Consider the following 57671-nt stretch of genomic DNA (forward strand, 5'->3'; position numbering starts at 1 on the left):
TGGTAATATTCTGGGTTATAAATAACGTAGTATAGTACCCCCAACTTTTCATAAATCGCCATTTTGGACTCATACTCATTTCCCGGAGTCCAGGAAACCACCTCTAACACCAACTGAGGAACCATTCCCCCTTCTTCCCAGACCACATAACTTTTCCGAGATTTATTACCTGGTCGGCGGCGGTTCACTCCCACCGTCAGAAAACCATCAGGAATTACTGGGACTCTGGGGTTATCCCCGCTGGTGTGATAAATTCCCATATCTACACCGAAATACCAATCATTGCGGTCTTTCCAGATAATTGCTAGAAGAAATAATAGGTAATTGGGGAGAAAGTTTTGGTCTTCGTTATCCACAGGAGTATCATCAGAGTCGGGAAGTTCATCACTGGTGGGTAGATTTTTATAAAGGTCAATAGAAACCATAGGTCTAAACCAGTAGAAGACAGTTTTAAAAATTCGATATTTAAATTATAGCATATCTGCGATCGCGGGTTATTTATTAATGTTTAATCAAGTTTTTTTAAGAAAAAATAAGGGTGGGTTTATCATTCTTTTACTTTGTAGTAGCAAGCTGATATGATGAACCCAACCCTAGGTTATTTTCGGGGGAAGTGTTATTTTAATATGTTTGACACTTCAGCATGAATGAGGGCAATATTTGGGTCACGCTGAATGGCTTGATAATAACGCTTTTCTCGTTCGGTTCCCTGTTCATCTACTCGCAGTAGAAATTTAGCTTCTTCTAGTAGTTCGTTAACTTGGTCTAAGGTGACGGGTTCTTTTTCCTCTAGGGTTTCGTCAATTTTGACAATAAATTGGGAAAATGGTCGCAGCCAGCTAAACCAATCATCTCCAATTACTAGCCGGAAAAATTCTCCTTTAGAGGGGATACGTCCGTAACACTTCTCATAAGTAATGCGTTCGGACTCTAGGAGATTTTTATGTAAGTTAAGTAAGCCTGTCCGCAACTGACGCAGACGCTTAAATGGAAGATTGAGAGGAGATTGAGTTGAGGACATGAATACAAATACGATCGCTATTTTCTGAGTTATCTTATTATCCCATAGAATGGGTAATTTAATGATAACTTATTCCCAATCTTGGCTGGTGTCACAAATAAAATTATCGGTGATAATATCATCAAATTGGTAAGGACAAATATCGGGAAAAGTTCGCAAAGGCAGACCTGTCTCTCGGAGAGCCAAATCAACCCCAGCCTCGAAGCTGTCCTCCAAGGCTTGGGCGATTCGGGACTTTAAACTAGGATTTCGAGATAAATGTCGCCGGGTGGCGCGGCGCTGTTCTCGAATGGTCAAGAACCAACTCCTTGAGCGTTTATGGGGTTGATATTCCCACTTGAGTAAATGCCCTAACAAGACTGTTAGATGACTGACTAATTCTCGATATTCTTGTCTTCCTAAACTGTCAATTTCAGCTTGTAAATTTTGCCAATCTAGGTTATTAATATCCTGTTGGGCTAAGGCTTGTAACTGCCACTGAGTCCAACCGTAAAAGTCCTGTTGATATAAGGAAAGTTTCTGACTATCCATAATCAGGATGCCTATATGTTATAATGGTGCATGATATTTGAATTAATGATTATGGCATCTATTTCTAGGTCGGAAGTAAAACAACTGTTAGAACGTTTGATTTTTGTGGACGATCGCCCTCAAGATTGGGTAGAGGATGTGTGGGGCATGAGTCCGACTTTAGGGGAAACTGCCGCCCGCTTGGTTGATGCTTTTGAGGCTGTAATTGAATGTTGTTCGGAGGAAAAGTTAGAGAATCTGTTACAGTCTCTCTATAGCGATCGCCTCGATGAAGATATCTGATATCATAGCATTTGCGTAGCTCCTAAATACTTGGTAAGATAGGGGGAAAACACCTCATAAATCAAGGTTAAGGGCTTCCCGTGATGCCAGAAAAGATAATAACGACCCCAAAAAGGCCCCGGCTGTCCAAAGGCTAATTCTAAGGCTTTAGAATCGCCATAGTCAATACCTTGCACATCTCGATATAATTCAGTTCTCAGCCTGGCTAAACTTGCCCAAATTGGCAGAGATCTATTTTGTAAATACTCGTCAACGTGGCTATTTTCCCACCAGGAAGTAGCATAGGCTAAACGTTGTCCTGATGCAGTCCGTAACCAGACTTGACGGCGCAACCGAGGGCCGGGGACTGCCTGAATCAATGGCGGCGCACCATCTGGACTCATACCAATGGCAGACATATCAATCACATCGACCTCTGTAGGTTCCCCGGTGAGTAGTTGCAGGTGGCGGGTTGGCGATCCGTCTCCCAATAGCATAATTTGCCAGGCTGGGGATAATTTGCTGTGGGGGAGTCCTTGGCGGACTGTTTCCTGGTTTCCCTGCCAACGACACCGGAGGCGATGCCAGCCAGCAGGCTGTTGAATGGGGTTAGGGGAGTGAATGTGGGCAGTCAATGTTTTTTACAATTCTTAACGTTGGTTGTAATCATAGCGCATCTTTGTGATCATAAGTTTTAGTCCCCTAGGGGGGAATTTCCTGCCCGCCATAGAGTTTCTGAAGTTTCCCAGAAACCGCTATCAGGATTATGATTAACAGAATCAGTGAAAGTATCAAGTATTATGTCAGATCTTATGTCGGCCCCTAATGATATCACCTTAACGGTCACAGTTTCCCAGGAGTTAATGCAGGAAATTGAGCAAAAATCTCAAGCATCTGGACACAGCATCACGCAACTGGTGCAGGAAGCGATCAAGGAATATTTAAACCTCAATAATGCCACAGATATAGAACTTTTACGTCGTCAGATCATTGAACTCCAGCGACAATTATTAACTCTGGAAAAAATACCCCAAGATTTAACGGCGGTTGAAACTAGGGTGGCTATATTAGAAAGGCGCTTAGGTTCAGTAAGTATAACTAATCAACGATCATCTTTACCTACTGTGGCAGCAGATGATGAGGATTTTTATGATGAACCGGATGAAATACTCACAGATTTTTTGCCAGATTAATTAAGGGCAATTTTGGGTATCTAAAAACTTTAATTGCTGATATAACATCTGAATGCGAGGGAGATGCACTCCTCCGGCTGTAGCCATTTTTAAGGGATTGCCTAAAATGGCATCAATTTCTAGGGGGCGGCGCTGATCATAGTCAATTTTCATGCTGGTTTTATAGGGTGTCATGGTTTCGGTATGAGACAACATTTGATTAATTATTTCGCGCTCAAGAAAGCGATCGCAACCTTTAGCACCCTCTAAAACTTCCCCCATAATTTCCTCAACTAAAACCCGAGTTGCTGGATTTGACATCATTTGATCAGTGCGGGCATTTAAAACTACTGATAATCCATTATAGGGGATATTCCACACCAACTTTTCCCAACGAATTGAGAGTAAATCTTCGGCTATGTCTAGGGGGACACCAGCCTTTTTAAAGTCTTCACCAATTTGTTGGAGTCGGGGGGTAATGCCACCAGATTGGTAATTGTGGTTATATTCGGCTAGTTTCATCATACCATAGTCTAAATGGCGAATATAACCAGGTTTGATTTTATTAGAACAAATTACACAAATACCCCCTAAAACTCTGTGATTGCCGACTATTTCGGCTATTTCTGGCTCAATTCCTAACCCATTTTGTAAGACCAAAACCACGCCATCAGGTTTTAAGACTGGGGGTAAAATTTGGGGTAGTAAATGATTTTCTGTGGATTTTATGGCGACAATTACTACATCACAGGGTGGCATTTTTTGGGGATTATTGTAGGCTGGGACTTGGGGGAGTTGAAAATCACCCCAAACGGATTCTATTTGTAAGCCATGCTGACTCACCCAATCGTAATCACTTCTGAGTAAAAAATGAACATCTAGTCCTGATTTCTGAAGTTTAGCGCCATAGAATCCACCTAATGCCCCGGTGCCAATAACTGCATAACTACGAGGATTGCTAAGTTGAGAAACCAAAGTCATATCATCTAATTAATTGATGGTCAAAAGCTGTTAATATTATGACACAAATCATTGTATTTGTCGAGGATTTAACCATTGTTGAATGGGAGGAGGAAGGGGTTGTCTTTGGCGGGTAGATGGGTTAATTGAGATATGCTTAGTTATACCTTGGGCGATTAATGATTGAGGCTGATCAGCAAGGCAGATTTGATATTCTATCTGAAAGGTATCTAGGCTTAGTTGTTGAGGTGAGAGGTTAATGACAATCCGATCGCCACAATAAATGGGTTGCCGATAGTCCATAGAAGCATGGACAATGGGAATGGCAAAATCGGGGTTATTGACAAAAGTTTTTAGGTCAATGCCTAGATTAATTAAAGCGGCTTCATAGGCTTGGTGACACATAGACATCATCTGGGCAAAATAGACAACGCCAGCGGCATCAGTTTCGCTAAAGTAGACAGTTCTAGTATATACCACAAAGGTGATGAATAAATGAGCAATTTCGGACTATTGTTCCCCTGAACTAGGGGAAATCAGGGGAATTTATGGGAATTGACTATCCTTGGTTTTTGATCATCATAACATCAATAATTTTGGTAGCCATTTCTTCTGATAAATCGAGGGAACTGTAGAGGTCATTAAGTAGGTCTTCTTCCTCTTTGGTAATTTCACCATCAGCGAGAGTGATATCTGTAGCAATGGCAAAGACTGTTTCCCGTAACTCTTTGGGTAAGACAGCGATCGCCGATTTTAATAAAGTATTGTAGCCGTGGGTTTTAATTTCCGTGAGTAGACGATCTAGCATTTCCCGTTTCTGAGTCGGGGAATAGTCGCTAAAAAGCTGCATTCGCGATAGACTACTATTGAGGATTTGAGACTCACTGGGGAGAACCAAACCATCAGCGGCTATGGCAATTAAAGCGATCGCCGCAAAGGCTTCCGGGGGTGAAAGTTTAATAGTAGCGTTGCTATCAGTAGATTCAGACATAGTTAATTTTTCCTGATTTGGGAGTATTTCCGATCTTGATTATGATGACACTGGATGCCGAATTTTTCCAATCTATTGATCAGCTAGGGCAATTTCCGCGGCCAGAAAATCGATAAACTGTCGCGCCGTCCGTCCCGATCGCCCATTATGTCTTGTTGCCCACTGGCGGGCGCGATAATCAAGATCTTCTGGATCGATAGTTATTCCGGCTTGAGTAGCCAGATGCTTAACTATGCTAAGATAAGTTTCCTGATCTGCTGGTTCAAAAGTCAGGGTTAAGCCAAAGCGATCGGCAAATGATAGCTTTTCCTGGACTGTATCCCAAGCCTGTACTTCATTTTGGTCTTGAGGGCGGGGACGTTCATCAAAAAACTCTCGGACTAAATGGCGGCGGTTTGAGGTGGCATATACCACCACATTTTCAGGTCGGGCGGTCATATTTCCTTCCAGGACAACTTTCAAGGCTTTAAAAGCATCATCATCTTCTTCAAAAGATAGGTCATCCACAAAGATAATAAACTTTTGGGGAACTCCCCGCAACTGTTCAATTACTTGGGGTAGGTCTCGCAGTTCAGATTTAGTTACTTCAATTAATCGCAAACCCCGATCGCTATATTGATGTAACAAGGCTTTAACTAGGGAAGATTTCCCTGACCCCCTACTGCCATATAACAGAACATTTAAGGCAGAATATCCCGCCAATAAAAACTCGGTATTTTTTAACAAGATTTCTCGCTGTGGTTCATATCCTACTAATTGGTTGAGGTGAATCGGATCAGGATTCGCGATCGCCATTAGTTCCCCATTCCGCCAACGAAATGCCTGGTTTTCGGCAAATTGACCAGTTCCATATTGTCGATAGTGGGCGGCGATCGCTTCAATGGCATCTCCCCAATTTTCCCCTTGGGCTAACTGATTACGCAGAGCCAGTTCTTCAATTTTATCAACTAAAATAGGTTCATCTTCCCAAACTATTGGCAATTCGGGAATTTGGGCGATCGCTTGTACCCATTGAGCCATTGTTATCCCCTGACATTTATAGAGGATATGTAAGATTCCTAAATCGTGACGGGTAGCCGCAATTAAAGAGGGATTTAATGCCGTTAGGTCGCACTGTTGGGCTTGACGGGAAAAGGGATTATCTGCCCTCAGAATTTGAGTGATTAAGTAATTTTGCCAGCTTTGGGATTGTTCGGCTTGGACTCGAAACCAGTAACTATAAGCCTGTAAAGTTTGATGGCTGTCTGCTTGTAACATATAGTCTAATAGGTTCATAAAGGCTTGACCTATTGGATCTCCCATTACTTCCTGATAAAGCAGCAGGGATAGCGCTTGACGTTGCAGAAATCGAATTTTAGCGATCGCTTCAGATAACGGTGAGGACATGGGCTAATTTGGCTGAAACTTACATCTAAACACAACCACGACACTCTCTGATTATATGGCATAGTGCCACCATCAAAAACGTTAATTTTTACAACATTTTCTTCCGAGTCGGTCTGATTCCTGATAAGTTGCTATTGATGGCAGTTTTTAATCAGTAGGAGTTGGGATTGATGAGTTTAGGTATGATCGCCACTCTCCTTTATGGAGTTTTGGCAATTGTTGGGGGAATTGTTGGATATAAGAAAGCCCAAAGTAAGATTTCTCTAATAGCGGGTGTCAGTAGTGGTATACTGTTATTGGTCGCAGCTTTGGGACAAGCCCAAGGCTGGGAATGGGCGTTAATTTTTGCCCTAGTTATTTCCGTGGTTTTAGTATTAGCTTTTGTGGGTCGATATGTGAAGACTCGAAAATTTATGCCGTCCGGTTTAATGGTAATTTTAGGAATGGTGGCGATCGCTGTGATGGTTTATCAAATTATTGGCGGTTTCAATACTGGGCTGATGGTTTAAAAGCCCAACTGCGAGGCGGGCGGGTGATTTCGTCTAACCACTACCCGCCCTGTGTTAATCCCCTCAGTTAATGATGTTTCAAATCTCAGCTTTCAGGATGGCTTAAAAAAGGAACTGCTACCACTGTAGCCGTTGTGTCTCCTAGGGATACTTCCAAGCCTTCGCCCCCCGCTTTTGTGCGGATATAACCCAAGCCAAACCATCCCTCTTGAGTCTCGGTAATGCTGGTAAGTTTACCGACTTTTTCATCCTTGAGATTAATCACGGTTCCCGGTTCCACAAAACCCGAAAGACGCAAACCCCATAATCGTTGTTTAACTCCTTTATAAGTGTTGAGACGGGCGATGGTTTCCTGTCCGATATAACAACCTTTCTCAAAGGAAATATTACCCCATAATCCCGCTTCTAGGGGGTTATAATCTTCTGTTAGTTCCCGATCTGGTGTGGGGCGACCCTGGAGAATGCGGAGTTGTTCCCAAATGCGATCGCCCAAAGGAACAGCCCCAGCTTCCGTCAGAGATAGCCACAAATTCCCCGCCGCCTCTGTGGGAACTATCAGAGTGTATCCTTCCCTAGCCAAACCACTACCGATCGCCACACGAACGGAAATATTAGCCACCATGTCAACCCAGTGATTTCCCCGGGTCAGATTTTCAGCCATGGTAGCCCCCAGTTTTGTCAGTAGAGAGGAACTTTCCGGTCCAATGAGACTAAATACCGCCCACTGGTCGCTGATGTCTTTTATATTAACCCTATCCATGGGGAAAATATAGCGGTCTAGCCATTGTAGCAGGTGCTGACGGCGATTCGGCGAAACCAGTAATAACACCGCCTCCTCGGTCATGTAAGCCGTTGCTAGATCGATATTTCGGGCGGTGGAGGTGACAAATACTGTATCACATCCCTGTCCCGGTTGGCGATCGCTAATAGAATTGGTGCTTTGGTTGTGGAGGAAAGATAAACGATCTTCCCCAGAAAGTTCTAATAGTCCCCAATGGGAGCGATCGCATAACGCCACCGTCTCCTCGGAAGCATTCAACGCTTCAGTGTCATTATCAAAACTGAGGGGAACCTGACCAGCTTCATCATATATGGCTTTGGTATTCGCGTAAATCTCTGGGAGGGTTTTAGTCATTGTCCTGTTAAATTAGCAAAAACTTTCTCGATTAAGTCTTGAGTTTTGCGATCGAGTTTATCCCAATCTACATCTCCTGTATTATCCAGTAAACTGGTATCAATTTCCACCTCCTGGGGTTGGTCAGGTGTATGGGTGGGTTGATAGTCCTGGAAACAGACTTGATAACACAGATCCCAAACATCAATGTTTACTTGTTGGCCATTATGCTCTAATTTAAGTACATAACCCGGATAGGGGGTGGTATGGGTTTCATAACTTCCCTTCCAGATAGATGTTTCCAGTTGCTTACGAATGTTATCTAGGACTCTGATTAAAGCTGGCTGCATAAGTATTTCAGCTTGCTGCCAAGCCAGTTGGTTTTTAATTTTGGGTTTCATGGATATTAGCCACGGAAGGGTCTATTGAGTTATGATTTACATCAAGGGAAACCATCATATTTTAACATACATTAATCTCAATTGACCATGAAAATTCTTTTAGTGGATGATGATCAATATTTGAATCAACAATTATCCAAATCTCTGAAAGCTCATAATTATGTAGTCGATATAGCGACCGACGGCGAATCGGGATGGAACTATATCGAAAGTTTTGAATATAGTTTGGTTATCCTAGATATTATGTTGCCGAAACTGAATGGGATTGCACTATGTCGAAAATTGCGATCGCATAATTATCAGATGCCAGTGCTATTATTAACAGCTCGTGATAGCTGCGAAGACAAGGTTTTAGGGCTAGACGCGGGGGCTGATGATTATCTAGTCAAACCGATTAGGGCTGAAGAATTAATCGCCAGAATGCGCGCCTTATTGCGTCGTGCGACCATTTCTTTACCGCCAGTAATCCATTGGGGAGACCTAACTTTAAACCCGGCAAAATGCGAGATTTCCTACCAAAAATCGGTCTTACCTCTCACCCCCAAAGAATATGGATTGATGGAATTATTTATTCGCAGTCCCTATCGTGTTTTCAGCTACGATAGCATCATCGAACATCTCTGGTCAATAGAAGAACCTGCAGCCGATAACACTGTCCGCGCCCATATTAAAAGTCTACGCAATAAGCTAAAAGACGCTGGCGGAGACCCCAAGTTAATTGAAAATGTCTATGGGATTGGATATCGGATTAAATCCCTAGATGACGGGAGTTTTAGTCATCAATATTCATCCTTGAACCGCCCCCCTTTGTCCGTAGATGAAACCGTTACGGAGATTTGGGCAAAAATCAAAGACAAAACCATAGCTAGAGTTGAGAGTATTCAAGCAATAGCTATGGCTAATTCCCAAGATTTAAATGATGAAAACAACCCCCGCCAATATGCCTATATAGAGGCTCACAAACTAGCGGGTTCTTTGGGAACTTTTGGATATGGTCGAGGTTCCGAAATCGCCAGAAAAATCGAATACTTGTTAGCGGGAGAACAACCCCTAGACACCGACAAGCAAACACAAATTGAGAAATTAACTGAAGACCTCTTAAAGGAGCTGAAAAAAACGCCGGCCAAACCCCAAATAAAAGAGATGAAAAAGCACCCCAAAACCACTGTGCAGTCATTGTTGATTGTTGATCATGATACCATCCTAGGGGAACAAATTATTAGGGAAGCCCATAGTCGTGGTTTAGAGGCTCGACTGGCTCCTGGTGTGGGGATAGCCAGAGCCATGATGGTTGAGTATCAGCCCAGTATAATTTTACTAGAATTGAACTTTCCCAAGCCGGAAGAAGATGGGTTAATGCTATTAGAAGATATCGCCTATCATCACCCAGAAATTCCGGTGGTCATATTCTCAAGGCGATCGAGTTTTATAGATAGGCTGACGGTGTGTCGTTTAGGGAGTCGGGCGTTTCTGCAAAAACCGATGTCTAGCCATCAAATTGTGGAGATAGTCACAGGAATTCTGAATAATAATACCATCACCGGAACCATTATAGCGATTAATGATGATCCGCAAATTTTGGAACTATTAGAAGCCCTGTTGTGTCCCTTGGGATTAGAGGTAAAAACCCTAAATACTCCGCGAAAATTCTGGCAAGTCTTAGAAATATCTAACCCGGATTTACTAATTATTGATGTAGAAATGCCCCATTATAATGGCATTGATTTATGTCAGGTAATTCGCAACGAACCCAGATGGCGTTATCTGCCGATTTTAGTATTAACCAACCACACAGACCCAGAAACTAGAGCGGAACTATTTAGAGCCGGTGCTGATGATTTTATTAGCAAACCGGTAGTCGGACCGGAATTAATAGCCCGTTTATTTAGTCGCTTGCATCGCAGTCGTCTGTGGCGTAATATAGCGGAGATAGACACCTTAACCGGAATCGAAAATCGCTATAAATCAACTGAAGATATAAACCGATTAATTCGGATTGCTGGTCGTCACAAACAACCCCTGTGCTTTGCCATTTTAGACCTGGACAATTTTAAAGATATTAATGACCAATATGGTCATGATACGGGGGACTGGGTTCTGCACCGATTTGGGGAAGTTCTCAAAAAAGCATTTCGACAGGAAGATATAGTAGGAAGATGGGGAGGAGAAGAATTTGCGGTAGCCATGTATGGTACTTATAAACAAGATGCCATGAAGCGACTGCAAAAAGTTTTAGAAGAGTGGCGTTTAGAGGTTCTAGTTCCAGAAGATCATATAGCTTTTTCGGTCACCTTTAGTGGGGGAGTAGCTCAATATCCAGAAGATGGGCATGATTTACAACTACTGTATCGAGTGGCAGATGCTAACTTAGATCAAGCTAAACAGGGCGGACGCAATCAAATTATCGGATAATTTACTACCATGATCAGCCAAACAGTTTTGATTATTGATGATGATGAGGATATTCTATTGGTGACGGAAAGCTGTTTACAACTGCAAGGGAAATGGCAGGTGCTAACAGCCGCATCAGGAACGGAAGGATTTACTATAGCGAAACAACAGCAACCGGATGTTATCCTACTGGATCTAATTATGCCGGGTGTAGATGGAGAGGCTACCATAAAAATGCTCAAAAATGATATAATGACTGCGGAAATTCCGGTGATTTTGATGACAGCCAACAACTCACCTAAACAACGATCGCTCTATTTAGGATTAGGAGCGATCGCCATCATTAACAAACCCTTTGAACCCCTAGAAATTTCCGATCAAATCAGTAATGCTCTAGGTAACTAATCGTGTACTGGCCATCCTTAACCAATCAATTCCAGAGCCTCGCCAAATCCATAATTGGCGGTTCCCAAAGGCTGGCCATTTTAGAAGCCGGCTTAATCGGATTAATTTCAGGAATAGCCGCCTTTTTTCTGAGAACAGGAGCCGGGTGGTTAGGGTCTTGGCGAGTCCAAGGTTCCGCCCACTTTTCAGCTTGGCTATTTTTACCCATATTAGGCGTAGTCGGGGGGCTGTTGTCTGGTTTCCTAGTCGAACGCATAGCCCCAGAAGCAGCCGGAAGCGGTATCCCCCAAGTTAAAGCAGCCCTAGGGGGAATCAAAACCTCCCTAGATCTACGGGTAGCAGTAGTCAAACTGATCAGCACCATGATCACCATGGCTTCTGGATTCACCCTAGGACGACAGGGGCCAACAGTACAAATCGGAGCCGCCCTCGCCGCCTGGGTAAGTCGTTGGGTTCCCACTTCTCCCAACTATCGCAAACAACTAATCGCCTGTGGAGCCGCCGCCGGACTAGCCGCCGGGTTTAACGCTCCCATAGCCGGGGTTTTATTCGTAGTGGAAGACCTCCTACACGACATCTCAGGATTAACCCTCGGACCCGCCATTATCGCCTCATTTACTGGGGCGGTAGTATCCCGGCTATTAGGAAACAAAGCCATGGGACTACCTCCCACCATAGACATACCCCCAGAAGCCCTATATCAACAATGGTTAATTGAACCCCTAGAAATCCCCTTTTATATCCTGGTGGGTGTTCTCTCGGGAGTATTTGGGGTGTTATTCAGTCGGGGAATTATTACCTTTCAGAAATTTAACCGCCATACCCTCAAATTAGGACTACCCCTGAGTATGGCTGTGGCGGGTCTAATTTGTGGGATGGTTATTGCTGTGCTACCAGAGACTTTTCGAGATAATGCCGGTTTGCGAGAATATATCCTCAAAGGTAATATCCTCTGGACAACCACAGCCCTAGCTTTTGTAGTGCAGTTTTCCCTAACTACCATGGCGGCGGGTTCCGGTGCGCCGGGTGGATTATTTGCACCATCCCTAATTTTAGGCGCGGCTTTGGGGAATACTATTGGCTTATGGGAAGAGGCAACGATCGCCTTACAACCTCACACCACTTTTGCTTTTGCCGGAATGGGAGCCTTTTTCTGTGCCGTGTCTCGGACTCCGGTCACCGCCGTGGTGATTGTCTTTGAAATCACCACCAATTTTAACTTGGTTCTGCCACTGATGATCTGTTCTGTGGTCTCCTATTTGGTAGCCGAAAAGATAGAAAAAGATTCCCTATACGATCGCCTATTGGCTTTGAGTGGCATTGAATTGGAACCTGACCAAAATGCTGACCGGGTAGCCTTAAATATGTTGCACGCTAGGGATGTTATGCAGCGACAGGTAGAAACTCTCGAAGATCAGTTATCCCTAGAACAGGTTAGGTCCGCTTTTTCTCAATCCCATCATCGCGGCTTTCCCGTAGTCAACCAGGGTAAATTGGTCGGTATTATCAGCCAAACTGATATGGCAAAGATTAACCAACAAGACATATCAGAACAAACCCCCCTACATAAGCTGATGACTCCCCAACCTGTTACTATTTACCCTGATGCTCCCCTCAGTGAGGTTCTGTATCTGTTGGGACGGCAAAAACTCAGTCGCCTTCCCGTCGTCGAGGGGCGGCATTTGGTGGGAATTATTACCCGCAGCGATATTATTCGCGGTGAACTTGGATATATTAGCGGTAGTCACCAGGTGGGGCATCATGCCACCCCCTCCTATGTGGTTTATCAAACTCGCGGCCCCATGGTCGGTCATGGGCGACTATTGGTGGCTTTGAATAATCCCACTACCGCCCCGGCTTTGCTACATATTGCGGCGGCGATCGCTGCTGAACGTAATTATGAGCTAGAATGCTTGACTATTATTACCATTGCTCGCAATTTGTCCCCGGCGGAAACTCCGGTATCCATTACTAAATGTCGCCGTCTACTTCGCCAAGCTGAACGTATTGCCAAAAGCTGGCGGGTTCCTATTCATACTCAAATTAGGGTCAGTCATGATGTGTCTGGGGCGATTTTGGAGACCGTGCAAGAACGAAATATTGATTTGACTTTGATTGGGTGGCAAGGGGAAAGGTCCGCCACTAATCGGGTTTTTGGCACTGTGGTTGATACCATTATTCGACAAGTACCCGGTGAGGTTGTTTTGGTGAAGTGGGGAAAAAATGTTAACCCCATTTTTAGTGACCCCTCAGATCAGCGATCGCTCCAGTTTCCGGTTTGGCGACGTTGGTTAGTTCCTCTGCGAACTGGGGGACCTCCACCAGCCGCAATGGGCATTTTACCCGGTTTGGCTAGGTTGAGTTTGCGCCCCGATATCCGACTGTTAACTGTGGTTAAAAATGCTTTGTCTGAGGCGGAAATGGCAAAGCTAGACCACCTAGTTGAGGAGTTGAAAAGCCCCATTAATGGGGAGGTGGTGGCAACTGCTGTTTGTGCTAGGTCTGTGGTTGATGTACTTTTGGATATTGCTAATCATGATTACTGTGATGTGATTGTTTTGGGTGCTAGTGGCGAAAGTATGCTGCAACAGGCGATTAAGGGTAATATCCCCGAAGCGATCGCCCGTGGTTGTCCTTGTACTGTCATTTTGGTACGCCCACCTATTATGAATTGACCAGGTTTGGTTTTTGGTCAATAATTCTGCTATAATTTCGGCGGAATTGTCTGACTATTAACTGCCAACTTCATTGGAAATTATGACCGAACCCAAAAATCAACACCTGACCCACGCCTTAAATCAACTTATTGGTGATTATGGCATTCAAACCGTTTTGGATTGCCTCGCCGATCGCTGCTTGAAAGAAGCTGATTTTTTGAGGAGCGATCGTAGTACCGACTTGGCCGACAATTGGGAAGAAATCGGCAAGGGTTTAAAACATATTTTAAGCCGATGGCAAGAATAAATTAACCCCCAAAATATGGGGTAATATGCTTGACATTTTGGATAATTTGTGCTTGTATCAGATAGGGTTATTGCTATTGATTAATTAACTATAAATCCCTTAATCTTAATGGATGTACTCAATGTTAGTTACCGCGCTGCTAATCCTAGGGATGTCCTAGAAATTGCACCACTCATCAGACTGGCTGCCGGGGAGATGATGGATTTTTTACTCCAGCCTCTTCATCAACAATTAACCGTTGAACAAATACTAGCCAGAATGATTCAGTCAGAAACTTCTGTTTTATCTTATCAAAACATTGAGGTTGCCTATAGTCATGGTCGCATTATTGGCATGGCGAACAGCTATCCGGCTAATGCCGATATCATCACAGAAGAGATGAAACAGTTATTTAAGCCTGACCGTTTGGCTATTATCGAGGCTTTTGATAACGCCAAAGTTGAGGGGAGTTGGTTTCTTAATATTTTGGCGGTTAAGTCACCATATCAACGGCAGGGTATTGGCACATCATTAATCTGGCGAACCAAGCAAAAAGCCTGGGAATCAGGATTTTCTACCTTGAGTTTAGTTACTCAATCGGATAACTTGACCGCCATTCGCTTATACCAAAAAAATGGGTTCCGAGAAGTTAAAACCCTGGTAATTCCTCCCCACCCAGAAATAAGCGATCGCCTCAGTTATATTTTAATGAGTTGTGACCTCACTATCTAAATAAATTAACCCCGAATTATGCGACTTCCTCAACCTTCTGAAGGTCTGGTTAATAGCTTATATCAGCGCCGCCACCAATTAGCGCAACTGGTAGATTTTCCCGTCCTGTTGTGGTCTGGTGGTGTGCGATCGCGCAATTTTCCCGCTAATATTTATCCTTTCCGCGCCAGTAGCCATTTCTTATATTTTGCCGGTCTATCCTTAGTCGATACTGTCATCCATTTAGAAGGGGGAAAACTGACCCTATTTATGGATGACCCAGACCCAGATAGCGCCCTATGGCATGGGGAAAGTCTCTCACGCGATCGCCTCGCTGAAATTATCGGTGCCAACTCCGCTTTTCCCAAATCGGAATTAACCCAAAAAAGCCATAATGCTGCCACCGTCAGAGTGCAAGACCCAGCCACCCTTGCCGAAATGGAACGCATTTTAAAGCGCCCTGTCATGGCTCCAGCCGCCGCCGTAGGTCAAGATTTAGCGTTAATCAAAGCCATAATTAACCTCCGTTTATGCCATGATGATGCCGCCCTGTCCGAACTCAAAAAAGCCGCCACCGTCACCGTCAAAGCACACCAAGCCGGAATTTTAGCCACCCCCACAGCCAGCCACGAAAGTGATATTAGGGCAGCCATGGAAGCCGTCATCATTGCCCATAATATGACCTGTTCTTATAATAGTATAGTGACCACCGAGGGTCAGGTATTACATAACGAATTATACCATAATCCCCTGAAATCCGGTGATTTATTATTAGCAGATGTCGGCGCAGAAACCCCTGGGGGATGGGCTGGAGATGTCACCCGCACCTGGCCAGTTTCCGGCACTTTTTCCCCTACCCAAGCCGATATATATGATATAGTATTAGCCGCCCATGATGCTTGTATTGAGCAGGTCAAACCCGGTGTAGAATATAGGGATATTCATTTATTAGCGGCGGCGGTTATCACCGAGGGATTAGTAGATTTAGGGATTTTGCGAGGACAGGTAACCGAATTAGTAGAAAAGGATGCTCACGCCTTATTTTTCCCCCATGGTATCGGTCATTTACTAGGGTTAGACGTTCATGATATGGAAGACCTAGGAGACTTAGCCGGATATGCTCCTGGGCGCAAAAGAAGCGATCGCTTTGGTCTAGGTTTTCTGCGTCTAAATAGACCCCTAGCCCCCGGAATGCTAGTCACCATCGAACCTGGTTTTTATCAAGTTCCAGCCATTTTAAATCACCCATCCAATCGCGAAACCTATCGAGATATGGTAAATTGGGAACAACTCGAAAAATTTGCCGATGTGCGTGGCATTCGCATTGAGGATGATGTATTAGTCACCGACAGCGGCCGGGAAGTTTTAACCGCAGCCTTACCCAGTCAAAGACATCACCTAACAAAATAAGTGAGACTCTAAAGCCTCACTTAGCCACCGCTCAAAGGGGATAAATAATTTATAAACCGGGTAAGTTCAACCCACCAGTCAACTCTTCCATGCGTTCCCGCATAGTAGAGGTGGAGTTATTATAGGCTTCCTTCATCGCCGTTAAGATTAGATCAGAGACTACATCAGGTTCCTCTCCCAGCAAATCAGGAGATACTTCTACCCGGCGAGGTTGTTGGTTCCCACTCAGATAAACCTTCACCAGGCCACCACCCGCTTCTCCGAGGACTTCCAGTTCATCCAAATCTTCCTGAAGTTTTTTCGCCCCTTCCTGAACCGCCTGGGCTTTTTTAAAAGCCTCGGCTAGTTCCTTCATTTTACCAAGGCCGAAGCCATCACGACCGAATCCTTTTCCTTCTGGTGTCATAACTAATTTTCCCTTGCGTCATGGACGCTCTGAGTTTTCCATAAGACCTAGCTTAACCCCAAATTGTACCAGAAGTCTTGATCTAGGAACAATCATGGCGAATCAAACTGGCTTCACAGGGCCACAATTCTCAGCCTAACAGACTTTGAACTGTTTCTTTGACCCATGCAGGTAAGTCACTCTGCATCACTTCCGCAGCGTAACTTTAATTTGCTTAGTCGTTTACCACTCCGGGATAATGCAATTGCTTGGTTGTAGCAATACCGACAAGCAGCCAGCCATTTACGCCAGACTTGATTTAGCTCTAGGCTGGGGTAAATCCGGATCTTCTTTGACCTGAGTTTTGTATTTACTCCGTCCGTATAATCGGGAACTGAAGCAGTGGAGGATGGCGAGGATGTCCTCAACCATTTCTGGTTCTGGACTGAGACTTGTCTGGTTGAGAATCATGAGTGAGCAACTGTTTTGCTCACAGAGCCATCGAAACAAGTCAAATCCAAATCTGGCCAATCGGTCTGGGTGGGCAACGACAACCATGCGGACATCTCCTGACAAATGATGTCCCAGTAAGGCCAGCATTTTCTTTCCCTTGAAGTTGAGCCCGCCTCCGATTTCTGAGACGACTTCTGCTTCGGGGTAGAGGTTGGACAGTGCGGCCACCTGTCGGTTGAGGTCGGACTGCTGGGCGCGGCTACTAACTCTGGCATAGATAACGACTTTGCGTTTGTCACTGCCTGATTTGGCAGTATATCACTCAACGTTGTATCGTCGTTGCCCAGCGGGGGTTCTGATGGTCTCGATTGAGCCATTGTCGTCCCATCTGCGGAGTGTTCTTTCATGGACTCCAAGGATTTGGGCGGCTTCCTTGGGTTTGACATATCTGGCAATAGGTTTATCCTCAACCCTTCTCGCTTATTATACCGTATTGCCCTAAAATATTAACCGAATTTGTGATTAAATCATGCTCTCTCCACGCTAAAGCAACGGAGATTCGGGAATGAACCAAAAGTTCTCACAGGCGTAGTCAAAGCGCCCCTATAGGTAGCCATAAGGCTTCCCTTTACTTTTTTTCGATGTCCCTTTTGCCTCTCGCCGATGAAACCACTTTGCTACCGACATTTCTGCATTATGCAAGTCTGCCCTCACGGGATGTTAAGCCCCTTTCATTCGGGTCTTAGAGAAGGCAGTTATATGATACCATAGCACCCGCTGGCGTAAGCACGCCTGTCGCTTTTCCTCCCCGTTAAAGAGACGGGGCTACCAAGCCACCGAGCTTTCAGCGTGTTGAGATCTTAAAACTTCCAGCAGTAGCCGTGGTGCAACCCACAGAATCAATCGTCCGGTATGATGACTTATCCGCAGTCCCCACAGCGGGTTTAGGCATAACCCAAACAAATCTTACCCAAAAATTCCCTGAGCAACTACCCTTGTTTTGACGCTCCCCGCTCTAAATAGACGGGGATTCTTCATTCATAGACTTGCCATAATTTAGCAGGATTTCTCCAACCAAACTAGAGGGCAAATCTCTGAAGCTTGAGATTTGGTGCGCCCCACCATACTTAATCCTTTTGGCAATATGTTTAAAGCAGCGTTTCTATCACGGAAGTCTGTATATCTGCAATGAGGGCAGACATGAGTGCGAGTAGATAACGACTTTTCTACCCTTTGGTCACAATTAGAACAATTCTGAGAAGTATTATGGGGTGGAACAGCAATAACCAATTTGCCATACTTATCCCCAAAATACCCTCGCCATCGTTTAAAAGTAGCCCATCCTGCATCGGTTATCGACTTGGCTAAACGATGATTTATAACCATACCTCGAACATTCAAGTCTTCACAAACTACCAAACCGTTAGATTGGACTAAACGGAGTGCCACGCTTTTGACAAACTCTTCTCGCTGTCTGCTTACTCTTAAATGTTTTTTGGCCTAAGGAGTTAAAGGGGTTATGGTATCTCTAGGATCTAATTTTATGGAGAATTGAACATAATATCCATCTGCTTGTCTAATAATCCTCACTCGCTTAATCTGTTCAGGCTGATAGTAATTAATATCCCTAGAGCCGATCAGCTTGAGCTTACCAATACCTTTTTGGTCGGTAAAAGTGATCTGCCGTTTATTGTCTGATAGTTTCCATCCAGAGACTTTATATTCTACCGAACGAGAATGTTTTTTGAATCTTGGATACCCCTTCTTCCCCTTGACCTGGTTTTGGCAATTCTCGTAAAAACGAGTAATGGCACCGAGAACCCTTTCAACTGTCGTTTGACAAGCATGATAGTTTAAATCCTTGACCAAATCAAACACCTTCCGCAGTGCTGTGTTGCATCGAAATAAGTCAACCTTACCTATGCCACGATTGTCCATCCAATAACGAAGCACCTTATTGCCGACAAACTGTGCTGTCCGTATTGCTTCATCAATGGCTTCGACTTGATGTGGCTTGGGTTGGACTTTGTATTCGATCACCAACATTTTGACACTGTACGCGCTGGTATCAGCCATTATAGCCTAAAAAATAAACGCGGGTTAAAACCCGCGAGTCGCCCTAACCCTCCCTTGAAAGACGAGGGCTTGCGGGCATCCCGTGTGATTTTCGTCAGATCCATAGCCAAAATTTTGGTGAAAATTTCTTGATTTCCTCCACAAGATCTTCACAATCTCATGGTTTGATGAGAATTAACTACTTTAGTAAACCGCCAGCACCCCTTTTATAAAATCGCTGGCCTATATGATCAAAGCATAGCCTGAGTCCATCGGACTTGGGCTATGTTGTCTGCGAGGAAAAAGTTGGTTTTTGCCGGGGCGGGTTTATTTACAGTTCCAGAACAGCAACCACTAGCCTGTAACATAGAAGCTGATCATCAGAATTCCGCTTTTTCCAAGGTTGAGAAAGGCTAAGAACCACCAGACATTCAGGACTTAAAATATAGTCATTGTCTAGTTTAGTACAAAGCTCTGGATCAGTCACGTTTAAGACCAAGCTGTTACCGCCCTCTAAAGGAATTTCCCCTTTCCACTTCCCGTAATTATTGCACCAAGTTTTAAACCCGTCAACCTTGACTATTTGTAATGTACGTCTTTGATGGCGAGGCAATGAAGATATGTATGAATAGGGGATAGCATTCAGCCAATCATGACAATGACTATGAATAATTTCATCATCACAATAACAAACTACGTCCATAGGGCTAACTCTGCCAATGTGCTTCCAGGAACCCCTTAAAATCAGTCTATTCTCGTATTCATATCCATTTCCTGTATCACTTAGAGGTATATCAACGATATCCAGAGGTTGGATAAGCCTTCCATTAATCTGAGACATATTTACCGGAATGCGACCATCATCCAATCTAGTCACAGGACGAACCCATTTACCTGTAGATATTTCTATCCCAGCAATACAACGGTCATTGTTCTTCCGAGAATTAGCAAGACAAATTAATTTTGACATCATCCTTACGACTTATAGGTGATGAATGTTTATATTTCCCCATTTTTGGTTTAAGTATTCAGCAACTAAGCGACGATGACAGTTATGAGGTTTAGCCTCACTGCAAAGCAAACAGGCTCCATGAGCTAAATCTGGGGACAGTTTTTTTTCGATTTGACGCTCCTCCATCAGCGTTAAAAATTTCTGCTCGTATATCGACCAATCTCCTTTTTTCTTTTTGTACTCATCAAGAATATCTTTGGTGGGAGCCAAGTCTAAAATATGCACATAATCAATATCGTTGATAGTTTTCAAGAAATACTCTAAGTCGGCTCTTTTAGCGAATCCCGCCAATTGAGATACGTTATTTAGGCGAGTGTCTATAACTGTCTTAACACCTGCTTTTTTAAGAGTTTCAAAGAAATTTTGTGCGCTCTTTTTAGTGAAACCTATGGTGAATAAATCAACCTTATTTTTCATGGCTATTATCCGGTTCGACATAAGCAATCTCATCCCCCTGAAGTCGATAAGCTTGGCTCAAGCATTCTTCTCTTGTCGGTAAAATTTGGGGGGAAAATAGGGAAAGCTGAACTTCTTGTGAATCGCCAAAATCCCTAAAACCATGCTTGACAAGCATTCTATCTTCCAAATGCTCATGAGATTCTAAATCACCATTCTTGAGGATGTGATTTATAGGGATATCCAAATCCCGTAAGTGCTGACAGACCAAGATGGCTCTGTGACAGGTTAATGGATCTTTTTCAGCACACATCAGCGAAATCTTATGTTTTTTCAAACCTTTCTGAAGTCGCTTAATTCCTTGGTGAAACGCATCTGTGAGGGCAATTCTTTCATATACGGCTTTACCATTGATATAGCAGTCGGGGTTACTAGGTCTTGCACCCAGTTCCCGTCCCAGAAAAACATATTGAATTCCCTCTTTAGCGAGAAACTCTTGTAGGGATGAGCGATTGAAATGTGACAAGAATCGGCTGTAGGGATGTGAACGTACATCAGCAACAGCGGTTACTTGATGCTTTTGGAGCAGGGAGATAAAAGCATCTATCTCATGATTAGAGTGACCGATACTGAATAACTCCATGCTGCTCCTCTGTTGTTACCTAGTCATACCATCTTATATAGTAGGGTTCATCCAGGTATATGAACCGTGGTTATTATGATAGTACAGACGCGCTTGGCTTGTCAATCTTAACCAGTTTCCCAATCAGGTAGAGGGGGGATATCTAACTATTCATCAGACAAGGGCAACTCAGCACAACTGCGATCGCCCTATCCCATAACCCCTATGCCATAGGCCATAACCCATAACCCCTATCCCATAACCCCTATGCCATAGGCCAATTATCCCCCGGATTAGCTTCCCAGGGAAAAGCGATCGCTTCTGCAAAGATTAACGGGGAGGTCGAGGCGAAAATTGCCCCCAATGTATTCGCACACGCAGCAGGATTTTGGCACTGGGGAGTTGATAACCCGTAACTACCCCAACGCCCAGGGCTATAATTATCCCGACAGGCCAGCGATCGCCACAAACGCCGCCCAGTAGCAAGGAGACTCAAAGGGAGGGTCATGCTCAAATAAACTCAAACGGTCTTCCACCTCTTCCAATTCTTCCTCCGTCGCTTTGAATTCATGTTTGAGCCAGTCAAGAACATCATCACAAGATACCCCCCGCAACCAGGTTTGAGCCGCTTGCAACGCCACGGCAACCGAGGGATAATCGGGTAAAATGTGATAGAGGCGCAGCATCACCAGAGTCGCCGCCAGTTCATCCACATTCCAGAGACTGGCGACCACCGTTCGCGCTCCGCTCAATAAAAAGGCACTGGATAATCCCACATAGTCATCAGTGGGTGAGATTTCCACTAAGCCCGTTTTGTCACTACACAGAACTACGAGGCGACACACTGGAAGATTAAGATCGTTGACAATATCGGCAAACGTCAGCTTTTCCCTATTTGCCAGTCTCAGATAGGAGTTGAGGGGGTTGCGATCGTCAAATGCAGCGTGACAAGCAAAGTGGACTGTGTGACTCTGCTCCAGGAAGGTTTGGGTTTGGAGTTGGGTTAAATTATCCCGGGTAGCTTGGTGGCGACGCAAGACTTGATGGGGGCTAAATTGGCGACGCAACAGTTCCACCCCCCACTCCGCATAGTCCAGGTCTTCCGTGGGGTTTTGGATGGCGAAGAAGGGGGCTATTTCCCGCTTGAGGGGGGGACGCTGCTGGAGGCTGTCGAGAATTTGACAACTGGGGGCATATTGCACCGGGAACCAGTCTTGCAGGGGTTTGGTTTCACTCCCAGAAGGCGAGGGGAGAGAGACGGGGAGAGCATGGAGGGGGATGATGTGCAGTTCCCGGTGGGGAATCAGGATAAGCTGTTTAATCTGGGATAATTCACCCAGAAAGCGGGGGAGTTGCAAGGCGGCGCTGAGGGTTTCCAGGCGTTGGGGGAGTTGGTCATTCCAGGTGGGTTGTCCGTAGTTGCTGCGGTAGTCGCTGATGGCTTGGTCGAGGTGTTGGCGGTCCTCGGCGCTGAAGTGGTGGGGGGTAATCTGAATTTGCTCGTCTCGGCGGCGAGAGACGAGGAAGGCGTAAAATCCGGAGTCGGCTTCGCTTGGGAGATACCACTCGATGAGGGCGGTTTGGGGCGGGAGGAGGCGGCTCAAGTCGGGGAGTTCGGGGAGGACTTGTTGGGTGAGGGTAAAGTTGGGGTCGGCGAGTTCCGTAAGCAGGGCTTGCAATTGCTGGTTAGCGGCTTCGAGTTGTTGCCGGATGAGGGTTTCTGGTGAGGGTTGGTTGGGGTTGTTTTCGGTGGTGGGGGTGAGAGTATCCCTGGGGGTGAAGGCTAGTTGTTGTTGGTAGATGGCGATTTGACGGCGCAGGTCGCTGATGCGTTGTTTTTGTTCGTCGGTGGCGTTTTTGGGGTAGAGGTGGGCGCTGTTGAGGAGTTCGATGAGGGTGCGGGATTTACTGCGTTCAACGGTGAGTAAGGCTTGGGCGTAGTCTTGGTGGTTGATGCAGGCTTGCACCATGTTTTGATAGATATCGAGGGAGTTGGCGATGAGTTCGCGTTTGGTGGCTTCGGAGGAGGCCCAGTAGCGGCTTTGTTCGATGGCAAGGATGGCTTGATTGTAGCCTTCGATCGCGATTTCCCAGTTTTGGAGGTTGTAAGTGAGGTCGCCTAGGTTGCGTGCGGTGGTCAGGCATTCAAAGGGGAAAGAGGAGGGGGTATAAATGGATAAAGCGCTTTTATAGTAGGCGATCGCCCTCTCAATATTCTCGGCTGGGTCTCCTTTGATACGCTCAGAGTAGGCAGAACCCAGGTTATTTTGAAGGCTTGCCCATTGTTCAGGATAGGCATCACGGGTATAGACTTCTAACGCCGCCTCATAGCAAACGATCGCCCTCTCCAAATTCGCTGCCGGATTCATACCCAATTCTGCCTGAGTCCGGTAGGCATTCCCTAGGTTCGTCAGAGTAGAGGAGAGGTCTTTGTCTAACCCCAACCGCCGCCGAATCCCGGCGGCTTCATCGTAGGCAGTAATTGCCCTCTCCAAATTCGCTGCCGGATTCATACCCAATTCTGCCTGAGTCCGGTAAGCATTCCCTAGGTTAGTCAGAGTAGAGGAGAGGTCTTTGTCTAACCCCAACCGCCGCCGAATGGCTGCTGCTTCATCGTAGGCAGCGATCGCCCTCTCCAAATTCGCTGCCAGATTCATACCCAATTCCGCCCGAGTCCGGTAAACATTCCCCAGATTCGTTAGAGTTCGTGCCTTTGCTGAATTATCAGCCCCTAATGCCAACAGCGCATCATAGCCCCGGATAGCAATTTCTAACGTTTCTGCATACCGACCCTCTGGGAATTCTTGAATACTGATGCAGGTACTTTCGACTAACTGGGCTATTTCTTCTGCTTGGTCAGGATTCTCAGCCAGAACTCTCTGCACAAACTGGGCAATAATTTCTCCTAATTCAGGAACAATCAATCCCATATTTTCCCGCATCACCTGATGGACGGCTGCTGTATCGCCCTCCATTTCCGCTTGCAACAGTTGCGCCCAAAATCGTTCTAATACTGTTTGCTGATTCTCTTCAGGTTCCGGTTCTTCGGTGGGCGGTGGCGGTTCCTCAACTACAGAGGAGGATTCCAACTGTTCCGCATACTCTATATATGCTCCTCCCAATGACCTTAAAACCTGAGCCGTTACCCGGGCAAAAGCGATCGCATTCCCCTGAACTTCCCCTTCCCCTAACTGTTGCGGATTTCTCAAAATCGCCCCAAAATCTTCTACCGCAAAGCCCAAATTCCTCGCCACATAACCAGAAATCTCATCAATCACCCTCACCGTCTCATCCACCGGCATCAACTCTAACAATAACTCCCGGACTCCCGGCATAAAATCATATTGCACCAACTCTGGGTCAGTATCGATATTAATCTCCGATATCGGCTGCAATAACCCACCCAAAAACACCTCCGCTACATGGACTGGCAACGACTCTTTTAACAAATTTTCCTGAATCAACCGCACCACAGGTAAGGTAATCACAGGGGCTGCCGCCAACAACCCGGCTAATTTCCGCCCTACCCGAGAAGCCGTTGCCCGAAACCCGTTTACCCGCTTTTCCGCCGTCAATTCTCCCCCAGAATTGGGTCTGCGCCTCCGTCCTTGATGTTCTGCACACTTAAATAGATATCCTGCCGCCCAAACTTTACCTTTCCCCGCCAATAATCGCGCCCAAGTCCCTACGGATTCCGGTTCTAAGGTAAAAATCGGCACTTTCACCACCGAATGAGCCACTTCCTCATCCCACCACAAGGGGAATTCATCAACCTTTAAATTCTGATTCCAATCTCCGGGATTGAGTCCCTGTAACCTCACCAACGCTTCCCAACCTAAACCGCTTCTTTTCCACATCCATTCAGGCAGCATCTGCAAAATAGCCATCAACCCCCGTTTCGCCCACAGGTCTAAAATGGGAGTCATTTTCCCCTCTCGCCACACCTTCGACACACAATCACTCACCACAATCACTAACCGTCGCCCAGTGGGGTCGACTAATTCCTTGGGACTGCGAGGGGCTTGATGTTTCGCCGTTGCCCCAATCCCCCGCCGAATTTTGACCGCTTCCGGGTTATCGGTGAGCAAACTCCAAACTCGGACATCTCGGAAAATTCCATAGTTCTTGAGGAGTTTTTCTAAGTCTCGCAGGGTATGCCGCCACAGCAACATCGAGAGGGAATCCTCAATCACTAAATCTAAGTCTAACCAAGGTTCTAGGCGAGGTCTTAAAACCGGAATCCAAATCCCTTGGCTGGCAATTTGTTCGCTAGTGGCGACTTCATCAATCACCCAATCTCGTCCCCCAGAAACTCGACGCATCAGGGGTTTTAAGACTCTGGCTAAGGTCAGAGGTTCCCGGAGTGAGGGGGCATCGGGAACTGAAATCGGTAAACCCCCTCCACCAGCAGCCGTTTGACTGGGTTCCGGTTTGGGGACAATTTCCCCTTGGGGCGGTTGGGGGGTTGCTGGGGTAGCAGGGGCAGGGGGTTGGTTTTCTGGGAGATTCTCTGGAGGGGTTGTGGCGGAATCCTCTGGGTTAGGGGGTTGAGGGGCTGGTTCTGTGGGCGGTTGGGATGAACTGCTGCTGTCGGTGGGGGGTTCAGCCCCAGGAGAAGCACTGGCTTCCTCTGGGGGGGTTACAGATTCAGAATATTGGTCAATGTGGCAAGCCAGCCAAAAGATATCCGCAATATCTTGGGCGGAGAGTTGAAATTCCTGTTGTAAGGCTTGAACCAAGTGGGGATTCATTAGTCTTCTGAACTGTTAAGGTATTTCATTAAGATTTCTACGAGGTCTTGCTCGTCACTGACTTCCGGTTTTAACTCCCGCGTCACCATATAAATGGCATTTAAGAGTTGGTCGGTGGCAAGCTCTCCCTGACTGCGACGGTTGCGAAACTGCTCGATGAGTTGATTGATTTTGGCGGGGTCTTGGGTGAGGCTATCTTCTCCTAAATGGGCTGCGACAATTTCTTTTAATGCGGCAGGATTGGCTTCATCGGGCATGGATAGTCTTAAACAACGCCGGAGAAAAGCTGGGGGAAAATCCCGTTCTTTATTGTTGGTGAGGATAATCAAGGGAAAGTTACAGCAGCGAATTTTCCCATTTTGGACGGGAACTGAAATTCCATCAGCGGTGGTGACTTCGACTTGATTTTGCTCTGGGCTAATGCGGGCGAGTTCGGGAATGGGGAATTCCCCTTCTTCAAATAGGTTGAGGAGGTCGTTGGGGAGGTTGATGTCACTTTTATCAATTTCGTCGATGAGTAGAACTCTGGGACGATGAGCGGGTAAGAGGGCGGTTCCTAATGGACCGAGGGTGATGTAACGACCGATATCTTTACTTTTATCCCCCATTTGAACGTCCTGGAGACGGGCGATCGCATCATAACGATAGAGTCCATCTTGCAAGGTGGAACGAGCGGTAATATACCACGGCAACACCGGACCCAGTTTCAATTCGTAAGCCACCGCATAGGCTAAGGAGGTTTTCCCGGTTCCCGGTTTCCCGGTTACTAACAGGGGTCGCCTCAGATATAAGGCAGCATTGACCATATTCACCACCCGATTTTGCTCCTGGGTCTCAGGGCTATGAATCCGAAAACTTTTCCCCCGTTTTTGGTCGCGAGTTTCCGAGTCCAAAGTCTGTAAAAAATCGTTCCAGCGGCTGGCAATTTCTTCCACCAAACTCTCTTCTACTCCGGTAAACTGTCGCCAACTCGGAGGAGGCGGCAATTTCTCAATCCCATCATGGGGGTCACGATTTCCTTGAAAGATTTTCCAGGTGTTCATAGGGTTAGGTGGGTTATTCTCCCGGTTGCATCAGTTCAATCATCATCTCCGGGGTGAGACGATAAGGGTCTTCCCAGAGAAAGCCTAAATGACATCCGAGATGATCGGGTCCATTTCCTCGGGATTGCGATCGCAGTTCTTGGACTGACTCGGTTAACTGACGCAAAGGGCGACAGGTGAGCAGTTGATTGATACTCTCAGCATAGTTGGAATTGGCATCAGGGCATCGGGGCCAAAGGGCGATCGGTGTTGCTGCTTGTAACATGGCTTTGACTAAAACCTGGAACTGCTCAGAGGCGGTGGGACAAGTCAACTTTAAGCCTATTTTCTGGGTTAATTGGTGGGGCAGTTGCCGAGAGTTGAAGCTGTGGAGGTCTTCTAGGCTCTCAAAACTTTCTAACGGGGGATATTGGTCTAAAATCTGGCTGACTTTCCCCCAGTTTTCATACCACTGATTGAGGTAATTGTCAAGATAATCGAGATTTAATCGTTCGAGCGATCGCACTCGCAGTCCGTACCTCATCCCCCAACAAAATTCACTATCAATGGGGTCAAATTCTAATTGCCATTGGTCAACTTCGGTACTGAGAAACTCTTTGGGCAAAAACACTTCAATCGTTAAATGATACCGCTTTCCTCTCAGCAACTTTAAGGCTTTTCTGAGACATTGATTTAACACACTCTGAATCTCCGCCTGAGTACAACTTAACCCATATTCCCCAGGTTCATCTAACAGCGGCTTAAACGCGGTATTGGGGTCATTTTGGATTAAGGAATTATCCTTCACTAGCCAAGCCTTGACGATGAATTGCTCAGACTTTTTCTGGGACTCCACAGTAACCAGCACATAAGACTCTAAGGGATGGGGTAAATTATCGGCTTCTTTCTGGGATGTCTGATTTTCCAATAAGTTTAAGAATTTATCTAAGCATTGATACCGCAAAATCTGGGTCAAGCTGCTGAGTTCAGAAGGTGAAAATTTATCCTCTAAAATAGCATCATCTGGTAATTCAGTATGGGCAAACTCTATGACATCTTTATCATAACCAATACGCTGCAATATTTGAAGAACTTGTTGCGATATCCCTTCTAAATTCATGGGTTTTCTATCTTCAAAAATTCCAGGAATGGGGAGGATAGTCGATGATTTGATTAGAGTTTTGATTTCCTCAATTCCTTGATTGGCTTGGTCAATACCGGCTTGAAGTTCTTCAAGCTGCCGGGGAATGGTTCCTAAAATATCTCGAATACTGCCATAACTCGACTCAAGCCTTGCGGAAATCTCTCGCAGGGTTTGCCGTTGTTGTTCTTCGCTTCCCTCAAGTTGACGCTGTAAGTCATCAAAATATGTTTGGATTTTGGCAAACTCTTGAATCTGATAGGCTTGACTCGCTTCGCCGTCATTTTTGAGTTTTAGCAATTGGCTTAAAACACTTTCAAACTGAGCATTTTGCTGTTCATTGAGCCGAGCCAAGTCACTCCGCAACCCAATCAGTAAATCCAACATTAAACCCGCGAAGGCTTTACCATCTTCGGCAAAATCTTCCTTGAGGGTTTCACGGAAGGCTTTGGGGAATTCATCATGAAGCAGTTGGGAAACTCTGGGAAAGACTCCATCAGGAAACTTAAATCCTCCACCCGGACAGGCTGCCATATTCAGCCGAGCAAAAATATCTTGCCAATCTTCCAGTTCCAGGATTTCATCACCCTTTGGAATCAGGATATCTGGGAGTTTACCCTCACCAAGTTCTGGGTATCTTTCCGATTCTCCTGTCTCTTCATTTAGCCAACGACTCCATAAATCTACCCATTTGTCGGGGGTGATTTCGGCAATCTTCAGAAGATGGTGACGAGTCTTTCTATCATGCTTAAACTTAGGGACGGCTTTATCGGTAATAATGGCGGCGATCGCTTTGCCAACGGCTTGAATTAAATCGTGGTTTTTTAAAGAAACGCCAGGATGTCCGGTGGTGGCATCCCCTAACTCATTGGCCACATTCCCGGCTAAAACTGAGCCAATAGCCTTGCAAGTTTCCCCTAAAAACTCTTGAGCCTCTGGGTTCGAGAGTAACCCCACGACACCCAAGGCTGGGGGGAATGTGCAGGTTGCAACATAGCAGGCTCCAAATACTCCCAGCCGATAAAGGGGCTTTCTGACCGCCATATCCTGCTCCGTCTAACTCATGGACTGATTCTACCAGAAACCGCCTAGAAATCTGATGTCTGGGGTCATGGTTTTCTGGGATTTTTGATTCCACCGGATTAACCTTCTGCTGCTGTCTGGGAATTCTTGTGCCGCTAGGCTTGACAGGTGCTGCCAAGCCATGATACTATATCTATGTACAGTTTCATAATTGAGATATGTATCCTTTAAAAAAAATTAGCAATATTCCCATTATTTAAAAGTATAGCCCAGGTTTCCCAAAAAAGCAAGGAACCCCCCCAGAAAAAAAATTTTCGTAACATTTCTTTACATTTCTTTACAGAAGTTAACATAATTATGAATTACATTGATAGCTAATCAAGCAGAGTAGATATGAGATTGAGATGATGCTAACTTCCAATGACTTTAGTGGGTTACTGAATCAAAGATTTTTCCGAAACTTTTTACCCATTCCGGCGACTGGGACTTTACACTTAGGGAAAAAGACCCCAGACTTTGAATTACCAGACATCACGAATAATGGGAAAGTGCGTCTGTCTGAATACCGAGGTAATACGCCTGTTATTCTGGCGTTTACGCGAATTTTTACGGAAAAGCAGTATTGTCCCCTATGCTACCCCCACATAAAAGCTCTCAATGAAAATTATGCAGCTTTTGTGGAGCGTGGCGCTGAAATATTGATGATTACCAGTACAGACACAGCACAAAGCCAGACCGTGGTTAAAGATTTAGGTCTAAAAATGCCGTTGTTAAGTGATTCTAGCTGTGGTATTTTCCGACTTTATCATGTAGGTCAAGCCTTGGGCGCACCTCTTCCGGCTCAATTTGTTTTAGACCGTGAGGGAATCTTACAATATCGCCATTTATTTTCGTTTCTTGAACCCAATGCGACAGTCCCTAAACTGCTGAGTGTTCTGGATGAACTAGCTAATTAAAAACCAGGCTGCCAATCTTTGGATTCTAAGCGTTTGAGCTGTTGTAGGTAACGAGAAAAATAACCATGATTTAAGCGGCTGTAGTCGTACATTTTGGCGCTTTGTAAGCTAATCGCCCAGGACCAAATTTGGGCAACTTGGGTGAAGGCGGGTAAGGTATATTTTTCCCAATCAGTGAGGGGGTAAATATCTTGATATCCTTGTATAAAAGCGTCTCGGCTACTACGTCCTAACCCGGCTTGTAGGGAAACTTGTAAAAATTTGGCGATGTCAAAAATGCGCCAACCATAGCCACATTGATCAAAGTCGAATAGGGTGATCTCTCCTGAATTGGTAAAATGGGCGTTTCCACTGTGGGGGTCTCCCCAACAAATTCCCCATAGGTCAGCGTTTTTGGGGAAATCAGCTAGTTGAGCCCGGATTCTCTCTGCTGTATTATGTAAGTCTGATAGGTCAGACGATCGCAATTGTAGGAAGGGGGCGATCGCTTCTACGGAACGATCTAAGAGGTATTCTAGGGTTAGTGGCGATCGGTAATGGTCTGTATGGAAGTGACGAGAAACCTGATGAAGACGGGCGACAGTTTGACCTAGTTGGCGACTTTGGCTAGAGTTTAAGTCTCCTAGGGGGATTTGTCCTGATGCGTAGGTGAACAGGGCTGCATATCGTTTCCCCTCCGGTGCATTAATTTCTACTAACAGTTGATTCTCCCAAGTCCTTAACGGGTGCGAAACGGGAATATCTCGTTTCCGCAGAAAGTCCAACAGGTCTAACTCGAATTGGGTTTCTGACCTGGACCGCCAATGATGATGGGACACTCTGAGAATGTAGGATCTGATCGATGTTTCGATTACATATATATCACTCAAGCCTCGATGCCAAAATTCACAACTCTGGACTGCTTCGAGTCTATACTTAGGCAGTACCTTGGAAAGTAAAGCATCACAGGCTAGGGTTGAGTAACTGACGGGAAATGTCTCTTCTGTAGTCGTTAGGCTTAGTCTAGATCCTTTGCTTTTGGTGCGACTAACAGCAATCATGGCTTTATACCTCCAAAGTTATTTGATGAGTGTTGACGGCTTCTCTGGTCCCACACAGATGCGATCGCTTTAGCTGGCTAACGGTTTCCCTCCGTTGTTGGTAGCATCTGTATTGACTATTTCCCTTTTTTGGATCAATTGGCTGATTCCTCGCCTGATTCCCTCAACTATCCGGTTATTTCTACCATCAAAAATTATCAAACCTTTTTGGTATAAATGACAAGCTATGGCGACGTTGAACCACCAATCGATCACACCATTTGATTCATTATCATATTTCTTCTAGCCTAAAATTGTAAGATAAAAATGACATTTTTATATTTTTTTTCCAGATGATTTTCCCGGTCAATAATTCTTAACTATTTATTTGTATTTTTCCCGAAAACTGATATAATGGACGATTATGCCATTCCACCAAGCCATACTACAAATCGAATTTTTTGGCAAGTCTGATTTGAACAAAATCTGCGATTTCTGGTTGATCACTTAGCAACTATCCTCAAATTTGGTAAAATTGATTACAGTTTTTGTAGTGGTTATGCGCTATGGCTGACCTGATAGCTGGGAATATGAAACCAATTAAATCAATGGGACATGGAAGTGATGAGATGTCTGATTAAATCAGCCAAGGAAAAAGCTAATCAGCCTCATGATTTCACGAGGTTAACAGATAACAGGTCTCGCTTGCACGCGATCGCCAAACCCGCTATGGTATTTGAGGACGGTTATCAGGTCTACGCCCATCATGGCTGGATTTTCCGAGAAGATTATCTATGGGGGGTTGAGTTAATCCGTCATAGTGTGGATGAAAGCGATCGCCTCCACGCCGAAGGGGAAGCCGCCATCGAATTTTCCGATGGATTTTGCTGTCACGTCCAGGGGGTAAGGTTACCGGAAAAATACGGCAAACTGCACCCAAATCCATGGCAATCACAATGGTTATTAACGGAACCAAATGCGGAACGAATAAGGGTGTTAATTGAGGGGATAGGTTATGGCAGAATTTGCCAAGAACTCGATTCGGTAGAATTAGATAATTGGCGGGAATATAATTTATTAAAAATTGATAACTATCAGGAAAACGAGCCAATTTTATTATTAAAAATGACCTGTGGGAGTACCAAATCAATTCATGTCCTGCGGGTTCCCCCAGATATGACCTCAGCTAGGGCGGCGATTAAGTGGGTGAACTGGGGGATTGACCCGGAAGAATTTGCAGTGTCAACTTAAACAATATTTAATGATTATGCGATCGGCAAAATGTCTCGTTCAATTCTAGCCATATCGAGATAAAAATGTTACCATCTATTCTACAATTGTAGCATCTAATGGTTTGAGAGTTGGGCTTTTTTTATGGATTATAAACAAGAATTAATTACCACAATCCACGATTTTGGCTGTGACCTAGAATTATTAGAAGGTCGCTTAACCCAACTCAGTGAAATTTCCCCAACAGCCGTCCTAATTCCGGCGTTGTATGAAGAACTAGAAAGACCGGCGCTGACTCAAATTCGCGATTGCTTAAAAGACTGTGAATTTGTCAGAACTGTTGTAATATGTGTGCGAGCAACCACCTTAGAACAATATGCCAGCACGGTTCAATTTTTTGAAATCATGCCCCAACCGACCCTAGTAATTTGGGAAAACGGACCCCGCGTGACTCAACTTTTGAACAAATTAAGGGAAAAGGGGCTAGATCTATTGAGTTTTAAAGGTAAAGGTCAAGCGGTATGGTTAGGACTAGGTTTAGCATCCCTGCAAGCGGAAGCGATCGCTCTCCATGATGCAGATATTACCACCTATGATAAATCCTATCCGCTCAAATTGTTATTTCCCCTAGTGGAGAAGGACTTAGGCTTGGCCTTCAATAAAGCCTACTACGCGCGCATAGGAGGGGAACCCCTAGGTTTTCATGGTCGGGTAGTGCGTCTGTTTGTGACACCGTTACTGACAGCAATGATGGATGTATTTGGCTATAACAATTACCTCCGGTATCTTAGCGCCTATCGTTACCCCCTGTCGGGAGAATTTGCCCTGACCGATGACCTGGCCCTGAATACTCGCATTCCGGGTAACTGGGGGTTAGAAATCGGGTTATTAGCAGAAGTCTACCGCAATGTTGCCGATAAACGTATCGCCCAAATCGACTTAGGGATTTTCGACCATAAACATCAAAGCCTAGGAAGATCCAGCAATGAAGGCCTGCGGAAGATGTGCCGGGATATTTTCCGTTCAATTCTCAGAACCCTAGTAGAAATGGAAAGAGTTACCATTAGCCGGGAACAAATCCATACTTTGCGGGTAAAATTTCGGCGAGAAGCACAAGACTACACGAGACAATATTTTCTTGATGCCCGATTTAATAACCTACACTACGATCGCCACCAGGAAGAAATGACTGTAGAAATCTTTGAACAGGTGATCGCAGAAGCCGGGGACGAATATTTCCGCAACCCAGCGGGGGCGCAAATTCCTGACTGGACTAGGGCGTTAGCGGTAATGCCAGCCCTGCGGGAACAACTACGGGAAGCCACCCGGCGCGATATGGTACAAGGGAGGGAACTTACCGAAAAAAATGCTGGTGAACCTTCGCCGGAGGCTGACTCGGAAGCAAATTAGACTGTTGTGGGTTCTCGTCTTGTTTCTCAGAACGGTTATTGTATTAAAAGGAACTAAAAGACGCGATCGCCTGATTTTTGGGACTCGACAAAAAGGAAGAGAATGTTTATTGCATCGGACAACACTACAATTTTTATCTTACTAATTTCCCTAGGGATTCTGACTTGGGGGTACTACCGCGCTAGACCTTATGGAAAAGCTGGCATTCTCTCATGGCTACAGTCAGTATCTCTGATGGGACCCTGGCTATTATTTTTTGGGCTAACTGCCTTTGGCATCTATATTAACTTTGTCAGCATTCTGCTGTTATTCGTCGCCGCCACGGGTATTTACATTTACTTGGGGCGAAAACTGCGATCGCTGGCTGAAGAATTAGATGACAACAACCCACAGATTCCTCAAGAGGGGGAAACTCCTACCCCAGAAGCTGTTAACCTCAGCGACACCAGCCGGGAAACACCAGGGACTCCCCAAACTGAAACTACAGCTATCAACCCAGAAGACCTAAAAGTTATCCAAGGTATTTTTGGCATTGATACCTTTTTCGCCACGGAAACTTTCCCCTATCAAGAGGGAGTGATTTTTAAGGGGAACCTTCGCAGTGACCCGGAAGAGGTCCATGGTCGTCTCAGCCGCAGCCTTCAAGAAAAAATGGGCGATCGCTTCCGTTTATTTTTAATCGAAAATCCTGACGGTAAACCCGTTGTCATTGTCCTTCCCAGTAGCAAAGACCCCCAACCCGCTACAGATGGACAAAAAATCCTCGCCCTGGTTTTACTGGTGATTACAGTCGCCACTATTTTTCAAGCCGGGGGTCTACTTTTGGGCTTCGACTTCTTTGGTGAACATAATCGTTATGGGGAAGTCTTACCTATTGCGATCGGTATAGGATCGGTTCTCGCCGCCCATGAAATCGCCCATCAAGTTATCGCCAACCGCCACCAGGTTAAATTTAGTCTCCCCTTTTTCATTCCTACTGTACAAATCGGCACCTTTGGCGCTTTTAACCGATTTGAGTCTCTACTTCCCAACCGGAAGGTTTTATTTGATGTCGCCCTAGCTGGACCCGCCGCCGGGGGTTTGTTATCACTACTTATGCTATTGGCTGGATTGATACTTTCCCACCAAGGTAGTTTGTTTCAAGTTCCCACTAGCTTTTTCCAGGGTTCTGTTTTGGTCGGGCTACTTTCCAAATTGATTCTCGGAAACGCCCTCAAACAAAGTATTGTCGATGTTCATCCCTTGACTATTATTGGTTGGCTAGGCTTGGTGATTACTGCTATTAATTTAATGCCAGCCGGACAGTTAGATGGTGGTCGCATTATCCAGTCTATCTTTGGGCGCAAAGTCGCTGGAAGGTCTACTTTTGCTACTTTTATTGTTTTGGCGATCGCTTCTTTGGTCAATCCCCTGGCTTTGTATTGGGCGGCGGTTATCCTGATTTTACAGCGTAACCTCGAACGTCCTAGCCTTAATGAACTCACTGAACCCGACGACACCCGCGCCGCTTTGGGACTCCTGGCTATCTTTATGATGATTATTACCCTCTTTCCCCTTACCCCTACCTTAGCCAGTCGCTTGGGAATTGGCGGTTGATCTCACCCCATACACAAACCACCCCCTGTCTCTATATCGGCTATTGTGTTAATTTATGTAACAAAAAATTAAGAAGTGTTAGAAAAAACGGCTTTTTGGCACTGGGGGGGTTGATTTTGTAGGTGGCTCGTGGTACTATGTTACATAATGGGAATATTAGCAATTTTATTTTTTGGGTCAATTATCCATTATGCTATAAACTATATGTCAATAGCCTATCACGACTCGACAACAGTTGTCAACCCCCAGAATGATTCAACCATTGTTGAAAGACAAGATTTCTGTCATCATCAGGGATAAGTAATTGATAGACCCGATGTCGTTTTTTGGCATAAGTTTCGAGACGATCGCATTTTAAGCCATAGCCAATTTGATCAAGAAAGCGACTTAATACCATAATGGGGGTAGATCGTGGTGCTAACCCTATTCCGATAATAGACTTAATAGCAGTGCGATCGCCTAAAGCCAGCTTCGCCATTTGCTGTAAATCAGGATCAGTATTTTTAAACTCCCGATTTTCCTGTTGTAATAAAGTAGGAAAGCGTAATAATTCCAGAGTAGCGACGACCGCGCCTAATTGCGATCGGTTAAAATCAGGACCAAATAAACTACCTTTTCCTCGTTGTCCCAAATCCTGTGCTATTCGCGCATCTCTCGCGGACAGGAAAGGGCGACCCACAGTTAAGAAATAATGCAATTTTAATTTTTCATACCATCCCTGGTCATCCTTAGTTATCAATTCAGGATTAACGGGAATACCATAGCGCAATTTTAACTGATGTTTGCGTAAAGATTGACTTTCAGCAGGAGTTTTAAACACTTTTTTTTGCAAAACATGATATGCCAAATCACTTAAATCTGTAGCGTTAGATATAGCCCAGCATTCGGTCTGATAATTGCGATCGCGCACAGCGTCAATCAAATCAGTTAAACTAGGTTTAAGGTGATGGTCAGCCACCAAATCAGAATCAGAAGTTTCGCAAGGGGGAGAAACGGGTGATAATTGATGACCTTCAGCTTCCAAGCCAGCCAATACAGATTCCCGATAGCGGGTCATAGTAGCATTAAACCGGACGGCAATTTTAGCCCAACACATTAAAGACTCAGCTTGAAACCCCATTTCCAAATCATCAAAATCATCAAAATCTGACTGTTGTAATAAACGAATGTTTAACTGAGTTAAGCGATGGCTACAACTCAGCAGGGAAGCCATAGATAAAGCGCCATTTCCCAACCTATTTAAACCGTGGGAAGCTATCCACAGATGTCGAGGTATATTTTCGCGAATTCTAGCCAAAGCCTGACGCACAGAATTTTCAGATTGAACCCCTTGGGCGATACCCCATACGGAGGTAAAATGACCTTTTAAATCAATACTCACCCCAGTTTCAATAGCAGGGGAAGCCAAAACCAGATCATAATCTGCTAAAATATGATTAAGTCGGTTGATGCAACCGTAGGCGGGATGATGAGGGTCAGCCAAAGACTGGGAATCAATACGGAGGATTTTCAGTTGAGGAAATTGCGCTTTAAAATAGGCTTCTAAGGTGGAAGTCCCCCACTTACTAGCTAACTTTTGGGCGGACAAACACACAAAGGGACGACCGCCATTAGCGAGATGATTTTCTAGGTCTTTAACTAATTGTTTAGGAGTATGACCGCCATAGTGATAAACATTCCAAGCCTGATCAGCAGCAGGTCGAAAATGGTTTTCGATAATAAAGGGAGTTAGGGGAATTCCCGATAAGGCTTTGAGATAATCAATAGTAGTATCACTGAGGTCAGCATCAGCGATAACTACCCGACCATTGGACATGAAGACATTTTGCAATAAAACTTTTAGCGATCGCAATATAGCGACTCGATATTGGCGACAGGTGTCGGAATTTAGACCATGCCAAATTATCTGTTCAACTTCATCAAAAATCACCAAAGTATTAGACCAATTATTGGGGTTAAAACCCAGGGAGGAAGAGGGATGCAGGGAATCAATACATAATCCATAACCCTCCCCAGGACGACTGATAACCGTCCCCATTCCGGCTTTCATATAGTTTAAACCAAACCGCTGACAGAGAGATTCTACTAAGCGGATACGATGACCGATAACCAGGACAGACTGACCTTTATCACTGGCTTGTTTAACGAGATTTTCTAGGAGTCTAGTTTTCCCGCTACCTTTGGGGGATTTAATCGCCACCAATTGGGAGGCTTGAGGGATAGCTAAATCCTCTGGGAGATAGGGACAATTGAGGTTTAAATCGGCGGAATAGGTCAAGCGTGAGTGGGAGATGGCGCGCCAGGTTTCCAGGGGTGTAGCGGCTTGATAGGCTTGATGTAGGGCTTCTACTCCTTGGGTCGCAATGAGATCATCAACACCTTTCCCTAATTGGGGTTTCCAGGTAATGACTTTAGTATGGCAACCTCTGCGGCTGAGAAGATATCCCATTTGGCGGATAGCTGCGTCTACGGCTTTGATGGTGTTAGGTTTGGTATCGCTATCAAAGACAATATAGATTTGGCGACCTTGGCTGGCTAGTTTTTGTAATTCTGGAATTAACTGAGATTTTCCGATGCGGTTTCCCCATTGGTCTCGCGGGACTCGATAGCCGCCGTTAATACCGGGAAGGGCTATGGCTGGGTATCCAGCAGTAAGTAGTGATCCGGCTTTTTTTGCGCCTTCGGTGATACAGATGGGAATTTCGTGATGATCAATGACCCACTCCCAAAATCCTAAATCGGCGCGGTCTGGTTGTATGGCTTCGGGGGAAATGGTTAAACTGTGACGATGGGCGATCGCTTCCCAAATTGATTGGGAGACTCGCAAGGCAAAAATTCCGGTGGCGGTTTGGGGAGGATGTTCGTATTTTATGGGTTTATTGCTGTGACTGCTAAGGCGAGGTTTGGCGGGTTTGAAGCATCCCCACAGATCCTCGTTTCCGGTTAAGATATCGACACCTGAACACCACCAGCCCCCTTGGTTAACATGACTATAGCGTTTAAGAATGCGATCGCATACTCGACCACCATTGCGTCTGGGTAGGTTGTCGGCATACAGCAGATAATCTAAAGGGCGATCGCCTTCTAGGGGGATAACATTTAATTGAGTTAGCTCTGGGTCAACGCAGCTTGCGTTCCATTCTATCAGATGATTCACGATATCTCCAGGAAATTAGGCACACCCCACACTGCCTATACAATCAATTGGGATTTAGGGGATTTATACTATAACCCCAGATGTGGAGTTTTTGTCAATTGATTGGCTGAATCTTCCATAGATATGGGGTAATTGACCGGGCTCATCAGGTCCTCGCCCCATCCCGATTTAGTTTAATGATGTCAATCGCTTCTCCAATTTGGGTTAGCTGGTGGTTTTCGGAATTATAAGCCCAAACCTTTAAAGATATTTCGCCAGAGGGTAAACTAGCGGTGGGAATCCTTAGCCTCCAACCAGATTGTGCATATTCACGAATTCCTAAAACACTAGCAACATCCCAGCGAGGAATATTTACCTCTCCCACAGCAATTAACTGGTTATTCTCCCCGACACTGAGATAAACAGCATCAGCAGGTTTTCGGGTTTCGGGAATTACTCCCCACCCGGTTAAAACTGAGGGTTGACCTACCCGAATTGGTGATTCTGGAATGACATCAATTGCGCCATTAAATTGGTCGGTAGTGGCGAAAGTTGGGGGCATATCACTCCGTCGCCAAAACCAATGGGATTGGACGAATTTGTGAGGGCGATATTGTTGTAAAATGTATTGATAAATTAGAGAGGCTGAATCGGCTTTTAAGACTTCATCCCAGGGGTTTTGAAACCAGACATCATTAGTTAATAAAATTATGGGCGGTTGGGTCGTTTCCAAGTCTTCAATTACCCGGTTTTGGGCGACGGTAGGTTTGGCATACAAAACATAGCTATATTTAGAACAGGATGGCTTATTATATAGATAATACCACAATCCCTCTGATGTGACATTAAAAAAACAGGATTGATTGGCTATTTCGGCTGACATGACATTTTTGGCTTCTAAATAATCGGGTTTGAGTAATTCAGCATCAGGGATAGAGATAGCGGCTGGGAGGCGCGAGAGTTTCTGGGATGCTTCCAGGACATTAAAACCAGATTCTGAGGTCAGAATAAATATCAATAACACTCCTATAATCAGCTTTTGCGGCAAAGTTAGGGTTAATTTATGTAGGGGATTTTCGAGATATCGCCGATAAGCCAAGAGTAATAAATATACACTTAACAATGCTGTCATCATTGCGCCGTGATAAGCATGACCTAAATCACTGCGGTCTAAGGTTATTCTCATATAAACCCCGGCGGCGGATAGGAGAATTAGGGTAAATAAATGTTTGCGGACAAAGGGTTTTAGTTGGAATTTATGGTTGATTAAGTCCCAGGTGAGATAGGTTAAAACTCCGGCTTGAATGAGAATAGATAGCCAGAATTTTTGAGAGATAAAGGTCATTTGGAAGGGGGGAAGGGGAATGAAGGAAATGTAGCGACCATATTTTCCCCAGTAGGCGATTTGAGAGGCGATCGCATTGACTTGATCTAGTCCTAAAAAAATGGCGATCGCCGTGAAGGAAACTACTACCCCGGTGGAAGTTACAGTTAACCAAGTCTTGCGAATTGGGGAAGGTAAAAATAGGCTGATGATACAGGTAATCAAATAAACGGCTAGGAAATATATGGCGCGGTCATACACATATAAAAAACCCCCAGGAATAGACAACCCCACCAACAGGGATAAAATTATGGCTTGTCGGCTATGAAAATGGCGGTTATCTCGGACATGATTAGATTTTAAGTCTTCTGGCTTTTCCCAGGGTATAAATAGGCGAAAATAACGGAGAGTGATGGCGAGTTGAAAGACAAACCAAGTCCCTCGCCTTCCGTCAAACTTGAAGAAAATGCCATCAAAAATACACGCGAATAAACAGAAGAGTAAAAAAATGGGTAATTTTGACTTTTTTAATCCTACTAACCCGGTGATTTCCCACAAAATCCAAAAATAGCCTACAGCAGTGAGTGCATTTTGGAGATTAACAAATAGCCGAGTCAATACAATTCCATTATCATTGCTAATCAACCTCATGGCTATTTCTGTGGGTAAAACATCCATACCATAGCCATGAATTAAGACGGTATTAATAAATGGCTTTTCCAGTTGGGAGAAATTCGGCCAAAATCCTAAAAATTCTCCCTCGTGGAAGGAGTCCCGCAAAAGGGAGGTAATTGGAAACTGATTGAAAGGAATATTAATGACCCAAGCTAAGAGTAAAATTCCAGTAACGGTTGCTAAAAACCAATTTTGGCTGAGAGTTTTGGCGGTAATGTTAATGACAGAATGGAGATATTCTCCCAGCGATATTTTCCCAAATTTCCAAACTATCAGAGTTAGCAGGGGGGGAGTAAATAGCAAAATCAGATATTTGAGATAATCTGTATAGGGACTGATATTCTCAATGCTGGCTTGGGAAATTACCCCGGTGGTATTGTTTCCGAGAGGGATAGCAATGGGGTTGACCAGGGGAACAAAAATCATCCAACTGGTAAGGGTAATTATCAGGACTACAGCTAAACTTGGTGACGGGGTAAATTTGCGATCGCTCATTTTTACCTAAGACTCCCAACTGGAAACGCGATCGCCAGACGAAAAGGAATATAGCTTATGTCCGGTAAAGCTAATTAAGGCTACACAGGCGGCGCTTACGAGTCTAGCAGGGGTAGGAGACCATCCCAATTCATTAATCAACAATTGTAATAACCCCAAATTCGCCAATAAGCTATTTAAGGCGACTGTCGCAAACACCCCATATTGCATCAACCAATTACGCCAGTAAATACCAAACACAAACCGACGACTTAACCAGAAATTGGTACTTAATCCCAAAAAGTAACTAATTCCCAAGGCGTAAACATACCAAATTCCCGCCTGGGTAAGAAGAGAAAACACCAAAACATCTACAACTGTCGCACTTCCCCCGGTGAGTAAATAACCGCCAAACTGTCGCAAAGTAGCGATCGCCTGACGACGGCGAGATTTTCGGGAAACCGCCGCCACTGTGGTGGGGGTGTCGGCTTCGGCTTCCTCGACATATTCACTATCACTATTGACATTCCAGAGGTTATGTTTTCCGGGGGTCATGACATTTTCCGCCGCCAAAATTCCCATCAAGAGGCTATGGTCTTGATTATTATACTTAAATGCACCATATCGACCGACCAACTGCAAATTCTGGAAGCCTTTAAAATACTCCTCAATGGTTGCTAAAGAGGCTTTATAATTTCCGGCATATATCGGATAAGTCCGAGGTAAACGCACAACAAACCCCCCAGAAACCTGCTGCTTTTGGAGTAATCCAATTTTCATCAGGTCGGCTTGCGCCATGCGTCGCAGGTCCTCCTCTGGACAATTCCATAACTGATCATCAAAATTGCACCAATACTCACAACAGAGGGGAGTTTGATGATTATTGGGTAACATTTCCGGCGACCAATTGGCAAAATTTGTCACCCTTCCTAATTTCACCCTGGGGTCATTAATATATAGCCAGTTATCGGGGAATAAATGACCATCATCAATAATTAAATAGACTAAAATGGTATTCCGAAATTTAAGCGATCGCGCTGATTCTATCACTGGCTGAGGCGGTGCTGTTTTCAACTCTTCCACCAATAAAGTTAACGGAATAGAAGAAATCACCCCCCCACAGGGAAAAGTTTGCACTTCTTTAGTCTCACGGTTGCGGACAGTCACATGGGTAGCCTCACCATCATTATGATGTACCTCAATCACTTCGGTATTCAGTAATAAAGGCTGCTGATGCTGATTTAAATAATCAGCTATTTTATCATAAAGTTGACCAGAACCCAACCGAGGAAATTGGAATTGGTCAATCAAGGTTTTGACTTTACCATCATTTCCCAATAAGGCATTAACCACCGCTTTATATAAGGACAAACCCTTAATTCTTTGTGCCGCCCAGTCGGCGCTAATTTCTGTACAAGGAATTCCCCAAAGTTTCTCGGTGTAACTTTCAAAGAAAATCTCAAACAGCCGTCTCCCAAATTTACCAATCACCCACTCGGAAAAATTATCGGGCTGGGGTTTAGGAAATAAACGCACTTTCACATAAGACGAAAGTATTTTAACTGTCTCTAATAACCCCAACGCGGAAAGCACCTGTTTGGCTTGGAGAGGATAACTAAAGTATTTTCCCCCGTAATAAATGCGGGTAAGTCGATTAACTGTTACCTGGTCTTTTCCTAATACTTGATTCCATAGTTTCACCACAGGCGATAATTTGGTGAAAAATCGATGGGGTCCGAAATCGAGAATAAACCCTTCATACTCGATACTTTTCGCTAGTCCCCCCACCCGCTTATCTCTTTCTACTACTACTACAGGAATTCCCTGACTGGTGAGAGTATAAGCCGCAGCTAACCCCGCTGGACCTGCACCTAAAATGTAAATCGGTTTCATCACACCACACTCAAATTATCGACTAGGGCAAATTGTACTCATCATACACTATCATCCATAATAACCCGATTTTTCTATTCAAAAGGGGTTGACATTATCCTCTATTTTCTGATATTATAGGTTATATATAACATAATTGTAATATTTATATATATTTTTTTGGAAAACAGATTACCATTATAATAAAAGTATATCCGATTTTCCCCCAAATTGTCAACCCCCCTTCCCCAAAAAGCCGGGCGGCGATAAGTTTTGCTAATTTAAAATTTGCAAATAGTTTTAATATTTAAAAGATTGTAAATATTTATGACATTTTTATTGCTAGTGATTATCAAATAGTTGACGACAGAATGGGGGTTGTGGTAGATTTATGTAAATAAAAATCCACTGGGGTTTATGTCAGCACCCCCGGCTGAAGCACGGGGGCTTCCTGCCCCCCGCTTTCAGGTAGCTGACCAGTTTAAGCCTTAACTGGCTACGTTCAGAGCAAGAGTTAAAGTTCCTACCCTGGAATGCGTGCTAGTTCCAGGCACTAGAACCAAATCGTTAAACAGTCCTAAGGGGTTAAGACAGTGCGATTTGGAAAGTACCGACTCTGAACATTAGCGAAGCAAACATTACCCCGCAAGGGAGTCGGAGCCAACCATAGCTCCATGGAGGGGCAACCATACCCCTCCACCCCGCAAGGGGGTGCTGGCGGCGGTCAGCCGCTTGAGTCGGTTTTCCTCTCCGCGATCAATCACGGAGCTTCCAACCCTCCCAGGAGTTTTACGTGAACTAAGCAAAATATAGCCCCAAAAGACGATTATATGGTGAGCTTTAGACGATCGCAGTAGGAATTTCAAGTTTAGCGATGCACGAGTTTTGGGGAAATTCGGAGCGATCGAAAATCGGCGACTTGACAAAAACAGTGATTTATGGTATGTGCTGTCAAACTGAGTAAAATCAAGATGGTGGAATTTCCAAAGCGATCGCGCCTAATAAGCCCTTGCGAAAATCATTAAGTAGTTGTCGTGCGGTGCGTTCCAAATCTCCTTGAAAGCGTTGATCAGCCAAGGCTTGTAGATAAGACTCTCCATTTTCCGAAGCGATCGCCAGAGAATAGCGATCGGTCAGTTTATGGTGAATTTGGAGATCTTGAAACAAATCGACCATACCCGCGGCCACCCGTTGGTTATCATAACCCGCCTCACCAATATCCTCACAAATCGCCAACTTGAGAGCATCCTGTTGATTTTCAATACGGCTAGGAATGACCCCTGGCGCATCCAACAATTCAATTTGCTTAGAAATCCTGACCCACTGTAACTTTCGAGTCACCCCAGCCCGTCGAGCGCTTTCTACCACTCGCCGCCCCAAAAGTCGATTAATCAAAGCCGACTTACCGACATTGGGAAATCCAATCACCACAGCCCGGACAGGTCGGGGCAACATTCCCCGTTGCTGACGTTTTTGATTCAACTGTTCCCCAGCCTGTTTAGTAGCGCGTACTACTGCATCGACCCCATCTCCCTGTTGAGCATTGGTAAAATAGGGGATTTCCTGGTGTTCCTCAAACCACTGTTGCCATTGTTGTTGTATATGGGGAGGAATCATATCTTGGCGATTAATAATCAATAATCGTGGCTTTTGGGATACCCATTGAGATACTTTAGGATGGTGAGTAGCCAAGGGAATACGAGCATCGCGAACTTCCAGGACAACATCAACTCGTTTAAGTTGTTCTGTGAGGGTGCGTTCAGCTTTAGCAATATGACCGGGATACCATTGAATTGTCATAATCTGGGAAAATAGTTAATAGTGGATTAATAGTTAAGTGAAATGTTCAAGTTTGATTTTGTCCCTGATACATATATTGAGGTAATCGCATGGTGAAGGTTGACCCTTTGTTTAACTCACTTTCCACCCAGAGGTCACCACCCATCATCTGACATAATTTATGGGTGATAGAAAGTCCTAAACCAGTCCCCCCATATTTACGGGTTGTACTTTCATCAGCTTGGGTAAAGGGGCTAAAAACCGTGGCGATTTGTCGCTCATTCATACCAATTCCGTGATCCTGAACTTGAAAAAAGATAAAGGGAATTTCTGAGAGTTCTTCTTCGGGAGATTCTAGGGAGTGATAAACGGGTAAATCCGGTAAATCTGTGGCGGGAATTAACTGTTTCCATACTCGTAAAGTCACCTGTCCTTGTTCGGTAAATTTACAGGCATTACTTAACAGATTAAGCAGTGACTGTCTCACCTTGGTTAAATCAGTATACATCAAGTCAAGACCGGGCGCAACCTCTAGGGTAAATTGATTATGATTTTTGTCTGCCAAGGGTGCTATAGTAGTTTCCACTTCCCAAAGCAAGGTATTAATTTGACATTTTTCCAAGTGAAAATTCATGCGGCCAGCTTCAATCTTAGAAAAATCGAGAATATCACTAATTAAGGTGAGGAGATGTTGACCAGCCACGTGGATATTTTTCAAGTCTGCCACCCAATCATCCTGTCCGAGGTCTTCAGCGTCTTCTTGTAGTAATTCACTGTAGCCAAGAATAGCATTTAAGGGAGTGCGAAGTTCATGACTCATGTTAGCTAAAAATAGGCTTTTAGCTTGGTTAGCCTGTTCAGCAGCTTCTTTAGCTCTACGGAGTTCCTCAGCCTGCTTATGTTCAGTGATATCACTAGCCAGAATAAGCAAACAGGGAGTATTTTCTAATTGGATAGGTTCAATGGCGATTAACCAATCTCGAATTGCTCCTGATTTATGGCGAACTTGAACGGTTAAATTACTGAGGCGATCGCCATTAGTAATCCTTTGTAAAATGGGGTTAATCTGTTCAGCATCCCACATTTCCAAATCCTCAAAAGTGCGGTCAATGACCTGTTCTCGACTCCACCCCAATTGCTGAAGAAAACTATCATTGACATCCACAAATCGGCCTTCTTCAACAGTAGTAATACTAATACCAATGGGACTAGCCTTAAACACCCGCGAAAACCTTTCCTCACTAGCTCTTAAAGCAATTTCGGCTCGTTTGCGTTCCGTGATATCCTGAACAGTGCTAGTAATATGGGTAGGAGTAACGATCGCCTGTTCAACCACAAATCGTTCTTGACCGTCAGGGCGTGCAATCCGATAATCTATAGAATAGGGAATTTGCTCTGAGATAGCTTGAGAAATAGCATTTTCCACCCGTGGGCGATCCTGATGATGGATATATTGCATCAAGCTATCAATGCTGGGAGTCACTTGCTGAGGATTAACGCCAAAAATGCGGTACAACTGATCAGACCAAGTACAGGTTAGTTGTGGGATATCTAATTCCCAGTGTCCTAACTTAGCAATACGTTGAGCGGTAGCTAAACTAGCTTCCCCCGAACGTAGAGAGGCTTCTACAGTTTGTCGTTCTTCCACCGCACCCGCCAAAAATAAACCGGTGACAGTCATCACCAAAATAAAGGCTTGTAGAGAAAAGACTTGGGGATTTTCGTTAAGGTTGTTCATAAAAGGACCACTACCCCGTAGGACACCCCAGACGGCAAATGTTGCCGTTAATAAGTGAGCGATCGCAGTTCCTCGCTGACCAAAACGCAGGGAAGCCCAGACTAATAGTGGAAATGGCAGGTACTCTAGGGGGTAGTGAATAGTGAGAACCCGGGTTCTGGAACAGAATACAAACCAATTCAAAGCCGAAAATAGTAGGAACCAGATGGTTATTTCCAGATAGCTGAATAATTTAGGCAGCCATAGCTGTTGCTTGGGGTTTTTGAGAATTTCCCAGCTTTCTGGTAATAGCCAACTCCAATAATTGCCAGTTGACTCCTGCAAGTCTCTGGTCTGTTGATATTTAATCCGAAATCGATGAGCCCAAGTCAGAAGTACCGGGGCTAATAGCAGAACGCCAATGGTATCTCCCAGCCACCATGTTACCCAAATATCGATTAATGTATCGGGTTTAATTTCTCCAGCGATTAATAATGCGATCGGAGTAATAGTAGAATTAATCAGACTCGAGAGGGCTCCAGCTAGAATAGCTAGTCCCAGTACATCCTTGAGGCGGGCTAAAGCCGGAGAGAAACCGATCCTTTTTAACATCCACCAACCCGCGCCAGCTTCTAGGAGGGTTCCCAGAGTCCTAATGAATCCCAGATAACCGTAGTGACCCGTCAGCCAATAGTTAGAAAACAAAGCACCGAGAACAATTCCCGGCCAACATTTACCCCCCCACCAGATTAAAACCACTAAAGACCATCCCGCCGCTGGCCATAATATGGCTTCCATGGCATTGAGCATTAAAGTCTCAATGGTGATCCAGATTAGCCCCAGATAGACCAGAAGCGCAACCATATTGATAGTTAGGTAGCGTCCCAGTTTAGATCTGAGGATGTTATGGAACTGAAGCATTTTGCTGCCCTCCGTTGCTTCTCCCCCACACTCAAAGAAATTATCCTCAGTATTAAGCTACCCGGCGCTAAGTCTTGCGACTTCCTTGGGGTACTTCCTCAAACTTCCTAGAATCTGAAGACAAGTTGCACAAACTCACCACCGCTGTCTCTGGCTTCCTACTTTTGAGTTCATCCACCGAGTAAGCGAACCAAGCTAGACCATTAGACACCCACTTCCCACCTCGTCGAAGTAATGGGATATTTTATAGTTTGATACTTCCGCCGTTAATTGCTAGAGCCATCTAACGGGGGATTCTTGCTTATTTCAACTTTACTATAGCACTCAATTACTGATTCATTTAAGCTGAACATTCCCGAACATTGATTGACCATGATCGGACTCTTGAAACTCCCGCGACTACCGACTCCACAAGCATTTTCAACGCGGTGGGTCAGTTCTAAATAGGTGTGTTGGGGTAAGCGATCGCACTTACAGACTTACCCCAAAATCCTTTTACCAACGGCAATTAGGCATCATCTAAAGCCACAATACCGGGAAGTTGCTTCCCTTCGAGGAGTTCCAGACTAGCCCCACCACCTGTAGAAATGTGGCTCATCTTTTCACCCAAATTCAATTGTTCCACAGCCGCCACCGAGTCGCCGCCACCGATAATTGTAGTAGTACCGGTGCTGGTTAGTTCTGCCAAAGTTTGAGCGATCGCCCGAGTACCCGCCGCAAACTTCTCAAACTCAAACACTCCCATAGGACCATTCCAGAGGACAGTTTTGCAGTCTCCCAAGGCTTCTTGGAAAACCTTAACCGAATCAGGGCCAATATCCAATCCCATCCAACCATCAGGAATTGCTTCAACGCTAACAGTTTGAGAATCAGCATCAGCCGCAAACTTATCAGCCAAAACCACATCTGTAGGTAACAACATAGTTACCCCTTTTTCTTTCGCCTTCGCTTCCAGGGACTTAGCCAACTCCAGCTTATCTTCTTCCACCAGGGAATTACCCACACTCAGCCCCCTGGCTTTGTAGAATGTGAAAATCATGCCGCCACCCAGCAACAACTTGTCGCATTTGTCAAGTAACGCTTCAATGACACCAATTTTGCTAGATACCTTAGAACCACCAATAATCGCTGCTAGGGGACGTTGAGGGCTTTCAATCGCCCCTTGGAGGAACTGCAATTCCTTCTCAATCAAATAACCCGCCACACAGGGACTCAGATATTTAGTCACCCCTTCAGTGGAAGCATGGGCGCGGTGTGCAGTACCAAAAGCATCATTTACATACAGATCCGCTACCGAAGCCAACTGCTTGGCAAATTCCGGATCATTTTTCTCTTCGGCTGCATGGAAGCGAACATTTTCCAGTAACAGCACATCGCCATCACTCATGGCCCCCACTGCTACGGCGACTTCCTCTCCAATGCAATCGTCACATTTCTTAACGGTTTTGCCCAAAAGTTCCGACAAACGCGCCGCCACAGGAGTTAAGCGCATTGATTCAACTACTTGACCTTGGGGACGGCCAAAGTGGCTGCTCAGAATCACTTTAGCCCCTTTAGAGGTCAGATCTTGAATGGTAGGCAGAGCCGCCCGAATCCTGGTATCATCACTAATAGAGCCATTATCAAGGGGTACGTTAAAGTCAGCACGCACCAGCACTTTCTTACCGGATAGTTCTGATGCTGACAGATTTGCTACAGTTTTTTTAGCCACAGGATTAACCTCGTTGATCGTTTATTCTGGTTTAATCGAAATTAAATGGGAACGGTGAGGGTTATTGGTTAAATGGCCCCTAGGTTGTTACCAACCCGCTGGCCTACCAGCCATCAAATCGTTCACTGTAAACATTCTACCTAAGTCCGCGTCTTGGAGATGCGAGATATGTTTAAGACCGTTTTATTTGCTATAGATCAAAGTCGGGAAGCCCGCGAGGCGGCTGAAAGGGTCATTAATATTGTCCAAACCTATCAGTCTAACCTCTATCTTCTCGCTGTTGTTGAACCAAAAGAACCAGACGGGGAACCTCCCCATTCTGAACCGATGACTTCCCCTGATACGGTGAGCCAACTTTTACAGGAGGCTCATGGTATCTTCTCTAAGCTAGGGATTGATGCCAAACTCATTGAACGTGAAGGTAAACCTGCTTTTACTATCTGTGATGTGGCTGATGAGATTGATGCTGATCTGATTGTGATGGGTAGTCGCGGCACTGGACTTACAGAAGAAGGTGTTGCTGACAGTATCACTAACCGTGTGATTAATCTCTCTCCCTGTCCTGTCTTAGTTGTTCCTTAACTGATTCCCCCCCGTTGACCTATAACCTATAACCTACCTTTGACGGGGGGTTCTCCATTTCTACTAAGTTGATTTTTTAGTCAATTTTTAAAAAATGTCCCCCCAGAACAACCGAGGGGGTTGACAAGTTCCGGGAATTGATGGTATTATATTGACATATTGCTAAATAATGGAAATATATCCACAAATTTCAAAAATGCGTATATTCCCATTATTTAAAATAATATCATGAGCCGGGCAAAAAAGCTACACCCTCACCAATGAGGTCGATTTTTGTAACAATTCTTAACTGTTCGTTACAAAAGTTAACATAAGGGAGTTTGATGGTGGATTATTGATTGTCGGTGATTCTTTCCAATTCTTGAATATAGAAATCACCAATATCTAAACCGGGGAGTCCTTCGACAGTAATTTGTTCATAATTAACCTGACCCCGGATTAACATTTGTTCACCGACAGAAGGTAGAGGTTGGGTAGTAAAAACCCAGATAGTGGCGGTGGAGTCTTGAAGCTGATACGCACCAGCGCCGACAAAGGGAGCCAGGTTAGCGACAGTCCCCTCTATGTAGATTTTAGACCCAACTTTGCGCTGTTGTGCGATCGCCTCAATTTTAGTAGTTTGGCGAGTAAATTGAGTGGTAGACTCAATAATTTGGCGACAGCCAATCATCCCTGGTGTTAGGGATAGTAGAATCAAGAGAATATGGAAGCGGTTAGCAAAGCGTGGGGGTAGGACAATGGCGAATGTAGTCATTTTGTATAAAAAGGGGACAAATTTCTGGGAAGATATACTGGCTTGGAATTGTTGGATATATTGTGATGGCTAATTTATTAGACGGTAAGACAACAGCCCAAAAAATTCAATCGCAATTGAGGGAAAAAATTAAAACCCTAGAACCGCAAAGGGGACGACCTCCAGGTTTAGCAGTGTTAATGGTAGGAGATAACCCCGCCAGCGCCGTTTATGTCCGCAACAAAGAGAAATCCTGTGAACGGGTAGGAATAGCATCGTTTGGTCAACATTTCCCGGCTGATACAAGCCAGGAAGAACTTAAAGAGGCGATCGCCAATTTAAACGAAGATGATCGGGTTGATGGTATTCTAGTACAACTGCCGTTACCAGAACACCTAGACGCTGTGAGTTTGCTGTATGAGATAGCGCCGCACAAAGACGCAGACGGGTTGCACCCCATGAACTTAGGGGGATTAGTAAGAGGGGAAAAGGGGTTACGCAGTTGTACTCCAGCGGGGGTAATGCGTCTATTAGAAGAATATCAAATCCCATTAGCGGGAAAACGAGCGGTAGTGCTAGGACGGAGTATCTTAGTGGGGAAACCCATGGCTTTGATGTTACTAGAGGCTAATTGTACAGTAACTGTAGCCCACTCTCGGACGGAAAACCTAGAAGCGATCGCATCGGAAGCTGATATTCTGATCGCGGCGGTAGGTCGTCCCGAGATGGTGGGAGCGAATTGTATCAAACCGGGGGCGGTAGTGATTGATGTGGGAATTAACCGCTTAGAAGATGCTAACGGAAAATCGCGGTTAGTAGGAGATGTAGACTTCCAGGCGGCTGAACCCATAGCAGGATATATTACCCCTGTACCGGGTGGTATCGGTCCGATGACTGTGGCTATGCTGTTACAGAATACGGTGGAAAGTTATCAAAAACGCATCTGATCGACTCGATGATGTGATTAACGGGATTCGCGATCGCGCATGGTGTCAAAAGACCCGTACAATAAAAACTGATGTTCACCGATTACTGCCCTACTTGTCCCTATAAACCGCTATCAGACTTTGGCTGGTTGGGCTGTGGGGTTTGCCCCTAATTATGACAGATATCAACACCGACGGTATGGTAGTCACAGAAAACATGGATTTATCCGGGTCAGACAGACCATTTGACCTATCGACTTATCTTAGCCAAAAAAAGGAATTAGTGGAAGCGGCGCTAGATGCTGCTATTGCTGTCACCTACCCCGAAAAAATTTATGAGTCGATGCGCTATTCCCTCATGGCTGGGGGAAAACGGCTGCGACCTATTTTATGTTTAGCTACCTGTGAACTGCTTGGGGGTACAGTGGAAATGGCAATGCCGACAGCCTGCGCCCTAGAGATGATTCATACGATGTCTTTAATTCACGATGATCTACCAGCAATGGATAATGATGATTATCGGCGTGGGAAATTGACTAACCACAAGGTCTATGGCGAGGATATTGCTATTTTAGCGGGAGATGGATTGCTAAGTTATGCTTTTGAGTTCGTGGCTACCCAAACTCAAGGTGTACCCCCGGAAAGAGTCCTACAGGTAATCGGTCGCCTGGGTCGTGCGGTGGGGGCGACTGGATTGGTGGGCGGTCAGGTGGTAGATTTAGCATCGGAGGGTTTATCAGATATATCTGAGGAAACTCTAACTTTTATCCATACCCACAAAACTGGGGCTTTATTAGAAGCCTGTGTGGTCTGTGGTGCGATTTTGGCGGGTGCTAATGAAACTGACCTGGAGAGACTCTCTCGCTATGCTAAAAATATTGGCTTGGCGTTTCAAATTGTCGATGATATTCTCGATATTACCGTACCCTCGTCGGAGTTGGGTAAAACCGCAGGCAAGGATCTGGAAGCTCAAAAGGCTACCTATCCTAGTTTATGGGGCTTGGAAAAGTCACGGGCGAAAGCTCAACAACTGGTGGAGGAGGCTAAGGCTGAATTACAGGCTTTTGGAAACGGTGGTTGCGCTCTGGCGGCGATCGCTGATTTTATTACCTATCGCAGTCACTAACTTTTAAAGCGAGGTGTTCAACCCCATGCAAGAATTTGGTCACATATTGGACAACCGGGTGCTGTTAGTGGCACTGTTTGCTTGTCTGTTCGCCCAAGCGTCTAAACTGGCGATCGAATTGATACAGCATGGAAAAATTAATCTGCGGGTTCTGGTGACTACTGGGGGAATGCCTAGTTCTCACTCAGCCTTTGTGGGTGCTTTAGCCGCCAGTGTTGGTCAGGTGATCGGGTGGGGTAGCCCGGAGTTTGCGATCGCTGTGGTATTTGCTATTATTGTTATGTATGATGCGGCGGGTGTCCGACAAGCAGCAGGGAAACAGGCTCGCATTCTTAATCAGATTATGGACGAGTTATTCCAAGAGCATCCCCAATTTAATGAGGACCGCCTCAAGGAATTACTCGGACATACCCCCTTTCAGGTGATTGTGGGCTTGAGTTTGGGAATAGCGATCGCAGCTTTAGCAGAACTTACCTATTAGCTACGATATTGGGAATTTAATCGCCAGTAGCTAGGTTAGGTCGCTCAATTTTCACCCGACTGCTATCAACCATGAGCGACCAAAATCCCTGATCATTGAGACGGCGGAAAACTTCCATGGCACTATTCGGCTCGGCGGTATGTTCTACCAGTAAATAGAAGCGCCGATTATAGGAAACTATGGGAATTCTTCTCCCCATAGTTGCCTCAAGTCTAGCCGCAATTTCTGGCTGGTTGAAATAGTCTACCATGATCGCATAACCCATGCCTAGGGGTTGGCTACCCAAATCACTGCTAGGACCAGAAGGACCGACAGGGGGACGTGGTTCGGGTCTAGGAGTTACTGCTGCATCAGATTTAACCACATGGGTGGATAAACCGGCTGTTTCCTTGAAATAAGCCGCCCAGTCTTCGGCAATTAGGACGTCATCAAAACCGCCAACTCTGGTGACAATATCATTGAGATAGCGACACACCTGGCTTTCTATGTTGCTAGGTAGGACTTGACGCGCTAGTGCTTGTGTCTCGGGGGTGTTGCTGGTGATTAACAGCAAATACTCACCGGGTCGAGGGGGAACACAGGAGGCTTGACCAAAGCTGGGTTTAGCACTGAAACCTATGGTAAGCAGAACCACCCCTACAGAACTAATCCTAGTTAACCATCGCCTCAACCTAAGTTTAACCATAGCTATAACAACTTTTGCGATCGATTTTGCAGCTATTGTACCCGAATTGAGATTTTCTGAGCGTAGGGGCGGTTTCTTTAGACAATCCTGATTTCAACCACATGATCTGAGAACCCGCCCCTATAGCCTGAAATAGTAGTATATTGAGCGACCACAGGTAATCAGGATTTTTAGCCAGCAGTAGCCAGAGACGCGATCGCATCAGGGATAGTAGCTGAAGGCGCTTCAAATTGTCCGGTAATCACGTGCTCAAGTCGCAATTTCAGCCAAGTAATAAACTGAGGGTTAGTAGAAACCAACGCCGCCGCTGGTTTAGGACATTTAGCTTTCACTTCGGCCATTTCGGGCGCTTCCAAAAATCCTGGCTCAATTACTAACCAAAAATCGATCTCTTTCTCCTGTTCTTGATAATTGCGCCGACGTTCCTTGAGCACTTCCTCAATAGGTTCCTCGATCACAAAGTCTTTACTAGCTAGGAGATAATAATAAGTTGCCATTTGTTTGTCACCTACAATTAACTAAAGAACAACTGGGCTGACTGTAACTTTCCCGTTAACCCAGGATAGCCTGTTTCATTTCCCGCACGGCTTTATCTAAACCGACAAGAACTGCCCGACTTATTATTGTATGACCAATGTTGAGTTCTTCCATACCTTCTAAGCGGGCTACAGGTTGCACATTCCAATAAGTCAAGCCGTGACCCGCATTAACTCGCAGTCCGGCTTCTAGGGCTAATTTACATCCTTGGGCTAAAATCTCGAGTTCCTTTTGCTGTTGGACTCCCTTGGCTTCGCAGTAACAACCTGTATGTAGTTCGATGAATTGGGCTTTAACTGTGGCTGAGGCTTCGATTTGGGCGGGGTTAGGATCGATAAATAAACTTACGGGGATTCCTGCATTTTGCAGGGTGCTGACTACTTCTGACATCCGCTGTAGTTGACCCAGGATATCTAATCCTCCTTCGGTGGTGACTTCTTCCCGGCGTTCGGGTACTAAGGTTATGTAGTCGGGTTTAATATCTAGGGCGATCGCTACCATTTCATCTGTGGCGGCCATTTCCAGGTTTAGGTGAGTTCTCACGGTTTCCCGTAACAGTCGCACATCTCTATCTTGGATATGACGGCGATCTTCGCGCAAATGTACTGTAATCCCGTCTGCTCCCGCTAGTTCTGCGATCGCCGCCGCTGCTACTGGATCCGGTTCCACTGTCCGCCGGGCTTGTCTAATTGTGGCAATGTGGTCAATATTTACACCGAGAGTGGGCATAGTTCTTTTGATCAAATCTTAGACCACAACAGTTTGACATATTCATGGGAACTCTGAAAAGTTAATTATTACAGGCCTTTCAAGAAAGGACCAACAGGGTATTGACAAAATCGATATTATATGTATATGAGTGTGATATAGAAATATTGTGGTAACATTACAGCTTGTTCACCAGTCGCTTAATACATTGCCCTCACCCTAAATCTGGATCCCAGAGAGGGAGAGGGACTTTGAAAGGTGATCAGATGATTTCTGAACAGGCTGTAAGGTGCGTATCTGTGGGTAAATAATGCCGAATGGGGCTTAGTATAGATTATTAATAGGGAGTGGGTCATCAATATTGTGAATCTGGGGAACTTTAGGAAACTGCATAGCACGATGGCTCCGATTGTGATGCTACCACTATTTGTGACGGTATTTACGGGGGTAGCTTACCGATTGGGGAAAAGTTGGTTTGGTTTATCAAGAGACCAGGTACATTTTTTAATGGTGATTCATGAAGGGGAATATTTAGGGCAAACCTTAGAACCTGTGTATGTGCTATTAAATGGCTTAGGTTTACTGTGGATGCTGATCACGGGGTTAACAATGGTGTTTCAAAATATGAAGCGATCGCGATGGTTTAGGAATCTGCAAGCCAAAAAACAGGCTTCATCCCAATCGCCAGAATAAATGGGTTATTTCCGTTTGGGGACTAAAAAACCTTCAACTTTCCTCAATATCTGTTAGGCGATCGCATGAGCTAGAATAATTTAAGCCGGAAATGGCGATCGCCCATTTCCAGGGGACAACCTTCTAGGGGGGGTAAACCTTGACCATGACACCAAGTGAGTTGAACCACTGTTATAGGGTCCTTGAATTGCAACCCGGTGCATCCCTGGAGGTTGTAGATAGGGCTTATAAAGATTTAGCATTTATCTGGCATCCCGATCGCATTCCAGAAGATAACCAACGGCTGCGACAGTTAGCAGAAGATAAACTCAAGGAAATTAACCAGGCGCGCGATAAGTTGCGATCGCTGTTGAGGTCTAATAAAACGAAACCATCGAAACCGACCCCCAGACCTGAGTATGCTGGGGCTAAACGTCAGACCCAGACCAGCCACAACACCAACTCATATTATACTTACCGCGCGGCCACTCCACCCCACCGTCCCCCCAAACAGGAGTATCAGTCACCACCAGCTTATCAGCGTCCATCCTATTCTGATTTGACTAACGCTGATTTTCGGGGGGCGAACCTGAAGGAAAGAGATTTGTCGGGACGGAATTTGAGTGGGGCAGATCTGAGTTATGCTGATATGACGGATTGTTTTTTACATAGAGTTAACTTGAGTGGGGCTTGTTTACATCGGGCTAATTTATTCCGGGCTAATTTTTTGCAGGCCAATCTGAGTTACGCTAATCTTCAGGAGGCTAACCTAATTGGTGCGGATTTAAGTGGTGCAGATTTGCGGGGGGCTAATTTAATCGGGGCGAAAGTGGGATATAGCGATCGCTTAATGGTGAAACTAACCGGGGCTAATTTGGCTGGGGCAATTTTACCAGATGGCACTATTCACCCGGGTTAAAACTGATAGCTGCGATCGCTTACCCACAAACGTAGTGGAATTGCATTCCCCTGGGAGTCCACTTTGACTTCAACCACAAAAGACTCAGGATCGCGACTTTGAGCGCGGCTAATGTTCTCGTTAACCTCTAAGCGCTTATTTTCCGGCATATAGTAGGTTTCCAGACCGTATTTTAGACCCCAGCCATCACCTGTACCTCGAATGGCGATCTGATTTTCTGGTAAATTATCAGGACGCTGGTTGCTAACTGCTACGGGTTGCCAAGGAAGGGGGCGATCGCCTTCTGGTTGTTCTTGGGGTTTTTCTAGGATCACATAAACTGTATCACCATCTCGGATAGAATTTCTGTGTGACATGGTACCGGAACCGGGAAGATTTCTGAGGGTACTAGGTTGAGAAATTTCATAACTGAGAATTTGATAATAACCCCGCAAGAAATCATAGGGGTCAACGGGGGCTGTTTGTAATACAACAGTTGTTCCAGTAATATATGTGTAAAAAGCCTGAGCCGGAATTGATATTACCAATGCTACCTGACACAATAGGGGAGCCAGAAGTCGCCAATTGGGTAAGCGACGTTGACGGCTATTTACTGAACCCGGAAGGATAACTGAGGGTTTTGCGGATGGGATTTTGTTAGTGTTAACCATACTGTTACCTCACCATGAAAGATGAAATTATGAATTAGGACTTGGAATTAGGGAGAGTCGGACGAGACAAGTTTTTTTCAAACCATAAACCGGCGATAATTACAGCAATTCCACACAGGACTAAAACTAAGGCTTTCAGGAGTAGTTCGGTTTCGTATTCAAACATTCGGCTGATAATTTGGAGGACTAATAGCACCATACCGTACCAAAAAGCACTCCGATTGCCTTTTAAGAGTCCTAAGCGAACGGTGAATGCGCCCAACAGAAACATTTGCACATTGAAAATTAAAGTGGCGGTGGTGGGAATTTCCGCTATTGAGATATGCCAAAAAGTGACTATACCAGTGATGATAATCAAGGCACTAATAGCGGTGGTATAGGCATCTACACCCCAATATCTTTGGCTACCATGAGGCTTAATTATCTGGAACCATTGCCAGAGGGATATGACCACAAAAGCCAGGATATTAATTAGCATTACATTGGGATTTTCTGGGTTAGAGCGATAAGTCCAGAAGTCCAAGTTTTTCCAAACCTGAAAAAATGAAAAGAGGAAGCATAAAAATCCTAAGTACAAAATGGCTAAACGGTGAGCGATCGCTTGAAAAGGCTGACCATGGACATAGGGCCATTGACTATCTCGATAGGACCATAACCAAGTGGGGATTAAAATTAAGCTGATCACAACCTCAATTCCGCTTATGGGCTGGAAGGAAATCAATCTTCCCATAATGACTAATAATGGGATAGCGATCGCCAACAGCGC

Annotated in this window: 55 protein-coding genes and 1 pseudogene (1 of these 56 running past the window's edge); 20 read left to right on the forward strand and 36 right to left on the reverse strand. The window is 45.1% G+C overall.

All coding sequences use genetic code 11. From position 1 onward, the window contains the following. From ACTIE0_RS03135 to ACTIE0_RS03145, 3 genes are all read right to left on the reverse strand, one after another. A partial coding sequence (locus ACTIE0_RS03135; RefSeq protein ID WP_439516834.1) for a Uma2 family endonuclease occupies positions 1-425 on the reverse strand: 425 nt, incomplete at its 3' end. A 191-nt stretch (positions 426-616) separates the two neighbouring features. Continuing rightward, entirely contained in the window at positions 617-1021 is a 405-nt protein-coding gene (locus ACTIE0_RS03140) for a hypothetical protein (protein WP_006625513.1), read from the reverse strand. 69 nt (positions 1022-1090) lie between these two features. Continuing rightward, positions 1091-1552: a DUF29 domain-containing protein gene (locus ACTIE0_RS03145; protein WP_006625512.1), complete on the reverse strand. Its 462-nt coding sequence runs from the start codon at positions 1550-1552 to the stop codon at positions 1091-1093. 45 nt (positions 1553-1597) lie between these two features. Here ACTIE0_RS03145 and ACTIE0_RS03150 point away from each other — a divergent pair, with 45 nt between their 5' ends. Continuing rightward, the gene (locus tag ACTIE0_RS03150) at positions 1598-1834 is read left to right on the forward strand and encodes a hypothetical protein (RefSeq protein ID WP_006625511.1); all 237 of its coding nucleotides are present in this window, start codon (positions 1598-1600) and stop codon (positions 1832-1834) included. A gap of 2 nt (positions 1835-1836) precedes the next feature. On the opposite strand, the gene ACTIE0_RS03155 is transcribed toward ACTIE0_RS03150, so the two are convergent. Further along, the gene (locus ACTIE0_RS03155; protein WP_006625510.1) at positions 1837-2448 is read right to left on the reverse strand and encodes a chorismate lyase; all 612 of its coding nucleotides are present in this window, start codon (positions 2446-2448) and stop codon (positions 1837-1839) included. Positions 2449-2613: 165 nt separating this feature from the next. Here ACTIE0_RS03155 and ACTIE0_RS03160 point away from each other — a divergent pair, with 165 nt between their 5' ends. Continuing rightward, positions 2614-3006: a ribbon-helix-helix protein, CopG family gene (locus tag ACTIE0_RS03160; protein ID WP_006625509.1), complete on the forward strand. Its 393-nt coding sequence runs from the start codon at positions 2614-2616 to the stop codon at positions 3004-3006. On the opposite strand, the gene ACTIE0_RS03165 is transcribed toward ACTIE0_RS03160, so the two are convergent. The 4 genes from ACTIE0_RS03165 to ACTIE0_RS03180 form a co-directional block, all read right to left on the reverse strand. After that, a complete protein-coding gene (locus tag ACTIE0_RS03165; protein ID WP_006669586.1) occupies positions 3007-3966 on the reverse strand; it encodes a putative 2-dehydropantoate 2-reductase in 960 nt (319 codons plus the stop codon). Positions 3967-4014: 48 nt separating this feature from the next. Beyond that, positions 4015-4425: an acyl-CoA thioesterase gene (locus ACTIE0_RS03170; RefSeq protein ID WP_006625507.1), complete on the reverse strand. Its 411-nt coding sequence runs from the start codon at positions 4423-4425 to the stop codon at positions 4015-4017. A gap of 79 nt (positions 4426-4504) precedes the next feature. After that, positions 4505-4936, reverse strand: a complete 432-nt coding sequence (locus tag ACTIE0_RS03175) for a tellurite resistance TerB family protein (protein WP_006625506.1) — start codon at positions 4934-4936, stop codon at positions 4505-4507. A 72-nt stretch (positions 4937-5008) separates the two neighbouring features. Further along, positions 5009-6322: an ATP-binding protein gene (locus ACTIE0_RS03180; RefSeq protein WP_006669585.1), complete on the reverse strand. Its 1314-nt coding sequence runs from the start codon at positions 6320-6322 to the stop codon at positions 5009-5011. Between the two features lie 170 nt (positions 6323-6492). Here ACTIE0_RS03180 and ACTIE0_RS03185 point away from each other — a divergent pair, with 170 nt between their 5' ends. Continuing rightward, positions 6493-6831 (forward strand): TMEM14 family protein, encoded by a 339-nt coding sequence (locus ACTIE0_RS03185; RefSeq protein ID WP_006669584.1) that lies wholly within the window; start codon positions 6493-6495, stop codon positions 6829-6831. A gap of 85 nt (positions 6832-6916) precedes the next feature. Here the strand turns inward: ACTIE0_RS03185 and ygfZ are convergent, their stop codons facing one another. Both ygfZ and ACTIE0_RS03195 read right to left on the reverse strand, forming a co-directional pair. Continuing rightward, positions 6917-7966: a CAF17-like 4Fe-4S cluster assembly/insertion protein YgfZ gene (ygfZ, locus tag ACTIE0_RS03190; protein WP_006625503.1), complete on the reverse strand. Its 1050-nt coding sequence runs from the start codon at positions 7964-7966 to the stop codon at positions 6917-6919. Continuing rightward, positions 7963-8346: a hypothetical protein gene (locus ACTIE0_RS03195; protein WP_006625502.1), complete on the reverse strand. Its 384-nt coding sequence runs from the start codon at positions 8344-8346 to the stop codon at positions 7963-7965. The genes ygfZ and ACTIE0_RS03195 overlap by 4 nt, the downstream gene beginning before the upstream one ends. Before the next feature lie 87 nt (positions 8347-8433). On the opposite strand from ACTIE0_RS03195, the gene ACTIE0_RS03200 reads away from it, so the two are divergent. From ACTIE0_RS03200 to ACTIE0_RS03225, 6 genes are all read left to right on the forward strand, one after another. Beyond that, the gene (locus ACTIE0_RS03200) at positions 8434-10758 is read left to right on the forward strand and encodes a response regulator (protein WP_006669583.1); all 2325 of its coding nucleotides are present in this window, start codon (positions 8434-8436) and stop codon (positions 10756-10758) included. A 9-nt stretch (positions 10759-10767) separates the two neighbouring features. Beyond that, complete coding sequence (locus tag ACTIE0_RS03205; RefSeq protein WP_006669582.1) at positions 10768-11142, forward strand: response regulator; 375 nt, start codon at positions 10768-10770, stop codon at positions 11140-11142. Between the two features lie 2 nt (positions 11143-11144). Beyond that, the gene (locus ACTIE0_RS03210; RefSeq protein ID WP_006669581.1) at positions 11145-13817 is read left to right on the forward strand and encodes a chloride channel protein; all 2673 of its coding nucleotides are present in this window, start codon (positions 11145-11147) and stop codon (positions 13815-13817) included. 82 nt (positions 13818-13899) lie between these two features. Continuing rightward, positions 13900-14106 carry a hypothetical protein gene (locus ACTIE0_RS03215; RefSeq protein ID WP_006669580.1) on the forward strand — a complete coding sequence of 69 codons (207 nt, stop codon included), beginning with the start codon at positions 13900-13902 and terminating at the stop codon, positions 14104-14106. Positions 14107-14214: 108 nt separating this feature from the next. Next, positions 14215-14817: a GNAT family N-acetyltransferase gene (locus ACTIE0_RS03220; RefSeq protein WP_006625497.1), complete on the forward strand. Its 603-nt coding sequence runs from the start codon at positions 14215-14217 to the stop codon at positions 14815-14817. Positions 14818-14835: 18 nt separating this feature from the next. Further along, positions 14836-16206 carry an aminopeptidase P family protein gene (locus ACTIE0_RS03225; protein ID WP_006669579.1) on the forward strand — a complete coding sequence of 457 codons (1371 nt, stop codon included), beginning with the start codon at positions 14836-14838 and terminating at the stop codon, positions 16204-16206. A 49-nt stretch (positions 16207-16255) separates the two neighbouring features. Here ACTIE0_RS03225 and ACTIE0_RS03230 read toward each other — a convergent pair whose 3' ends face one another. The 12 genes and pseudogenes from ACTIE0_RS03230 to ACTIE0_RS03285 form a co-directional block, all read right to left on the reverse strand. Further along, positions 16256-16612, reverse strand: a complete 357-nt coding sequence (locus ACTIE0_RS03230) for a YbaB/EbfC family nucleoid-associated protein (protein WP_006625495.1) — start codon at positions 16610-16612, stop codon at positions 16256-16258. 176 nt (positions 16613-16788) lie between these two features. Next, on the reverse strand, positions 16789-16938 hold the full coding sequence (locus tag ACTIE0_RS03235; RefSeq protein WP_228116618.1) for a helix-turn-helix domain-containing protein: 150 nt from the start codon (positions 16936-16938) through the stop codon (positions 16789-16791). Next, positions 16895-17500: pseudogene (locus ACTIE0_RS03240) on the reverse strand (IS607 family transposase). The gene ACTIE0_RS03235 and the pseudogene ACTIE0_RS03240 overlap by 44 nt, the downstream one beginning before the upstream one ends. Positions 17501-18100: 600 nt before the next feature. Then, positions 18101-18493: an RNA-guided endonuclease InsQ/TnpB family protein gene (locus ACTIE0_RS03245; protein ID WP_315639236.1), complete on the reverse strand. Its 393-nt coding sequence runs from the start codon at positions 18491-18493 to the stop codon at positions 18101-18103. Positions 18494-18544: 51 nt separating this feature from the next. Next, a complete protein-coding gene (locus tag ACTIE0_RS03250; protein WP_006626220.1) occupies positions 18545-19120 on the reverse strand; it encodes an RNA-guided endonuclease InsQ/TnpB family protein in 576 nt (191 codons plus the stop codon). A gap of 310 nt (positions 19121-19430) precedes the next feature. Next, the gene (locus ACTIE0_RS03255) at positions 19431-20072 is read right to left on the reverse strand and encodes a dual OB domain-containing protein (protein WP_006626222.1); all 642 of its coding nucleotides are present in this window, start codon (positions 20070-20072) and stop codon (positions 19431-19433) included. A 9-nt stretch (positions 20073-20081) separates the two neighbouring features. Continuing rightward, positions 20082-20528, reverse strand: a complete 447-nt coding sequence (locus ACTIE0_RS03260) for a DUF488 domain-containing protein (protein WP_006626223.1) — start codon at positions 20526-20528, stop codon at positions 20082-20084. Further along, complete coding sequence (locus ACTIE0_RS03265; RefSeq protein WP_006626224.1) at positions 20518-21150, reverse strand: DUF488 domain-containing protein; 633 nt, start codon at positions 21148-21150, stop codon at positions 20518-20520. The genes ACTIE0_RS03260 and ACTIE0_RS03265 overlap by 11 nt, the downstream gene beginning before the upstream one ends. Positions 21151-21394: 244 nt before the next feature. Continuing rightward, positions 21395-21637, reverse strand: a complete 243-nt coding sequence (locus ACTIE0_RS03270) for a hypothetical protein (protein WP_150105356.1) — start codon at positions 21635-21637, stop codon at positions 21395-21397. Beyond that, positions 21570-25880 (reverse strand): SAV_2336 N-terminal domain-related protein, encoded by a 4311-nt coding sequence (locus ACTIE0_RS03275; RefSeq protein WP_006670063.1) that lies wholly within the window; start codon positions 25878-25880, stop codon positions 21570-21572. The genes ACTIE0_RS03270 and ACTIE0_RS03275 overlap by 68 nt, the downstream gene beginning before the upstream one ends. Beyond that, complete coding sequence (locus ACTIE0_RS03280; protein WP_006670064.1) at positions 25880-26923, reverse strand: AAA family ATPase; 1044 nt, start codon at positions 26921-26923, stop codon at positions 25880-25882. The genes ACTIE0_RS03275 and ACTIE0_RS03280 overlap by 1 nt, the downstream gene beginning before the upstream one ends. 13 nt (positions 26924-26936) lie before the next feature. Continuing rightward, the gene (locus tag ACTIE0_RS03285) at positions 26937-29087 is read right to left on the reverse strand and encodes a VMAP-C domain-containing protein (protein WP_006670065.1); all 2151 of its coding nucleotides are present in this window, start codon (positions 29085-29087) and stop codon (positions 26937-26939) included. Between the two features lie 383 nt (positions 29088-29470). Here ACTIE0_RS03285 and ACTIE0_RS03290 point away from each other — a divergent pair, with 383 nt between their 5' ends. Next, positions 29471-30022 (forward strand): peroxiredoxin family protein, encoded by a 552-nt coding sequence (locus ACTIE0_RS03290; protein WP_006626231.1) that lies wholly within the window; start codon positions 29471-29473, stop codon positions 30020-30022. On the opposite strand, the gene ACTIE0_RS03295 is transcribed toward ACTIE0_RS03290, so the two are convergent. Further along, positions 30019-31062, reverse strand: a complete 1044-nt coding sequence (locus tag ACTIE0_RS03295) for a phosphotransferase (RefSeq protein WP_006626232.1) — start codon at positions 31060-31062, stop codon at positions 30019-30021. The genes ACTIE0_RS03290 and ACTIE0_RS03295 overlap by 4 nt on opposite strands. Positions 31063-31665: 603 nt before the next feature. Here ACTIE0_RS03295 and ACTIE0_RS03300 point away from each other — a divergent pair. The 3 genes from ACTIE0_RS03300 (at position 31666) to ACTIE0_RS03310 (ending at position 35277) form a co-directional block, all read left to right on the forward strand. After that, positions 31666-32292 carry a DUF6745 domain-containing protein gene (locus ACTIE0_RS03300; protein ID WP_006626234.1) on the forward strand — a complete coding sequence of 209 codons (627 nt, stop codon included), beginning with the start codon at positions 31666-31668 and terminating at the stop codon, positions 32290-32292. A gap of 123 nt (positions 32293-32415) precedes the next feature. Further along, complete coding sequence (locus ACTIE0_RS03305) at positions 32416-33681, forward strand: glycosyltransferase family protein (RefSeq protein WP_006626235.1); 1266 nt, start codon at positions 32416-32418, stop codon at positions 33679-33681. Positions 33682-33783: 102 nt separating this feature from the next. After that, positions 33784-35277, forward strand: a complete 1494-nt coding sequence (locus ACTIE0_RS03310; protein ID WP_006670066.1) for a site-2 protease family protein — start codon at positions 33784-33786, stop codon at positions 35275-35277. A 238-nt stretch (positions 35278-35515) separates the two neighbouring features. On the opposite strand, the gene ACTIE0_RS03315 is transcribed toward ACTIE0_RS03310, so the two are convergent. The 6 genes from ACTIE0_RS03315 to ACTIE0_RS03340 all read right to left on the reverse strand — a co-directional run bounded on the left by ACTIE0_RS03315 (position 35516) and on the right by ACTIE0_RS03340 (position 47118). Beyond that, a complete protein-coding gene (locus ACTIE0_RS03315; protein ID WP_006670067.1) occupies positions 35516-38434 on the reverse strand; it encodes a plasmid replication protein, CyRepA1 family in 2919 nt (972 codons plus the stop codon). Positions 38435-38579: 145 nt separating this feature from the next. After that, positions 38580-40907 (reverse strand): hypothetical protein, encoded by a 2328-nt coding sequence (locus ACTIE0_RS03320; RefSeq protein ID WP_006670068.1) that lies wholly within the window; start codon positions 40905-40907, stop codon positions 38580-38582. A gap of 6 nt (positions 40908-40913) precedes the next feature. Then, a complete protein-coding gene (locus ACTIE0_RS03325; protein WP_006670069.1) occupies positions 40914-42779 on the reverse strand; it encodes a GtrA family protein in 1866 nt (621 codons plus the stop codon). 617 nt (positions 42780-43396) lie between these two features. Continuing rightward, the gene (locus ACTIE0_RS03330) at positions 43397-43585 is read right to left on the reverse strand and encodes a hypothetical protein (RefSeq protein ID WP_071776849.1); all 189 of its coding nucleotides are present in this window, start codon (positions 43583-43585) and stop codon (positions 43397-43399) included. Between the two features lie 139 nt (positions 43586-43724). Then, the gene (gene ylqF, locus ACTIE0_RS03335) at positions 43725-44558 is read right to left on the reverse strand and encodes a ribosome biogenesis GTPase YlqF (RefSeq protein WP_006626242.1); all 834 of its coding nucleotides are present in this window, start codon (positions 44556-44558) and stop codon (positions 43725-43727) included. A gap of 46 nt (positions 44559-44604) precedes the next feature. Further along, positions 44605-47118, reverse strand: coding sequence for an MASE1 domain-containing protein (locus ACTIE0_RS03340; protein ID WP_231296400.1), 2514 nt, complete (start codon positions 47116-47118; stop codon positions 44605-44607). Positions 47119-47160: 42 nt separating this feature from the next. Between ACTIE0_RS03340 and ACTIE0_RS03345 the strand changes: the two genes are divergently transcribed. Beyond that, a complete protein-coding gene (locus ACTIE0_RS03345; RefSeq protein ID WP_281061072.1) occupies positions 47161-47286 on the forward strand; it encodes a hypothetical protein in 126 nt (41 codons plus the stop codon). Between the two features lie 397 nt (positions 47287-47683). On the opposite strand, the gene ACTIE0_RS03350 is transcribed toward ACTIE0_RS03345, so the two are convergent. Further along, entirely contained in the window at positions 47684-48886 is a 1203-nt protein-coding gene (locus tag ACTIE0_RS03350) for a phosphoglycerate kinase (RefSeq protein WP_006626244.1), read from the reverse strand. A gap of 168 nt (positions 48887-49054) precedes the next feature. Between ACTIE0_RS03350 and ACTIE0_RS03355 the strand changes: the two genes are divergently transcribed. After that, positions 49055-49468, forward strand: a complete 414-nt coding sequence (locus ACTIE0_RS03355; protein ID WP_006626245.1) for a universal stress protein — start codon at positions 49055-49057, stop codon at positions 49466-49468. Positions 49469-49799: 331 nt separating this feature from the next. Here ACTIE0_RS03355 and ACTIE0_RS03360 read toward each other — a convergent pair whose 3' ends face one another. Continuing rightward, positions 49800-50222: a hypothetical protein gene (locus tag ACTIE0_RS03360; RefSeq protein WP_006626246.1), complete on the reverse strand. Its 423-nt coding sequence runs from the start codon at positions 50220-50222 to the stop codon at positions 49800-49802. A gap of 65 nt (positions 50223-50287) precedes the next feature. Between ACTIE0_RS03360 and folD the strand changes: the two genes are divergently transcribed. The 3 genes from folD to ACTIE0_RS03375 all read left to right on the forward strand — a co-directional run bounded on the left by folD (position 50288) and on the right by ACTIE0_RS03375 (position 52734). Further along, positions 50288-51148, forward strand: a complete 861-nt coding sequence (folD, locus tag ACTIE0_RS03365) for a bifunctional methylenetetrahydrofolate dehydrogenase/methenyltetrahydrofolate cyclohydrolase FolD (RefSeq protein ID WP_006626247.1) — start codon at positions 50288-50290, stop codon at positions 51146-51148. 154 nt (positions 51149-51302) lie between these two features. After that, positions 51303-52253 carry a geranylgeranyl diphosphate synthase CrtE gene (gene crtE, locus ACTIE0_RS03370; protein ID WP_006626248.1) on the forward strand — a complete coding sequence of 317 codons (951 nt, stop codon included), beginning with the start codon at positions 51303-51305 and terminating at the stop codon, positions 52251-52253. A 25-nt stretch (positions 52254-52278) separates the two neighbouring features. Then, positions 52279-52734: a divergent PAP2 family protein gene (locus ACTIE0_RS03375; protein WP_006619999.1), complete on the forward strand. Its 456-nt coding sequence runs from the start codon at positions 52279-52281 to the stop codon at positions 52732-52734. A 16-nt stretch (positions 52735-52750) separates the two neighbouring features. On the opposite strand, the gene ACTIE0_RS03380 is transcribed toward ACTIE0_RS03375, so the two are convergent. The 3 genes from ACTIE0_RS03380 to ACTIE0_RS03390 all read right to left on the reverse strand — a co-directional run bounded on the left by ACTIE0_RS03380 (position 52751) and on the right by ACTIE0_RS03390 (position 54685). Next, positions 52751-53419 (reverse strand): hypothetical protein, encoded by a 669-nt coding sequence (locus tag ACTIE0_RS03380; RefSeq protein ID WP_006626249.1) that lies wholly within the window; start codon positions 53417-53419, stop codon positions 52751-52753. A 170-nt stretch (positions 53420-53589) separates the two neighbouring features. Beyond that, positions 53590-53916 carry an MgPME-cyclase complex family protein gene (locus ACTIE0_RS03385; protein WP_006626250.1) on the reverse strand — a complete coding sequence of 109 codons (327 nt, stop codon included), beginning with the start codon at positions 53914-53916 and terminating at the stop codon, positions 53590-53592. Positions 53917-53971: 55 nt separating this feature from the next. Further along, a complete protein-coding gene (locus tag ACTIE0_RS03390; protein WP_006626251.1) occupies positions 53972-54685 on the reverse strand; it encodes a pyridoxine 5'-phosphate synthase in 714 nt (237 codons plus the stop codon). Between the two features lie 378 nt (positions 54686-55063). Here ACTIE0_RS03390 and ACTIE0_RS03395 point away from each other — a divergent pair, with 378 nt between their 5' ends. Both ACTIE0_RS03395 and ACTIE0_RS03400 read left to right on the forward strand, forming a co-directional pair. Continuing rightward, positions 55064-55357 carry a hypothetical protein gene (locus tag ACTIE0_RS03395; protein ID WP_006626252.1) on the forward strand — a complete coding sequence of 98 codons (294 nt, stop codon included), beginning with the start codon at positions 55064-55066 and terminating at the stop codon, positions 55355-55357. A 145-nt stretch (positions 55358-55502) separates the two neighbouring features. Then, complete coding sequence (locus ACTIE0_RS03400) at positions 55503-56255, forward strand: pentapeptide repeat-containing protein (protein WP_006670071.1); 753 nt, start codon at positions 55503-55505, stop codon at positions 56253-56255. On the opposite strand, the gene ACTIE0_RS03405 is transcribed toward ACTIE0_RS03400, so the two are convergent. Together ACTIE0_RS03405 and ACTIE0_RS03410 are read right to left on the reverse strand one after the other, a co-directional pair. After that, positions 56252-56905, reverse strand: a complete 654-nt coding sequence (locus tag ACTIE0_RS03405; RefSeq protein ID WP_006626255.1) for a GDYXXLXY domain-containing protein — start codon at positions 56903-56905, stop codon at positions 56252-56254. The two genes, ACTIE0_RS03400 and ACTIE0_RS03405, sit on opposite strands and share 4 nt — an antisense overlap. A 34-nt stretch (positions 56906-56939) precedes the next feature. Continuing rightward, positions 56940-57671: the 3' portion of a DUF2157 domain-containing protein gene (locus ACTIE0_RS03410; RefSeq protein ID WP_006626256.1), read on the reverse strand. 660 nt of this gene lie beyond the right edge of the window; 732 of the gene's 1392 nt are visible here — the last part of the coding sequence; its start codon lies beyond the right edge, outside the window — the gene reads right to left on this strand; it ends in the stop codon at positions 56940-56942.

The sequence above is a fragment of the Limnospira sp. genome, from assembly GCF_051859755.1.
In the GTDB taxonomy this organism is placed as follows: domain Bacteria; phylum Cyanobacteriota; class Cyanobacteriia; order Cyanobacteriales; family Microcoleaceae; genus Limnospira; species Limnospira fusiformis.

Excerpts from the sequence above, each read along its gene's own strand:
- ACTIE0_RS03140 (WP_006625513.1), bottom strand. The coding sequence starts at position 1,021 with ATGTCCTCAACTCAATCTCCTCTCAATCTTCCATTTAAGCGTCTGCGT.
- ACTIE0_RS03145 (WP_006625512.1), bottom strand. The coding sequence starts at position 1,552 with ATGGATAGTCAGAAACTTTCCTTATATCAACAGGACTTTTACGGTTGG.
- ACTIE0_RS03150 (WP_006625511.1), top strand. The coding sequence starts at position 1,598 with ATGATTATGGCATCTATTTCTAGGTCGGAAGTAAAACAACTGTTAGAA.
- ACTIE0_RS03160 (WP_006625509.1), top strand. The coding sequence starts at position 2,614 with ATGTCAGATCTTATGTCGGCCCCTAATGATATCACCTTAACGGTCACA.
- ACTIE0_RS03165 (WP_006669586.1), bottom strand. The coding sequence starts at position 3,966 with ATGACTTTGGTTTCTCAACTTAGCAATCCTCGTAGTTATGCAGTTATT.
- ACTIE0_RS03175 (WP_006625506.1), bottom strand. The coding sequence starts at position 4,936 with ATGTCTGAATCTACTGATAGCAACGCTACTATTAAACTTTCACCCCCG.
- ACTIE0_RS03180 (WP_006669585.1), bottom strand. The coding sequence starts at position 6,322 with ATGTCCTCACCGTTATCTGAAGCGATCGCTAAAATTCGATTTCTGCAA.
- ACTIE0_RS03185 (WP_006669584.1), top strand. The coding sequence starts at position 6,493 with ATGAGTTTAGGTATGATCGCCACTCTCCTTTATGGAGTTTTGGCAATT.
- ygfZ (WP_006625503.1), bottom strand. The coding sequence starts at position 7,966 with ATGACTAAAACCCTCCCAGAGATTTACGCGAATACCAAAGCCATATAT.
- ACTIE0_RS03195 (WP_006625502.1), bottom strand. The coding sequence starts at position 8,346 with ATGAAACCCAAAATTAAAAACCAACTGGCTTGGCAGCAAGCTGAAATA.
- ACTIE0_RS03200 (WP_006669583.1), top strand. The coding sequence starts at position 8,434 with ATGAAAATTCTTTTAGTGGATGATGATCAATATTTGAATCAACAATTA.
- ACTIE0_RS03205 (WP_006669582.1), top strand. The coding sequence starts at position 10,768 with ATGATCAGCCAAACAGTTTTGATTATTGATGATGATGAGGATATTCTA.
- ACTIE0_RS03215 (WP_006669580.1), top strand. The coding sequence starts at position 13,900 with ATGACCGAACCCAAAAATCAACACCTGACCCACGCCTTAAATCAACTT.
- ACTIE0_RS03220 (WP_006625497.1), top strand. The coding sequence starts at position 14,215 with ATGGATGTACTCAATGTTAGTTACCGCGCTGCTAATCCTAGGGATGTC.
- ACTIE0_RS03225 (WP_006669579.1), top strand. The coding sequence starts at position 14,836 with ATGCGACTTCCTCAACCTTCTGAAGGTCTGGTTAATAGCTTATATCAG.
- ACTIE0_RS03230 (WP_006625495.1), bottom strand. The coding sequence starts at position 16,612 with ATGACACCAGAAGGAAAAGGATTCGGTCGTGATGGCTTCGGCCTTGGT.
- ACTIE0_RS03250 (WP_006626220.1), bottom strand. The coding sequence starts at position 19,120 with ATGGCTGATACCAGCGCGTACAGTGTCAAAATGTTGGTGATCGAATAC.
- ACTIE0_RS03255 (WP_006626222.1), bottom strand. The coding sequence starts at position 20,072 with ATGATGTCAAAATTAATTTGTCTTGCTAATTCTCGGAAGAACAATGAC.
- ACTIE0_RS03260 (WP_006626223.1), bottom strand. The coding sequence starts at position 20,528 with ATGAAAAATAAGGTTGATTTATTCACCATAGGTTTCACTAAAAAGAGC.
- ACTIE0_RS03265 (WP_006626224.1), bottom strand. The coding sequence starts at position 21,150 with ATGGAGTTATTCAGTATCGGTCACTCTAATCATGAGATAGATGCTTTT.
- ACTIE0_RS03270 (WP_150105356.1), bottom strand. The coding sequence starts at position 21,637 with ATGACCCTCCCTTTGAGTCTCCTTGCTACTGGGCGGCGTTTGTGGCGA.
- ACTIE0_RS03275 (WP_006670063.1), bottom strand. The coding sequence starts at position 25,880 with ATGAATCCCCACTTGGTTCAAGCCTTACAACAGGAATTTCAACTCTCC.
- ACTIE0_RS03280 (WP_006670064.1), bottom strand. The coding sequence starts at position 26,923 with ATGAACACCTGGAAAATCTTTCAAGGAAATCGTGACCCCCATGATGGG.
- ACTIE0_RS03285 (WP_006670065.1), bottom strand. The coding sequence starts at position 29,087 with ATGGCGGTCAGAAAGCCCCTTTATCGGCTGGGAGTATTTGGAGCCTGC.
- ACTIE0_RS03290 (WP_006626231.1), top strand. The coding sequence starts at position 29,471 with ATGATGCTAACTTCCAATGACTTTAGTGGGTTACTGAATCAAAGATTT.
- ACTIE0_RS03295 (WP_006626232.1), bottom strand. The coding sequence starts at position 31,062 with ATGATTGCTGTTAGTCGCACCAAAAGCAAAGGATCTAGACTAAGCCTA.
- ACTIE0_RS03300 (WP_006626234.1), top strand. The coding sequence starts at position 31,666 with ATGAGATGTCTGATTAAATCAGCCAAGGAAAAAGCTAATCAGCCTCAT.
- ACTIE0_RS03305 (WP_006626235.1), top strand. The coding sequence starts at position 32,416 with ATGGATTATAAACAAGAATTAATTACCACAATCCACGATTTTGGCTGT.
- ACTIE0_RS03310 (WP_006670066.1), top strand. The coding sequence starts at position 33,784 with ATGTTTATTGCATCGGACAACACTACAATTTTTATCTTACTAATTTCC.
- ACTIE0_RS03320 (WP_006670068.1), bottom strand. The coding sequence starts at position 40,907 with ATGAGCGATCGCAAATTTACCCCGTCACCAAGTTTAGCTGTAGTCCTG.
- ACTIE0_RS03325 (WP_006670069.1), bottom strand. The coding sequence starts at position 42,779 with ATGAAACCGATTTACATTTTAGGTGCAGGTCCAGCGGGGTTAGCTGCG.
- ylqF (WP_006626242.1), bottom strand. The coding sequence starts at position 44,558 with ATGACAATTCAATGGTATCCCGGTCATATTGCTAAAGCTGAACGCACC.
- ACTIE0_RS03340 (WP_231296400.1), bottom strand. The coding sequence starts at position 47,118 with ATGGTTGCGCTTCTGGTCTATCTGGGGCTAATCTGGATCACCATTGAG.
- ACTIE0_RS03345 (WP_281061072.1), top strand. The coding sequence starts at position 47,161 with ATGGAACTGAAGCATTTTGCTGCCCTCCGTTGCTTCTCCCCCACACTC.
- ACTIE0_RS03355 (WP_006626245.1), top strand. The coding sequence starts at position 49,055 with ATGTTTAAGACCGTTTTATTTGCTATAGATCAAAGTCGGGAAGCCCGC.
- ACTIE0_RS03360 (WP_006626246.1), bottom strand. The coding sequence starts at position 50,222 with ATGACTACATTCGCCATTGTCCTACCCCCACGCTTTGCTAACCGCTTC.
- folD (WP_006626247.1), top strand. The coding sequence starts at position 50,288 with ATGGCTAATTTATTAGACGGTAAGACAACAGCCCAAAAAATTCAATCG.
- crtE (WP_006626248.1), top strand. The coding sequence starts at position 51,303 with ATGACAGATATCAACACCGACGGTATGGTAGTCACAGAAAACATGGAT.
- ACTIE0_RS03375 (WP_006619999.1), top strand. The coding sequence starts at position 52,279 with ATGCAAGAATTTGGTCACATATTGGACAACCGGGTGCTGTTAGTGGCA.
- ACTIE0_RS03380 (WP_006626249.1), bottom strand. The coding sequence starts at position 53,419 with ATGGTTAAACTTAGGTTGAGGCGATGGTTAACTAGGATTAGTTCTGTA.
- ACTIE0_RS03385 (WP_006626250.1), bottom strand. The coding sequence starts at position 53,916 with ATGGCAACTTATTATTATCTCCTAGCTAGTAAAGACTTTGTGATCGAG.
- ACTIE0_RS03390 (WP_006626251.1), bottom strand. The coding sequence starts at position 54,685 with ATGCCCACTCTCGGTGTAAATATTGACCACATTGCCACAATTAGACAA.
- ACTIE0_RS03395 (WP_006626252.1), top strand. The coding sequence starts at position 55,064 with ATGGCTCCGATTGTGATGCTACCACTATTTGTGACGGTATTTACGGGG.
- ACTIE0_RS03400 (WP_006670071.1), top strand. The coding sequence starts at position 55,503 with ATGACACCAAGTGAGTTGAACCACTGTTATAGGGTCCTTGAATTGCAA.
- ACTIE0_RS03405 (WP_006626255.1), bottom strand. The coding sequence starts at position 56,905 with ATGGTTAACACTAACAAAATCCCATCCGCAAAACCCTCAGTTATCCTT.